Here is a 56,626-nt window from a genome sequence, read left to right on the forward strand (position 1 = left end):
GGGCTGGTGTTCCTTCGCCAATGCCTCGACCTGATCATAATCCAGCATGTTGTCCTGCTGGCGCACGCCGTATTGCACGGCGTTGAACCACTTGCCCGACTGGTTGGGCCTGGCCCCGTGGGTCAGGTGGCCGCCTGCGTCCAGGCTCATGCCCAGAATGGTGTCGCCGGGCTGGATCAGCGCTTGAAAGACGCCCTGATTGGCCTGAGAGCCGGAATTGGGCTGCACATTGGCAAAGCCGCAGCCGAACAGTTCCTTGGCGCGGTCGATGGCCAGGTTTTCTGCGACGTCGACAAACTGGCAGCCGCCATAATAGCGCCGTCCCGGATAACCTTCGGCGTATTTGTTGGTCATCACCGAGCCCTGCGCCTCCATCACGGCTGCAGAAACGATGTTCTCAGACGCGATCAGCTCGATCTCGTCCCGCTGGCGACCCAGCTCAGAGGTGATCGAACCAAACAACTCGGGGTCGCGATCAGACAGGGACTGGGTGAAAAAACCGGTGTCACGAAGATTGGCGTTCATGGGGGCTCCACATTACTGGGGGAAAACTTGCGGATTTCCTATCGGAAACCTGCCCGCTGCAAAAGGCTTAAAGCGACGATTTCGCTCGCTGCGGCGTCAAGTCTGGCCTATCGGGGAAAGGTATGTTTGTTTCGGAACCAAATGTGCAGCACCGGAAACCGGACAAGATGACCAAGAGAATCGCTTTTCTAGCCAGCGACGCCCGCGTTGCCCAAACCGCGCGCGAGGCTTTGGTCGCGCGTTACGGGCATGTCGCCCCGCGGGACGCAGATGTTGTCGTGGCGCTGGGCGGCGACGGTTTCATGTTGCATACGCTGCACGGCACACAGCATCTGAACACGCCGGTCTATGGCATGAACCGCGGCACGATCGGCTTTTTGATGAACGCGTACACCGAGACCGATCTGATGAGTCGCCTTGCCGAGGCAGAAGAAGAGGTCATCAATCCGCTGATCATGACGGCAATGGACCAATCCGGAAAAAAGCATGAGGCACTTGCGATCAACGAGGTGTCGTTGCTGCGCGCCGGTCCACAGGCGGCGCGGCTCAGGATTGGCGTCGATGGACGCGTGCGTATGGCCGAACTTGTGTGTGACGGCGCGCTTTTGGCGACACCGGCGGGATCAACAGCCTACAACTACTCTGCCCATGGTCCAATTGTTCCGATCGGCGCTGATGTGTTGGCCTTGACGCCAATCGCAGCGTTTCGACCCCGGCGATGGCGGGGCGCCTTGCTGCCGAAACGTGCGCAGGTCAGGTTTGAAGTCATTGAAGCGGACAAGCGCCCCGTCATCGTTTCCGCTGATTCGGTGGCATTCCCCGATATCGACTGGGTAGAGATTCGCTCGGAACCAAAAGTCGAGCATCGTATCCTGTTTGACCCTGGCCACGGGCTGGAAGAGCGGCTGATTTCCGAACAATTTACGTAATTTTCTTCGGAATCCCGAATTTTCCGGTGTCTTGTGTGAACAAGTTCACAGGACTGGACAGAACGACTCGCTAATCTGAACATGCCCGGAGAACACGCCGGGATGGAAGTGAGTGGCCATCCGATGGTGTTGTCCAATGATTGCGCAGTTTTAGCGCTGGCGAGGGTAGGTGGTGCTACGCTCGTTCAATGAAATCCGGGCATATTTTAGTATGCGGACCCCGGGCAAAATAACCCGGGGTCTATTTTGTTCGACTGACAGCACCGCGTCTAAGATATGCCTTCCATCTTCTCCCACAAAATCGGTGCCATTGATCCGACGCGCTGTTCGATCGCCATCGCGGCATCCACGGCCAGATCTTCGCGCCAGCGGCGCGCGGCGATCTGAATGTTGATAGGTTGTGGCCCATTAGGCAGTTCCGCCAATCGTGCCGGAACACAGGCTGCAGGCAGGCCCAGAAAGTTCATTGCGTAGGAATACACCGCGCAGCCCAGAACCTCGTGCACGCCGTCTGCGCCTTCTGTATCCCGGTCCGGCTTGAAGAACGGTTGCGGCAGGAAGGGCGACAGGACCAACGGGTAATCTTCCAGAAACAAGGACCATTCCCGGGCATATTGGGTCCGTTTCGCCATCGCCTGGATCAATTCGGTTCCAACGATGGGCGGGAATTCCTGAAAGTAGACGCCAAAGATCTCCCGAATGGTTTGCGATCCTGCGGCTTCGATATCACTCTGCATCAGGGTCAGAACTTCGCCCATCAGGGCGCGATAACCCGTGCGACCGCAATCGAAGACATCTGGTGGATCGATCTCCTCCACGGCATAGCCTGCATCGGTCAAAGCTTCGCGCGCGGCCTCCAGTGCCTTTTCAACATCTGGGTGCAGCGCATAGCCAAAGGTGTTTTTGGTAAAGGCAACCTTGATTGGACCTTCCAAAGGCGCGCCGCGCCACGGCAGAGGAACGTGAAACGGATCGCGGACATCACTGGCGGTCAAACTGGGCATCGACTGGTGCAAATCAGCAGCGGAGCGCGAAATAACCCCCTGGACCGACATGGATTGCGCAAGCAGACCGCGTTCAGCCGTCTGGCTTGGGTTCCAAGCAGGCACGCGGCCCAGGCCGGGCTTGACGGTCACGGCCCCGTTCGCCGCCGCGGGAAATCGCAGACTTCCGCCAATGTCATTGCCGTGTCCCAAAGCGCCGATACCCGCCATCACAGCTGCACCGGCACCGCCCGATGATCCTCCGGCAGAAATGTGCTGTCCCCAAGGGTTGTGCGTCCGGCCGTAAAGGGGGTTGTCGGTGTCTGCGCGGAACGAGAACTCGGGCGTGTTGGTACGCCCGATCACAATCGCTCCGGCTTTTTGCAGGTTGGTTACGACCGGTGCATCATCCGGCGCAATGACGTCCTTCAACGCGGCGACGCCATTTGTCGTGGCATGACCCTTTTGATCGACGTTCACTTTTATCGTGACCGGAACGCCATGCAGCGGCCCGGGTTCCGCACCATTTGCGCGCGCTCGGTCAAGGCTGCGCGCGCGATCCAAGGCTTCGGCACCAAGGTCCTCGACGACGGCATTCAAGTCTGGATTGACCTTATGCATGCGGTCCAAGGCAGCCTGAACAACGCTCTCGGCGCTCAGGTCTCCGTTGCGGGTCAACGTCGTCAGTTCACTGGCGCTTAGTCGCCAGAGGTCGGAATGTGTCATGGGCCCTCACTGTCTTATCGTGACAGTAGGGGCCCAAGAAAAGGTTGCAAGGGAAACACGTCAGGCAGGTGCGTCATGTCCAATTGGGTGATGGCTTACCGGGCGTAGCCCAGGGTTTGCAGCGCCGATGTAATCTCGTCCAGAATTGCCGGATCGTCGATGGTGGCTGGCATTTTGTATTCCTTGCCGTCCGCAATCGACACCATTGTGCCCCTTAGAATCTTGCCTGATCGGGTTTTTGGCAAACGATCAACCACGACCGCCTGCTTGAAAGCAGCGACAGGTCCGATCTTTTCGCGTACCAGCTTGACCACGTCCTGCACCACATCATCGTGAGCCCGGTCTGATCCGGCGTTCAGGCACAGGAACCCGACCGGCATCTGGCCTTTCAACTGATCCGATACGCCGATTACCGCGCATTCCGCGACATCAGGGTGCGCGGCCAGAACCTCTTCCATCCCGCCGGTGGACAGACGGTGCCCGGCTACGTTGATGACGTCGTCGGTGCGGGCCATGATGTAAAGGTAACCATCCTCATCGATCATGCCCGCATCACCGGTTTCGTAGTAACCGGGAAAGTGTTCCAGATAGGACTTTTTGAACCGCGCTTCCGCGTTCCAAAGCGTGGGCAGCGTTCCGGGCGGCAGGGGAAGTTTGACCGCAATCGCACCCAGTTCACCCGGTTTCATTGGGTGACCGCCTTCATCAAGAATTTGCACGTCGTAACCGGGCATTGGCTTGGCTGGAGAGCCGAGTTTTGTTGGAAGCTCTTCGATTCCCAGTGGATTTCCGGCAATCGTCCAACCCGTCTCAGTCTGCCACCAATGGTCGATGACGGGTACTTTCAGCGCCTCTTGCGCCCAGGTAATCGTGTCCGGGTCGGCCCGCTCACCAGCCAGGAAAAGCGCGCCGAGACCCGAAAGGTCATAGTTGGCCATCATTTCGGCTTTGGGGTCTTCGCGTTTGACCGCGCGAATGGCGGTGGGCGCGGTAAAGAAGCTTTTGACTTTATGCTCTGAGATCACGCGCCAGAATGTTCCGGCATCCGGTGTGCCGACCGGTTTGCCTTCGAACACGATGGTCGTATTGCCGTGGATCAGCGGTGCGTAACAGATATAGGAATGTCCAACGACCCAGCCGACGTCCGATGCCGCCCAGAACACATCGCCTGGGTCGACATTATAGATGTTTTTCATCGACCAGTTCAGCGCCACCAAGTGTCCAGCCGTTGGGCGCACAACGCCCTTCGGGGCGCCCGTGGTGCCCGAGGTATAAAGGATATATGCAGGATCATTTCCATCGACTGGAACGCAATCCGCCGGCTCGACACCGTATTGAAACCCGTGCCAGTTAAAGTCGCGTCCTTCGACCAACTCTGCCACTTCCTGTTCGCGCTGAAAGATCACGCAGAAATCAGGTTTGTGGCTTGCCATCTCGATGGCGCCATCCAGCAGAGGTTTGTAGTGAACCACGCGACCCGGCTCCATTCCGCAGGACGCTGCAATGATTGCCTTTGGTTTGGCGTCATCAATCCGCACCGCCAGTTCGTTGCTGGCGAACCCACCAAAAACCACGGAGTGTACGGCACCCAGACGAGCGCAGGCCAGCATTGCTTCCAGCGCTTCTGGGATCATCGGCATATAGATGATGACACGATCACCTTTTTCGATGCCTTTTGATCTTAGCGCACCTGCCAGCGTGGCCACGCGGTTTCGCAACTCGACATAGGAAATCTCACGTTTGGTGTGCGTGATCGGGCTGTCATAGATAATGGCGGCTTGCTCGCCTCGGCCATTTTCCACGTGGCGGTCGACAGCGTTCCAGCACGTATTCACGCGCGCATCACAGAACCACTCGTATAGCGGGGCGTTATCGTCAAACAGGGCTTTGCTCGGAGGACGAACCCAATCTATCCCTTTCGAGGCTTCCATCCAGAACGCCTCGGGATCGGATTTCCAACTGTCATAAACGTCCTGATAGGCCATGGTGTCCTCCTCCCACTTGTCTTGGGCATTGTGTTAGGCACCGATTTTTAAGGAAACAAGCTACGCGCATAACGCCGCGTCAGTTTAACGCGAAAAATTTGCAGAAACCCGCCAACATTTCTGCAAATTTTTGCAAAACGAGTGCTTTCCGGAGTTTTTTTGATATCGATCGGCAAGTTTTGCAAATCTGCAAATACATGCATGCAAAATGCACCTAAGAATCAAGCGGGCCCCACGGAGTGGACGCCCGCCTTATCGGTAACAGTGGTCAGCCGTAATGCGCTACCGGTGTTCCTGCGATGGCCGCCATGTTCAGCAAACCCCTCGCCGTGATGGATGGTGTCACGATATGCGCCTTGTTCCCCATACCCATCAGGATTGGCCCGACCTCCAGCCCGTCCGCTTTCATCTTCAGGATGTTGCGAACGCCGCTGGCCGCATCGGCATGGGCAAAGATCAAGACATTTGCAGGCCCTTCAAGGCGTGAGTTGGGGAAAATTCGACCGCGTAACTCCGGATCGAGCGCCAGATCGAGGTTCATTTCGCCCTCGTACACAAAATCGCGCGGTTCGGAATCCAGAATGTCGATGGCGGCCCGCAGGCGTTTGCCCGATCCTTCGGCCTGATTTCCGAACTGAGATTGTGAACAGAACGCGATTTTGGGTTCTATTCCGAACCGCCGGACATGCCGCGCTGCACCAATCGTGCTTTCGGCCAATTCTGCCGGGTCGGGCAACTGCCGGACATGCGTATCCGCGATGAACAGCGGACCATCTTCCAAAATCATCAACGACAAGGCCCCGTGCGGGTGCATGGCCCCATCGTCAAAGATTTGTTGAACATAGTTCAGGTGCCAACGGTACTCGCCAAAGGTGCCGCAAATCATGCTGTCTGCCTCGCCGCGATGCACCATTATCGCACCAATTGCCGTAGTGTTCGTGCGCATGATTGCCTTGGCCAGGTCCGGCGTAACGCCCTTGCGCTGCATGATCTGGTGATAGGAGTTCCAGTAATCGTAATAGCGCGGGTCGTTTTCGGGGTTCACGATCTGGAAGTCTTCGCCCGGTTTAACCGTGAGCCCCAAACGCTCGCATCTGGCGTCGATCACATCGGGACGGCCAATTAGGATCGGCGTTTCTGTCGTTTCCTCCAAGACAGCCTGCGCGGCGCGTAGAACACGTTCGTCTTCGCCTTCGGCAAATACAATCCGGCGAGAGGCGACGGCTGCCGCCTCAAACACCGGGCGCATCAACAGCGCAGATTTGAATACGGTCTGATTGAGCCGTTCCTTGTATGCCTCCAGATCAGCGATGGGGCGTTTTGCGACGCCGCTTTCCATCGCCGCGCGCGCCACGGAAGACGACACCACACCGACCAGACGCGGATCAAAGGGTTTTGGGATCAGGTAGTCCGGGCCGAACGTCAGCTGCTCACCTTTGTAGGCAGCGGCTGCCTCGGCGCTGGTTGTGGCGCGGGCCATCTCGGCGATTCCGTCGACACAGGCGATCTGCATCTCATCGTTGATCTCGGTCGCACCGACGTCCAACGCGCCGCGGAAAATAAAGGGAAAGCACAGAACGTTGTTGACCTGATTGGGAAAATCACTGCGTCCGGTCGCGATAATGGCGTCCGGCACGACCTCGCGTGCGGCCTGCGGCAGAATTTCGGGTGTTGGGTTGGCCAGTGCGAAAATGATCGGACGCTTGGCCATTCGTTCAACCATTTCAGGTTTAAGCACGTTCGGGCCGCTGAGACCGAGAAACAGGTCGGCCCCGTCGATCACGTCGTCCAAAGTCCGTAAATCAGTCTTTTGAGCGAACTGGTCCTTATGTGGATTCATATCTTCTTGGCGGCCTTCGTAGACCAGACCGTGAATGTCACAAAGCCAGATGTTCTCGCGCTTGACGCCGAGTTTTTCGAGCATGCTGAGGCAAGCAATGCCGGCAGCGCCGCCGCCCGTCGAAACGATCTTGATGTCCTCGAACTTCTTTCCGGCCACATGCAGCGCATTTTTAGCGGCGGCTCCGACGACAATGGCAGTTCCATGCTGATCGTCGTGAAAAACAGGGATGTTCATCCGTTCGCGACAGAGCTTTTCAACGACAAAGCAGTCAGGTGCTTTGATATCTTCAAGATTGATCGCCCCAAAGGTCGGCTCGAGCGCGCAGACGATGTCGGCCAGTTTTTCGGGATCTGGCTGGTCGACTTCGATGTCAAAGCAATCGATGCCTGCAAATTTCTTGAACAGCACAGCCTTGCCTTCCATCACGGGTTTTGAGGCGAGCGCGCCGATGTTCCCCAGCCCCAGAACGGCGGTGCCGTTCGACACAACAGCGACCAGGTTGCCGCGGGATGTATATTTTTCGGCGTTGGTCGGGTCTGCCTTTATTTCGGTGCTGGCCTCTGCCACGCCTGGGGAATAGGCACGCGCCAGATCACGACCGTTGGCCATTGGCTTGGTGGCTTTGATCTCGAGTTTTCCGGGTTTTGGATAGGCGTGATAGTCAAGTGCGGCCTGCCGCAGACTGGGTGTATCAGACATCGGCGATTCAGCTCCTCAGGAAATTTGATTTAAGGCTAAACTATTTCTTTTGAAATGGCTACGTAAGGCCGATTTGCAACAGTTTATTTGCACAGGGTGCGCGTGGGTTGAAAAGTGTCGCAAAAATTTTACATACAACCAACTTTTCAACCAAGAAACCGAGCAGCGCAGGCTTAAATGAGCTTAAAAGAAGACTTTTCGGCGGTCGCAGGCATATCGGCAAGCCAAGGGCGTTCCGGTTATGGTCGATTCACGGCCATTGCTGCGGCGGCACTGATCTGCGTGATACTAGCGATGGTCAGCCTTTGGCCCATGCAGGCTGCGGTTTTCAACCAAGAAGGCGGGCTGTTTGAAACGGTTTCCGCGGCCGCATTGTTGGCCGCAGGTCTGGCTGCCTTGTGGCGGTACCCTGGTTTAAGCCGCCTCTACATCGGTTTGGTTTGTCTGCTTTTGGCCGAGCGAGAGTTGGAGGCCGATATCTATCAAACGGATAGTCTGCCTTATTGGATCTTGAACGGGTTGGACACCGTTCTGGACATAACCCTTGTTCGGGCCGCGCTGGCGCTTATCGTCGTCGGCGGGGTGGTTTGGCACGGCATTCCCAACGCGTGGCGCGCGTTCAAAGACAAGGCACCGTTTTTGTTGATTTTTTTCCTGGCTGGTTGTGCCGCGGTTGTCGCGCAGGGGCTCGAGGAAGTGGCCGGTGTTCTGCATGACTCTTTGTCCGCGACTATGCTCATGCGTCTGTTTGTTCTGGAAGAAACGCTCGAGATGTTCTTTTCGATTGGTATTTTGGCCGCCGTTCTGATCGGATGGCCGAAATCCGAGATCAAAGAGACATCGAATGACCCAGAATTGCGACCCAACCTGCGCTGAAATCCGCTTGCCAACGCGGGAATTGCGCGACGACATTCCTTTTTTCACCAAGGTTCTGGGTATGCGGATGGACATGATCTATCCCGCAGACGATCCGCGCGTCGCAGTGTTTTCAGGTCACGGGATACGCTTGCGCATTGAGAAAGACGCGCCCGAAACACCGGGCACGCTGCGCATTTTAACCGAGAAACCCGACGAGTTTGCAGGCGGTCAACGCGTTTTGGTCGCCCCCAACGGCACGCGCATCGAAGTTGAAGAACGCGATCCGCCGCTTGTTATGCCGGAAACGGTTCATTCCTTCGTCGTTCGGCGGCTCAAGGATCAGGCTCCGTGGATAATCGGGCGGGCAGGGATGCACTATCGTGATCTCGTGCCCGACCGGCTGGGCGGTTCGATCATCGCAAGCCATATTCGCATCCCTGACGGCGGGCCGGTGCCGGACATGGTCCATTTCCACAAAGTCGGCTTTCAGTTGATTTTCTGCATTCATGGCTGGGTCGATGTTGTCTACGAAGATCAGGGGGACAAGATGCGCCTGACCGCGGGCGATTGCTTTATTCAGCCGCCGGAAATCCGTCACCGCGTGTTGGAAGCCTCGGACAATGTGCAGGTCATCGAAATTGGTGTGCCTGCAGAACATGTCACCGAGATCGACCATGAGATGGAGTTGCCGACGCCGTTCCTGCGCCCGGACCGAGAATGGCAGGGCCAACGTTTTGTTTACAATCAAGCCAGGGACGCCACTTGGCAGCCATTCAGGCTGCCGGGGTACATCTGTCGCGACACAACGATTGCCGAAAACACGAGGTGGGTCGCTGGTGTACAGGTGGTGCGCCGCGGCCAAGGCGACACGGTTTGGGCAAGTCATGACACCGATATCCATTTTACCTTTGTCATGAACGGTGAGGTCACACTTGAAGGCGAAGGGCGGGATTCCTATCGGTTGGAACAAGGCGATGCGTTTGTGATCCCGCCCGGAATGATGACACGGTTGGCAGAACCGTCCGAGGATGTCGAACTGCTGGAAGTCACACTGCCGGGGACTTTCAATACAACACTGAAATAGGTGCGAATCTGTTAGGAAAAGGTCAGCGGGGGCTTTAACTCCCCTGTTGCTTTCAACTAGGTTGGTTTTTCTGACCAGATGATAAAAAATCGGGGAATCGCCATGTCACTCAAAGATGCCGCTTTGTCTGTACGCGAAAACGCTTATGCGCCGTACTCGAACTTCAAAGTTGGCGCAGCCGTGCGATCCGCGTCGGGCGAGGTCTATTCCGGGTGCAATGTCGAAAACGTGGCGTATCCCGAAGGCACCTGCGCCGAAGCCGGTGCAATCGCAGCCATGGTCGCCGCCGGAGAGCAGAAATTGACCGAGGTGTACGTCGTCGCCTCAAGTCCGCAACCCGTGCCGCCCTGCGGCGGATGCCGCCAGAAACTGGCGGAGTTCGGCGACCATGACGTCAAGGTCACCTTGGCAACCGTCGAAGGAGAAGAGTTGGAAACCACAATCGGACAACTGCTTCCGGGTGCCTTCGACGCCTCGCATATGGAGGATAGCTGACCGGATGGACGCACGTTCGATCATTGCCAAGCTGCGCAGGAACGAGTTGCCAAGCAGCGAAGAACTGAACTGGTTTGCGCAAGGTTTGGCGGATAGCAGCATCAGCGACGCGCAGGCTGGCGCATTTGCCATGGCGGTCTGTATGGGCGGTCTGGGCGCGCAGGGGCGGGCTGATCTGACGGTGGCAATGCGCGACAGCGGCGACGTTCTGAACTGGAACTTCGACGGCCCCGTCATCGACAAACATTCGACGGGCGGTGTGGGCGACAGTGTCAGCCTCGTACTGGCACCAGCGCTGGCAGAGTGCGGGGCCTATGTGCCGATGATATCGGGCCGGGGGTTGGGCCACACCGGTGGAACGCTGGACAAGCTCGAAGCGATCCCCGGCGTCAGCACGCAGATCAGTCAGGACAGGCTGGCACAAATCCTGCAAGACACGGGTGCGGCCATTGTTGGCGCGACAGGTCAGATCGCACCTGCGGACAGGCGGCTTTATGCAGTGCGGGACGTAACAGCCACGGTTGAAAGCCTTGATCTGATCACGGCGTCGATCCTGTCCAAGAAGCTGGCCGCCAGCCCGGACGCCCTGGTTCTGGACGTCAAGATGGGCAGCGGCGCATTCATGAAAACCCTCGACGCGGCGCGCAGTCTGGCTCAGGCGTTGACCGAAACCGCAAATGCGGCGGGATGTCGAACATCGGCTGTGATCACGGACATGTCGCAGCCTTTGGCCCCGGCGTTGGGCAATGCGCTGGAAGTGGCCGAGGTGATGAAGGTTCTGACCGGGGATCACCAATCGCCCTTGGCCGAGATCTCTGCTGAACTCGGGGGTGTGTTGCTGGTCGATGCCGGAATGTGCGCCACGTTCGAGGCCGGGCGGGACAGGATTTCCGAGATCATCCGTGATGGACGAGCAGCAGAACGCTTTGGCCGAATGATGGCTGCAGTAGGCGGTCCGATGCAGTTTGTCGATACCTGGGCGCGTTTTCTTCCCGAAGCCAATGTTATTCAGGAAATCCCATCACCGCATGCCGGTTACATCACCGCAATTGATGGCGAGACTTTGGGTCTGGCTGTCGTGGCGCTTGGCGGCGGGCGTCAGATTGAAAGCGACGAGATAGACCCGGCAGTAGGCATTTCGGAGATCGTGCGACTTGGACAGCGCGTTGAAAAAGGTGATCCTTTGGCCGTGGTTCATGCTGCCCGCGAAGACACGGCACGGCGGGCTGTTGCAGATGTATTGGCTGCGATCACCGTCTCTGATGCGCCGATCAAGGTACCGGATTTGGTCCACGAGAGGATCACGGGATGAGCCGCGCATTCCTTGCCGTCATGGACTCGGTCGGTGTCGGCGGTGCCGAGGATGCGGACGCTTTCTTCAACGGCAACACGCCGGATACTGGTGCCAATACCGTCGCACATATTGCGCAAGCCTGTGCGCAAGGCCGCGCCCAAGAAGGACGGTCCGGGGCGTTGCGCCTGCCCAATCTGGATACGTTGGGGCTTGGCGCGGCGACCAGATTGGCTTCGGGCGCGTCCACACCGGGGCTGGAGGCCAAGCCAACCGGCACCTGGGGCTGCGCCCGAGAACATTCGCCTGGAAAAGATACGCCGTCCGGTCACTGGGAACTGGCCGGGGTACCGGTGCCCTGGGACTGGCATTATTTTCCGGATACTGTGCCTGCTTTCCCCGCGGATCTCGGTCAAGCTGCTGCTGACGCAGCTGGTTCAGAAGGCATTTTGGGCAACTGTCATGCGTCGGGCACTGCCATCATCGCCGAATTGGGTTCCGAACACATGCGAACCGGTTGGCCGATCTGCTACACCTCGGCCGACAGCGTCTTTCAGGTCGCCGCGCATGAAGAAAGCTTTGGCCTCGACCGCCTGCTTGATATGTGCCGAACGCTGGCCCCGAAGTTGCATGAAATGAAGGTAGGACGTGTTATCGCCCGCCCCTTCGTGGGTTCACCCGCGGCCGGGTTTGCCCGCACAACCAACCGAAAGGACTTTGCTATTTCGCCACCCGCACCCGTTCTCACAAACTGGGTTCAGGCAGCTGGACGCCACGTTTACGCAGTGGGGAAAATCGGCGACATATTCTCGATGCAGGGGATCGATACCTTGCACAAAGGATCCGACGCGGAGCTTATGAAACACTTGTCTGATCTGGTGGATGATGCCGAGGACGGCAGCCTGACGTTTGCGAACTTCGTTGAATTCGACAGCCTGTATGGTCACCGTCGCGACATCAGCGGCTATGCCCGGGCGCTGGAGTGGTTTGACCGTGAAATCGGTGCAATCTTGCAAAAGCTGCGCCCCGGCGATCTGATGTTGTTGACGGCAGATCATGGGAATGACCCAAGTTGGACCGGCACTGATCATACGCGTGAGCAGGTGCCCGTGTTGATTGCGGGGCAGGGGGCGGGTCAGATCGGTCAGGTCGAGTTCTCTGATGTTGCCGCCAGTATAGCGCATCACCTCGGTGTACCGGCACAAGGACCGGGAAGGACTTTCTTATGAACGTTGCAGACCTGCCCAAAATTGAACTTCATCTGCACCACGAGGGTGCGGCACCACCGGCATTCATCCGACAACTCGCTCATGAAAAACGCATTGATCTGAGCGGGATTTTCAAGCCTGACGGGTCTTATGACTTTCGCGACTTTGCGCATTTCCTCAGCGTTTACGAAGCCGCTTGTGAAGTTCTGAAAACGCCGGAAGATTTCCGGCGTTTGACTCTCGCGATCCTGGAGGAAAGCGCAGAAAACGGCGTGGTGTATACCGAAACATTCCTTAGCCCGGACTTCTGCGGGGGCGGGGATCTGGCGGCGTGGAAGGACTACTTGAATGCCATTCAGGACGCAGCTGACGAGGCGGAACGAAAGTACGACATCACCTTACGCGGCGTCGTAACCTGCGTGCGGCATTTCGGGCCCGAGCAGGCCAAACGCAGCGCCTATTGCGCGGCCGAGACCGCCGGCGATTGGGTCACCGGTTTTGGTATGGGCGGCAACGAATCCATCGGTGCGCAGGGCGATTACAATTGGGCGTTCGATTGCGCCCGCGAGGCCGGATTGCGCCTGACGACCCATGCGGGGGAATTTGGCGGTCCAGAAAGCGTTCGGGATGCGATCCGACATCTGGATGTTGAACGCATTGGTCATGGTGTGCGCGCGATTGAAGACCCTGATCTGGTGGGCGAACTGGTTGATCGCGGCATCACGCTTGAGGTCTGCCCCGGCTCAAACGTCGTGCTGGGTCTATTCCCGAATTTCTACGCCCACCCAATTGCCAGGCTGCGAGATGCCGGCGTTAAGGTCACGATATCGACCGACGATCCGCCTTTCTTTCACACGACAATGCGGCGCGAATACGAAATGTTGAACAAAGCATTTGGGTGGGATGACGAAGACTTCACCGCGCTGAATAAAACTGCACTGGATGCAGCTTTCTGCGATGACGCCACCCGAGAAAACATATTGAAAAGACTGGAGAAACCATGAGCGAACACCTGACCGTCGTTGATCATCCACTGGTACAGCACAAATTGACGCTCATGCGGGACAAGGGTACGTCGACCGCCGTGTTCCGGCAGTTGTTGCGCGAAATCACGCTGCTGCTTGCCTATGAGGTCACGCGGGAAATGCCCTTGACCACACGCCACATAGAAACCCCGATGGAGGAGATGGATGCGCCGATCCTCGCCGGAAAAAAACTTGCTTTGGTTTCCATCCTGCGTGCCGGAAACGGGATGCTGGACGGTGTTCTGGAACTGATCCCGTCAGCCCGGGTCGGCTTTGTAGGTCTTTACCGGGACGAAGAAACCCTGAAACCGGTGCAATACTATTTCAAGGCGCCGGAAGGGCTGAAAGACCGCTTGGTCATAGCCGTTGATCCAATGCTGGCCACGGGCAACAGCTCTGCTGCGGCGATTGATCTGCTGAAAGAGGCGGGTGCCACGGACATTCGATTCTTGTGCCTTTTGGCCGCTCCTGAAGGTGTTGCCCGGATGAAAGAGGCGCATCCGGATGTAAAGATCGTCACTGCGGCACTGGATCGCGCGTTGAACTCAAAAGGGTATATCATGCCCGGTCTCGGCGATGCCGGAGACAGGATGTTTGGCACCAAATAAACCGCGCTATTGCCCGCAGATGTTTTGCAGCTGGACCCAGTCGCGGTCCGGCAACACCTGTTCCAAGGTTCGGCCTGCCATCGGGTCCGCTTCGATCAGGCCGATCACGGTTTCCCCAGTGATGTCGCGGGCATAGGCGTAGGGCGTCGAGGGCAGGGCGGCCTGCGCAAAAACAGACAGCAATTCGTCATCCGTAATTTCGGGCCGCGGTCCCGAGAGGACCTGCTCGGTATAGGTGTCGATTATTTCCGCGGTCAGTTCACCAGTTGTCAGCAGCCGGAATGCGGTGGTCGGCCCGGTTCGGTCCAATAAGTCGTCCAGCGGGTCCTGGACCTGCGCACGGGCGCGTGCCGCGACCACGTAACCTGCCGCAACAGCGGGGTCCTCGTGATCTTCCACCAAGGATCGATTCAACAATACAGTCCCGCCCGGTAAGATCAGGCTGTCCGGTACACCGGCGGGCAATACCACGATCTGGCGCACTCCCGTACGCTGCGCCAGACGCTCCAACGATGGGTTTGTTTCGCGCGACGCGCAGGCTTGTCCGGAAACTCTCTCGATCCGTTCGAGGATCGCGGCCCCTATTTCTTGCCGCTTGATCTCGGGCACAACCGATACAACGTGGCTTTGCAAGGTGCGCGGCAACCAAAGCAGCAAGACCGCCAGAACAGCCAAAACGACACCGGCCACGGATGCCCAACGCAATCGACCCGGATGCGGACGCGCTCGGTCAATGGCGCGTTGCAGTCGGTCAATCGCCTCCAGCATCGTGGTTTCGGATTTTGCCAGCTCCAGCGTCTCATCCGGGTCGCCGTCGGGGTTAAAGACAGCCGGAAACTCACCCGGGTTCTGCCTTACCAGCGCAGCAAGTGACCAATGTGTCAGGGCGCGATCATTAAAGTCTGAAATGGTCAGCGTTGCCTCGCCGATCGACACCACAACCTCGCGCCGCTGTTCATCGGGCGATGTGCGCCACAGACCCGTGGCTTCGATCCGCTGATACTGTTTCAGTGCGGTCATGAGGTGATGCTGCTCGATACTTTTTAGCATTCTTAGCATGTTGAAAAGCCGCCGTGCAAACGTGTTGCGGCCGCACAAGCGGCAAATCCTGTAGTGCGGGGGAATGCGCCGAGGCCGTCGAAGAACACGACAGTGTCGTCTTGATTCTGATGTTCAGAGTTTCCGTGACGGCTCCAATGCCAGTAGAATTTCCCACGTTGTTCTGAGAAAGTGCTGTCCGGGCTCAGAAATTGGTCTGAATTTGGCCTAATTATGGCAAAACTAAGTCCGACCTTTCTGTTCCATGTTAGCACTGAGTTGGTTTTGTTTAGTGCCAAAAGGGGGTTCGGCACGTGTTGAAAGTAGTGAGTGTTTCTGAGTTTTCAGATCAGGTGGACGGTGCCCAGCCCGGGGTGGGGGCAAATGCACAAGCGGCGCGGCGTCGCGGGTTCATACATGGTACACGGATCGCAACGACGGCAGGGTGGACGCCGGTCGAGCGTATTGCGGTCGGCGATCTGGTTCGGACCCTTGATAATGGGTTCAGGGAAGTCCGGCGGTTGTCTTCCGACCTGATCACCATAAGGGATGATGAAAGTCGGGCCGAAGTCCTACCTGTTCAGGTGCCTGCACATATGTCGCTGAATGGTCGGGCCATCTGGCTGATGCCAGAGCAGGAGATCGCGTTGGAACAAAGTCGGCTTGACCCGACGAACCGGGGCCGCGCGATCATTGCGGCACGGTTGTTGGCGGGGGCAGGTCGCCTGAGAAGCCGCGCACCGAGTGGACCCTTGGGTGTCACCAGCTTGTTCTTTGATGAGGACGAGGTGGTCTTGATCGACGGTGGACTTCAGGCCTTTTGTGCAAGTGGCCGATCGGGATCGCGGCCTGCGCCCGGAAGAAAGCGCTACCGGGCTGTCACCGACGAAGAAACGGCGCACTGGGTCAAGAAACTTGCGGGGATGAAAGACCTGACATCTCTTGCAAAGCCTCTGGGTGCCTTGCCGGCGCTGGTTCCGGACCATCCAATCTTTCCGATCAGACCGCCAAAGGGCCAGCGCCGACCCGGTCGTCCCGGGCGACCAGCGATGCCGACCCTGTTCCTTCGGCCGGAATGGATGATGATCCGGCACCAGCCATAAGTCTTGTCTGGGTGGGGCATGCCGGGCGGGCGCATAGGTCAAGCGCCCGCCTTTTTGTTTCAAGCGGCTTTGGCCTCGGGGTCGAAGCGACCGTAAAAGCTCTGCCCTTTGTCCGCCATCTCGCGTAACAGCGGCGGGCAGGTGAAACGTTCCCCATATTGCGCGGAGAGTTGGTCACAACGTTCAGCCGCATAGGGTGTTCCGATAATATCCAGCCAGCTGAGCGGGCCGCCGGACCACGGGGCAAAGCCCCAGCCCAGGATCGCGCCCACATCGCCTTCGCGAATGTCTTCCAGAACACCTTCTTCCAGCGCACGCACGGCTTCCAGAACCTGTGCGAACATCAGACGTTCCTGCACCTCGATCAGGTCAGGTTGGGCCTCGGCAAGAGGGTACTTGTCCTGCAGGCCCTTCCAGTATTCGACGCGTTTGCCCTTGTCGTCGTAGTCAAAGAACCCGGCATTGGCTTTGCGACCCAGACGGCCCTGTTCCTCCATCCAGAAGATCAGGTCGTCCGACGGGCTGTCCGGATATGCGTCGCCCATTGCCGCTTTGGTCGCTCTCGCGATTTTGGCGCCCAGATCAATAGACGTCTCGTCCGTTAGCTGGATTGGGCCCACGGGAAAGCCCAATTGGCGCGCAGCGTTATCGATCAGTACAGGGCTCACGCCTTCGGTGATCATCCGCGCACCTTCATTGATGTACGGAATGATACAACGGTTGGCATAGAAGAAGCGGGCGTCATTGACCACAATCGGTGTTTTGCGGATCTGTCGAACATAATCCAGCGCCTTGGCGACCGAGCGATCCCCGGTTTCCTTGCCCTTGATGATTTCGACAAGGAACATTTTCTCAACGGGTGAGAAGAAATGGATGCCGATGAACTGTTCAGGCCGCACGCTCGCCTTTGCCAGATCGGTGATCGGCAGGGTCGAGGTATTCGACGCAAAGATGCAATCCTCGGGGATGATCGCCTCGACCTTCTTGGTCATGTCTGCTTTGACACCGGGATCTTCGAAAACGGCCTCGATGATCAAGTCGCAACCTTTGAGGTGATCCAGATCCGGGGTTGCCGTGATCTGGGCCAGCATGGCTTCTTTCTTCTCAGCCGTGACCTTTCCGCGTTTGATCCCCTTGTCCAGATAGGTCTCGGAATAGGCTTTCCCCTTGTCCGCCGCTTCCTGATCCCGGTCGACCAGGACGACCTGCATTCCGGCCTGTGCCGAGACCAGTGCGATGCCGGCCCCCATCATGCCAGCGCCCAAAACGCCGATCTTTTTGACCGATTGGTCCGGGATACCCGCCGGGCGCACAGCACCTTTTTCCAGCGCTTCCTTGTTCAGGAACAGCGACCGGATCATCGCACCCGAGGAGGGGTTCATCAGCACGGAGGTGAACCAGCGCGCCTCGATCTTCAGCGCGGTATCGAAATCGACCAGCGCGCCTTCGTAAACCGCACTCAGCAGCGCTTTGGCAGCTGGGAATGCGCCCTGGGTCTTTCCGTTTACCATTGCCGAAGCACCAACAAAGTTCATGAACCCTGCGGGATGATAGGGTGCGCCACCCGGCATTTTGTAACCCTTGGCGTCCCACGGTTTGACCAGATCCCCATCTTTGGCGTTCAGTACCCACGCTTTGGCGGCGGCAACGGGATCGGCGGCGATCTCGTCAATGTATCCGGCGCCTTTCGCCTTTTTGACGTCCAGCATCTTGCCTTCCAGCAGCAGCGGAGCCGCGGCAATCGCGCCGACCTTGCGCACCATACGTGTGGTGCCGCCGGCGCCGGGGAAGATGCCGACCATGATCTCGGGCAGGCCGTATTTGGCCTTGGGGTTCTCGGCGGCGAAGATACGGTGCGTCGACAGCGGCAGTTCCATGCCAATGCCAGCCGCAGTTCCGGGCAACGCCGTCGCGATTGGCTTGCCACCTTTTTTGGTCTTGGGGTCCATACCCGCCAATTCGATTTTCCGAAGCAGGGCATGAATTTGCATCGTGCCGTCAAACAGACCCTTGGCCGGGTTGTCACCGGCCTGTTCCTTCATGACTGCCAGCAGGTTCAAGTCCATGCCGCCAGCAAACGTGCCTTCCTTGCCCGAGGTGATGACAACGCCCTTGATCTCATCATCGGCCAATGCCTGATCGATCAATTCGCTCAGCTGTGCCAAACCATCGAACGACATCACATTCATCGTCTTGCCCGGAACATCCCAGGCGATCAGCGCAACGCCATCGGCGTCTTTGGTCAGAGTGAAATCAGTCATTGTCATCTCCAATCTGGTCAGCCGTCAGCGGGCTTCCATCCTTGCGGGTGAAGGAGAATCCATTCTCATCATCCTTCACCATCATGTCTACGTCGCTGTAATAGCCGGTCTCGGTCGGGGTCCGTGTGCCCACCACCAGAAAACTTGCAGGCGCATCGGTTCTGTTTACAAGGTGATGGCCATTGGCCTCACCGGCTGGCCAGGCGGCGCAATCGCCGGGCAGCATGTCATGTTCACCATCGTCATCGATCAGCACGCATTTACCGCTGAGCATGATTGCGAACTCATCCTGCTCCATATGGTAGTGGCGCAGCGAGGACAGGGCCTGCGGCTCCAGCCGAACGATGTTGACGCCGAACTGCGTCAGCCCGCCCGCGTCGCCGACGCCTTGGTTGAAGCGGCCCCCGACCGCCTCGGCCAGTTTGCCGGGATAGGACGAACCGCCCTTGAATGGGATTTGGGAAAGGTCCAGCTTGGGCATCAGACACGCTCGATAATCGTTGCAGCACCCATGCCCGACGCAATGCAGAGCGTGGCCAGACCGGTTTCCTTGTCCTGACGTTCCAGTTCGTCCAGCAGAGTGCCGATGATCATCGCACCGGTTGCACCCAGCGGGTGACCCATCGCGATGGAGCCGCCATTGACGTTGACCAGCTCAGGATCGACGTCAAACGCCTGCTGGAACCGCAACACGACCGAGGCGAAGGCTTCGTTCACCTCAAAAAGGTCCAGATCGCTAATCTTCATGCCATTGTCGGCGAGGATCTTCTCGGTCACAGGAACCGGACCGGTCAGCATGATCGTGGGATCGGTGCCAATCTTGGCGGTCGCCTTGATGCGCGCGCGCGGCTTCAGGCCGTACTTTTCACCGAATTCCTTGTTGCCGATCAAAACAGCCGCTGCCCCATCCACAATGCCCGAGCTGTTGCCCGCATGGTGGATGTGGTTCACGCGCTCGAGATGCGGGTATTTCAGCATCGCCACTTTGTCGAAACCGGGCATTTGCTCGCCCATCGTCTGGAAGGACGGGTTCAGCGCGCCAAGCGATTGCATATCGGTGCCGGGACGCATGTATTCGTCGCGGTCCAGAATGGTCAGGCCGTTTTGGTCCTTGACGGTGATTACCGATTTTTCGAACCTGTTTTCTTCCCACGCCTTCGCGGCGCGTTTTTGCGATTCGACGGCCAGCGCGTCGGCCTGATCGCGGTCGAAACCATATTCCGTCGCGATGATGTCAGCCGAAATCCCTTGCGGCACAAAATAGGTTTCCATCGCCAGCGTCGGATCGACCGCGATCGCGGCACCATCACTGCCCATGGCAATGCGGCCCATCATCTCGACGCCGCCCGCAATATAGGCCTCGCCCGCACCGCCTTTGACTTGGTTCGCGGCCAGGTTTACGGCCTCCATTCCGCTGGCGCAGAAGCGGTTGATCGCCAGACCCGGGATCGATTCATCCAGATCGGATGCCAAAACGGCCGAGCGCGCCAGACAACCACCTTGCTCCATCACCTGCGTGACGTTGCCCCAGATCACGTCCTCAACAGCGTGACCTTCCAGATTATTGCGCTCTTTCATTGCGTTCAGGGTCACGGCAGACAGGCGCACCGATGTCACCTCGTGCAGGCTGCCATCCTTGCGGCCCTTGCCGCGCGGTGTGCGCAGGGCATCATAGATATAAGCTTCGGTCATAGGTCTTCTCCTTAAGCTCGATCCGACGGGTTGCCGGGCATCAGGTCGTATGGGTGTTTCCAGCCGGGTTGTTCGCTCAGTCGCGTCAACCAGGCGTCGATGTTGGGCCAATCGGCACGGTCAAAGCCGAAGGGTTCGGGATAATAAAGATAGCCGCAGCAACTGATGTCGGCATTGGTGACATCTTCACCAACGATCCAGTCGCGGCCCTCAAGGTGATTGTTCAGCAACTGATAGGCGGCTTTCAATCGCCCTTGGTTGAAGGCAATCACATCCGGGTTGCGGTGTTTTTCAGGAAGGAAGTTGACCAGAAACCGAGTCATGCCGGCCATCGAACTGAGCTTGTGGTTGTCCCACAAAACCCAGCGGAAAATCTCATAGTTTTCCTCTCGGTTCTTTCCGCCAAACTTGCCGGTTTTCTCAGTGATATAAGCCTGAATCGCGCCGGACTGCGTGGTGCTGAAATCGCCGTCAATGATAACCGGCGCTTCGCCCATTTCGTTGACGTCCCTGCGATATTTAACTGTGCGCGTCTCGCCGCTGAAGAAATCGACAAACACCGGCTCCCACTCCAGCCCGGACAATTCCAGTGCCAGCGCCGCCTTGTAGCAATTTCCGCTTTCTCCGAAGCAGTGAAGTTTGATCGTCATGCGTTTGCCCCTCCCAAGGTGCATGTGGCCAGGCCGGAATTGAGTATTTTTGAAAAGATGAAGCTCTGTTGGTAACCTTTGATCAACCAAGATCGATTTCAAAGGTCTTGCGGTACAGGCTGGAGAGCCGATGACCGCAAAAGGTGAAGTCGTCCCTGTCCTGATGGCGAGTGCGCCCGGTGGCAGGGACGCATCATGTCTTCATCTTTTCACAAATACTCCCGCCGGAGGCGCCCGGCTTTCAAGTGTCCTCTGACTGTTGTCTTGTGCGTGTCGATCACCGCTTGCGGGCCTCCAGCTCGGAATTGAAGATTCGTAATCTGTGCGTCAGGTTTTCCTCATCAATAACGCTGTTGAAGTTCTCAAACAGGAACGACAGTGCCTCACCTTCATCCAATCCCGCTTCACGCGCGAAACCGCGGAGTTTGCGGTACCCATCCTCGGTCATTGCGACGGGAAATCGCCGGGTCAGGCGAAAGCGTTTGGGCATCGTGATTCCTCCGGACGTGGGCTGGGGACATGGTTCCCAAGCCCACATTGAGTTCAGAAATTCGCCGCGTCCAGTGCCATCACCGTGTCCGCGCCGGTCTGGATGCGGGCCAAATGCATCGAAGTCGCGGGCAGGCGCCGGGCCATGTAGAACCGGCCGGTATTGATCTTGGTCTCGTAGAACTCTTTGTCAGACGCACCACTGTCCAGAGCATCTTGCGCGGCTTTCGCCATCTGCGCCCACATCAAGCCCAAGCAGACATGGCCGAACATGTGCATGAAGTCATATGAGCCGGACAGAGCATTGTTCGGGTTCTTCATGCCTTCCTGCATGAAGTACATGCCGGCTGCCTGAAGGTCTTTGGACGCGGCCTTCAGCGGTTCGATGAACGCCTTGTCATAGGCTGCGTCGGTGCCGCCGTTTTCCTTGCAGAAGGATTTGACCATTTCGAAGAAGGCCATGACATGCTTGCCGCCGTCCTGCGCCAGTTTGCGACCCACAAGGTCAAGCGCCTGAACACCGTTGGCGCCTTCGTAGATCATCGCGATCCGCGCGTCGCGGGTGTATTGCGACATGCCCCATTCTTCGATGTAGCCGTGCCCGCCATAGACCTGCTGCGCCTGAACGGTCATGTCGTAGCCTTCGTCGGTCAAAAAGCCCTTGATGACCGGGGTCAGCAATGAGATCAGCCCGTCCGCGTCTTTGTCGCCAGAGCGATGCGCCTTGTCGATCATGGTCGCGCCCCACAGGATGAACGCACGCGCGCCTTCGGTAAAGCTCTTCTGGTCCATCAGGCTGCGGCGGATGTCGGGGTGTACGATCAGCGGGTCGGCGGGGCCGTCCGGGTTCTTTACCCCGGTCACATCGCGACCCTGCAAGCGGTCCTTGGCGTATTCCAAGGCGTTCTGGAACGCGGCCTCGGCCTGAGACAAGCCCTGCATGCCCACGCCCAGACGCGCCTCGTTCATCATGGTGAACATGGCGCGCATGCCTTTGTGCTCTTCGCCCAGCAACCAGCCAGTGGCCTCGTCATAGTTCATGACGCAGGTCGAGTTGCCGTGGATGCCCATTTTCTCTTCGATCTTGCCGACCGACACGCCGTTGCGCTCACCCAGGCTTCCGTCTTCGTTCACGATGAACTTGGGAACGATGAACAGCGACACGCCTTTGATACCCTCGGGGCCGCCGGGGATCTTGGCCAGCACCAGGTGGATGATGTTGTCCGCCATGTCGTGATCGCCAGCCGAGATAAAGATCTTCTGGCCGGAAATCTTGTAGCTGCCGTCGCCCTGCGGTTCAGCTTTGGTGCGCATCAACCCCAGATCGGTGCCGCAATGCGGTTCGGTCAGGTTCATGGTGCCAGTCCATTCGCAACTGACCATGTTCGGCAGATAGGTGTTCTTCTGCTCGTCCGATCCATGAGCCAGAATGGCCGAGGCCGCGCCGTGGGTCAGGCCCTGATACATCACAAATGCCTGGTTTGCGCCCGAGAACATCTCGCCCACCGCAGTGCCCATCACATAAGGCATGTTCTGGCCGCCATACTCTTCCGGCATGTCGAGGCCAGTCCAGCCACCTTCCTTCATCTGCTCGAAGGCGTCTTTGAACCCGGTAGGGGTGTACACAATTCCGTTTTCCAACCGGCACCCTTCGGTGTCACCGACAACGTTCAGCGGGTGCAGAACATTGGTGGCCACTTTGCCGGCTTCTTCCAGAACCGCGCCGGTAAATTCGGCTTCCAGTTCGTCATAGCCGGGGATGTCCGACTGCGAGACTTTCAGAACGTCATGCAGAATGAACTGCGTGTCTTTAGTTGGCGCGTTGTAGACGGGCATGTGAAGCTCCCTTAATTCATATGTCCGGAGGGCAGGGCGAGTTTACTCGGCCGCCTTCTTTTCGTTTTTCATCGAGGCAATGACTTTTTCGCCCCAGCGCAGCTGTTCTTTCAGATCGTCGATGGCCTGTGTCAGCTCTTCGCGACGCGCTTCCATATCAGCCAGGCGTTCCAGGGCGATTTCGTAGGTGCGCGACATCTGGGTCAGCTGCTGATCGCCGACATGGTAAAGGTCGAGCAACTGGCGGATTTCTTCCAGGCTGAAGCCAAAACGCTTGCCGCGCAGAATAAGTTTCAGGCGGGCACGGTCGCTTTTCGTGAACAGCCGCTTTTGGCCTTCACGGATCGGAAACAAAAGTTCTTTGGCCTCGTAGAACCGCAAGGTGCGCGGCGTGACATCATAGGTCTCGCACATCTCGCGGATGGTCATCAGATCTTCGGTCATGGTTCAAACTCTCATCACTGGCGTCTTGAGCATGATTTGCGCAGTTGATGGGTCCGTTACAACATGAAGATGACGTTTACGTAATGCGAACGCTACGTCACAACCAAGTTGACGTAACATCCGGTCGCGTTAACTTGCCGACTCGCAACATTCTTGCCGCTTAAATCGACTCCTTTCGCGCCATTACCAGGTTGTGGTTGGTTCGGGCAAAGGAACGGTGCGGCGTAGATCTTGGTCGAACAGGTGTGTTTAGCCCAGCGATTTCGCGGTCTGGTCCCGCAACTGCTTCAGGGCATCCATTGCCTCATCCAGCTGCTGCCGTTGCTTTTGCAGTTCTTCCATTTGCCGATCGGCCATTTCAACAAATGTGGCCATCTGCGCCTGATTTCCCTGATCTTCGTAAATCAAAAGCCACTGGCGGATCTCTTCCAATTGAAAGCCAAACTTTCGGCCACGCATGATCAGTGTCATTCGCGCGCGCTCGCGCGAACCGTAAAACCGCGACCGCCCCTCCCGGTCCGGCTGCAGCAACTCGATATACTCGTAATAGCGCAGAGTGCGCGGGGTCACGTCGAACTCGGCGCACATCTCTTTGAATGACAAACGCTTGTCGGACATTCCAAGTCTCCTCGGCAGCAACCTAGGGCGTCGTGACCACAAGCGCAACAGCCGGGCTTGCCCTTTGCTTTGACTGCGGCTCATAAAGGGGCAGGCACAGCACAGGACCCAACTCTATGGTCAATAAGACGGAATTAGCCCGGCAGTTCATCGAAGCGATCCCGCATTCAAGGGCCTTGGGCCTGACCCTGACCCATATCGGAGAGGGGGAGGCGGAAATCTCGATGCCCTACAATCAACAATTGATCGGCGACCCTAGAACCGGCGTGATCCACGGCGGTGCCGTTTCAGCGATCCTGGATACCTGTTGCGGGGCCGCGGTCATGAGCCATCCATCCGCACCCGGTGCAACTGCAACAATTGATCTGCGTATTGACTACATGCGCGCCGCCACTCCGGGGCAGAGCATTAAGACCCGCGCGACGTGCTATCACATCACCCGCAACGTGGCCTTTGTTCGGGCGACCGCCACAGACGACGATGCGGACCACCCCGTCGCCACCGCTTCGGGTGCATTCACGGTCGAGGGTCGCTGAATGGCCCGCAAACGTCCCGAGCCTGTTCAGGTCGTCAAGCAACGCCGTGATGCCGCACTTAACGCTTTGGTTGAAGGGGTGCCATATATCCGGTTTCTCGGTATCAACTTCGACAGGCGCGGGGATGAACTGACCGGGGTCCTGAATTTTGACGAAAAGCTGATCGGAAACCCGCTTCTCCCCGCTCTGCACGGCGGTGTCACAGCCGCATTTCTTGAGGTCACGGCGGTCATCACGCTGAGTTGGGAGAAGATGTTTCCAAAGATCGAAAGTGGCGAGATAGACGCCGACGACATTCTGTCGGATGACAGCATTCGTTTTCCCAAGACGATCGACTTTACCGTGGATTACCTGCGCTCAGGTCTGCCGCGCGATGCCTATGCGCGTGCCTTTATCAATCGGTCCGGGCGGCGCTATGCGTCCGTTCGGGTTGAGGCCTGGCAGGACAACCACGCAAGACTGTTCGCGCAAGGTACAGGTCATTTCCTGATGCCACAAAACCCGGAACCCAAAGGTTAACGATGCAGGACGCATCTGCGCCCATCACCCACCGCCGGGTGCTAAAAATCGCGGCTCCGATTGTTCTGTCGAACGCAACGGTTCCAATTCTTGGCGCGGTGGACACGGGTGTCGTCGGGCAATTGGGGCAGGCGGCGCCGATCGGCGCGGTCGGCATGGGCGCGGTCATTCTGGCGACGATTTATTGGGCTTTTGGCTTTCTTAGAATGGGCACAACCGGGCTGGCTGCCCAAGCGCGCGGCGCGGGCGACACGGCAGAAACCGGCGCCTTGTTGATGCGCGGATTGCTGATTGGTGGCGCTGCGGGCTTATTCTTCATCCTGACGCAGGTTTGGGTTTTCTGGGGAGCGTTTGCCTTGTCCCCGGCCAGCCCCGAAGTCGAAGCACTGACACGCAGCTATCTTGAAATCCGCATCTGGGGTGCCCCGGCGACAATCGCTCTGTATGCCGTGACTGGTTGGTTAATCGCGGTCGAGCGAACAAAGGGCGTATTCGTCCTGCAAGTCTGGATGAACGGGTTGAACATTTTGCTCGACCTTTGGTTCGTTCTTGGTTTGGGTTGGGGCGTCGAAGGCGTCGCAATTGCAACGTTGATCGCTGAATGGACTGGCTTGGCACTCGGCCTCTGGCTGTGCCGAGACGCGTTTGGCGGCAACCAATGGCGGGACGGACGTCGTATTTTTGATGCCGCACGCTTGCGTCGGATGATGCAGGTCAACGGCGATATCATGGTGCGTTCGGTGCTGTTGACCGGCGCGTTCACCACCTTTCTCTTTGTCGGTTCTGATCTAGGCGACGTCAATCTGGCGGCAAACCAGGTGCTGCTGCAATTTCTGGAGATCACTGTATTCGCCCTGGATGGATTTGCCTTCTCGGCCGAAGCACTGGTGGGCGGGGCGGTCGGCGCAAAAGATCGCGCACGGGTCCGACAAGCCTCGGTCATGGCGTCCCAGTGGGGTGTCGGCGGTGCCATACTTCTGGCCATTTTGTTTTTCGTGGGCGGGCCAGCGCTGATCGACCTTATGGCGACATCACCGGACGTCAGAGCAGCTGGTCGAGAGTATTTGTTCTGGGCGGCTCTGGGACCAGTGATCGGGGTCGCCAGTTGGATGTACGATGGCGTCTACATCGGTGCGACCTGGACGCGCGAAATGCGCAACGCAATGATCCAGTCAGTTGCTGTCTATGTTGTTGCGCTGGTAATTTTGGTTCCGATCTACGGGAATCATGGCCTTTGGGCTGCCTTGATGGTTTTGAACATTGCGCGCGGCGTCACAATGGGATGGCGGTATCGTCGACTTGAGGCACAAATCGGTTAGAGCAGGGACAGCAAGTTTTCAGGTGGCCGCCCGATCACGGCTGCATTGTCAGTGATCGCCACCGGTCGTTCGATCAGGATCGGGTTTTCGGCCATCGCCCGGATCAGATCCGTTTCGGGAGTTGCTTTCGAAAGACCCAGTTCCTTGAACCGTTTCTCACCCGTTCGCATCATCTGGGCTGCGGACAATCCGAGCTTGGACTGGACAGCCAGAAGTTCAGCCTCGGTCGGCGCATCTTCCAAGTACTTTCTGACTTTGAGCTCCGCGCCTTTTTCCTCCAGCAAACCCAGCCCGGTCCGGGATTTGGAGCAGCGCGGATTGTGCCAAAATTCGATCACAGCCAGTCCTCTCGTTTGCTGCCCACGGCCTGAGCCACATTGTCGAAACCGTCCTGTTCCAACAATCTGTCCAGACCTTTGGCGATCTTTGCGGCAAGGGACAGTCCACCATAGACCATCGCCGTGTAGAATTGCACTGCGGAAGCGCCCGCGCAGATCTTGTCGTAGGCCTGCTGGGCCGAGCTGACGCCGCCGACGCCGATCAGGGGGACCTGCCCGTCGGTCACCCGGCTGAGATGCGCCAGAACGCGGGTTGATTTTTCGAATAACGGAGCGCCGGACAAGCCACCCGCCTGGTCCTTGTGCCCGCTGCGCAATCCGTCGCGCGACAGTGTCGTATTGGTTGCGATCACGGCGTCGACCCCGGTTTCCCGCGCCACGTCGGCAATATCGCTCAACTCGGAATCCGTCAGATCGGGCGCGATTTTAAGGAAGATGGGCATCGGTCTCGACAGTGCATTGCGCGTTTCCGTGACGCCACTCAGCAACGCGGTAAGCGCAGCTTTCCCTTGCAAATCTCGCAACTTTTCCGTGTTGGGAGAAGAGACATTGACCGTTGCGAAATCAAGGTATTCCGCGCAATGCGCCAGAACCTCGGCAAAGTCACCCGGGCGGTTGTCGCTGTCCTTGTTGGCACCCAGGTTCAGCCCGATCACGGCATCCTTGGGGCGGTTGGCCAGACGCCGGGCCATCACCTCCATCCCCTCGTTATTGAACCCAAAGCGATTGATCGCGGCGGCATCTTCGGTCAAGCGGAAAAGACGCGGTTTTGGGTTGCCGGGTTGGGGCCTTGGGGTCACCGCCCCGACTTCGATAAATCCGAACCCAGCGCGGGAAAGCGGGCCGATGACTTCGCCATTCTTGTCGAATCCGGCGGCAAGCCCGATTGGGTTTGGCAAGTTCAAACCTGCGAGTTGGATGGTCAGCCGAGGCGACGTCACAGGCCCGGCCAAAGGGGCCAACCCCGCCTTAAGCGCCTTGATCGACAACCCATGTGCCGTTTCAGGATCCAGCCGATGCAGCGCGGCCAACCCCAGTTTCTCGGTCAGTTTCATCCGAACGACGTCCCGCTTTGGCCTGGCGCGCAGCGGATCAGGCGTGAAGTTTCAACGGCGGCCTGACGATGCACCACAGCCTTTTGGTAGACAGGGTCGGTGACCATCTCAAGAAACGCATGCGCTGTCGGGTACCGCGCAACGAATACCTCGTCCCAGGTTTCGTTGTCAGGCCCGATCAACAGCGTCTGGAACGCGCCCCGCCACAGGATCGACGCGCCGAGACGGGCAATGATCGGCGCGGTATCCCTGCCATAGTTGCGATACGCTTCGGCACCGGTCAGGCCGGCTTTGGCCAATTCATGCCCGGCTGGATAGGCAGCCTTGTCGCGAAAACGAACAAGGTTCAGCATCTCGATCGGGTGGTCTCGATCCAGGCTCTTGAAGGCGTTGAACTGTTCGCGCTCTGGGTCGATGAAACCGGTCATTCCATGTCCTCTGGGAAGACATGCACTTGCCCGTCAAACGGCAGGTCCCGCGCCCAGACCACGTCGGACAATCGAATCTGGCGATAGAGATGCGGGAAAAGCGCCCCGCCGCGCGAAGCCTCCCATTTCAGATCGGCGCCCATCCTGTCGGTGTCGCAGGCGCACAGTTTCAGATCGGGAATGTCAGAGAAGTATTTCTGCGCCGTTTCCGCAACCTGTTGCGCGGTTGAGAAATGGACGTATCCGTCCGTAACATCAATTGGCGCACCGTCCGAGGCACCGTCGGCCTCAAGTTTGGCCCACTCAGCGGCCCGAAAAATCTTGTAGATCAGCATGGCCCCGTGATGCCTTGGGCAGGGGGCAGAATCAAGTCGGATTTCCCCCTTTGACTCTTTGTCTTTGGCAGCGCACGATCCAACCCAAATACAATACAGGGAGATTCAAGATGTTTACGCGTTTACTGACATCGGTGGCTGCGCTGGGCCTGACCGCGGGCATGGCTGCTGCCGAATTCAAGCTGACAATCCTTCACACCAATGACCTCCACAGCCGGATCGAGTCGATCAACAAATACGATTCAACCTGCAACGCAGAGGATGAAGCCGCAGGCGAATGTTTCGGCGGTGTCGCGCGCCTGAAAGCGCTGGTTGATGCCAAGCGCGGCGAGTTGGCGGACGAAAACGTGCTGCTGTTGGATGCAGGCGACCCGTTTCAGGGATCGTTGTTCTATACCACCTATAAAGGCGCCGCCGAGGCCGAGTTCATGGAGGCCATAGGCTATGACGTCATGGCTGTCGGAAACCACGAATTTGACGACGGACCCGCGGGACTGGCCACCTTTATCGACGCGGTTAGCTTTCCGGTGATTTCTGGCAACCTTGATCTGTCATCCTCGGCAGAGCTGAAGGATAAGGTTCTGAATCATGTCGTTCTGGACGTCGGTGGTCAGAAAGTAGGAATAATTTCTGCTTTGGCCACGGATACGGTGGACACGTCCAGCCCTGGCAAGGATGTCGTTTTTCAGGATGAGATCGAAAGCCTGAAAGCAGATGTTGCTTCCCTGCAGGAAGAAGGTGTCGATATCATCATCGCACTGAACCACGTTGGCCTCGCAAAGGACATCGAGATCGCGGAACAGGTGCCCGGTCTTGATCTGGTCATAGGCGGCCATTCGCATTCGTTGCTGTCCAACACGCAGGAGGGCGCCTCGGGCGCGTATCCCATGATGGTTGGCGATGTGCCGGTGGTGCAGGCTTACGCGTATTCCAAGTATCTGGGCGAAGTTACCCTGACCTTCGACGATGACGGCAACCTGGTCTCGGCCGAGGGCGAGCCGATCCTGCTGGACGCTTCGGTTACACCGGACGCCGACATTGCCGCGCGCGTTGCGGAAATGGGTGCGCCGATCGAAGAAATGAAGCAGCGGGTGGTGGCCAATTCTGCCGCAGCAATCGAGGGTGACCGTGCCGTCTGCCGTATACAGGAATGCGAAATGGGCAACCTTGTCGCCGACGCAATGCTGGATCGCGTCGCGGATCAGGGCGTGCAGCTGGCGATTGCCAACTCGGGTGGTCTTCGTGCCTCGATCGATCCGGGCGAGGTGACGATGGGCGAGGTTCTGACCGTGCTTCCGTTCCAGAACACGCTTTCGACCTTCGAAATCAGCGGCCAAGGCGTCATTGACGCGTTGGAAAATGGCGTCAGTCAGGTGGAAGAGGTCAAGGGTCGGTTCCCGCAAGTTGCCGGTATGACCTTTACCTGGGACCCTTCGGTCGCCCCCAATGAAGGTCGCATTGTCGAGGTTCTGGTTGCCAAGGGTGATGGGTTCGAACCGATTGATCCTGCCGCGACTTATCTGGTTGTGACCAACAATTATGTGCGCAACGGCGGTGACGGTTACAAAATGTTCGAAGGTGATGACAAGAACGCCTATGATTTTGGCCCCGATCTGGCGGATGTAACGGCCGAGTATCTGGCTGAAAACGCGCCTTACGAACCCTATCTGGACGGGCGCATCAAGCAGAAGTAATCAAGCTTGGATTTTCGTCTTGAGGGCCGCCCAACTTGGGCGGCCTTCTTATTCTCGTGTGCCAACATAAGGCTTTGCCGTTTCGCGGATTCGCTGATTTACTTCTCGAGAGCGTTTGCGTCGATAAACCAATAGGAAAGAGAGCTCGAACCAATGTGCGGACGGTTTGCGGTCACCCTTCCGAACGACGCGATGGCGCAGCTTTTTGCAGCGCGGCCTGCGAATGATCTGCCCGCAGTCCCGAACTACAATGTTTGCCCGACAAATCAGGTACACGTCGTGCGCGCGGGCGATGGGGGGCGCAAACTGGACGCCTTGCGCTGGGGGTTCCTGCCGCATTGGTATAAATCCGAAACCGCCGGGCCGTTGCTGATTAACGCGCGCGCTGAAACGCTGGCCGAAAAGCCGGCCTTTCGCGCCGCCTGCAGGGAAAGGCGCTGCCTGATCGTGGCCACCGGGTTTTATGAATGGACGAAGACCGAAGATGGCGAACGATTGCCCTGGTACATCCATCGTCGCGACGGCGCAGCAATTGCATTTGCAGGTGTCTGGCAGGATTGGGGTTCCGATGCGGCGCGCAAGGGGACCTGTGCCATTGTGACGACTGCGGCCAACAAGAACCTTGGCAGCATTCACCATCGCATGCCGTTGATCCTTGATCCCGGCGACTGGGCGCTTTGGCTTGGCGAGGCGGGCAGGGGCGCGGCCACTCTGATGCAACCGGGTCCGGAAGACGCGCTTGTTTTTCATCGCGTCGGTCGCGCGGTCAACTCAAATCGCGCCAAAGGTCCCCAACTGATCGAGCCCGACATCAGTGTCTGACAACGTCTTTCATTTCATTTCCGACCGCGATACAGGACAGGCATGGCCCTGAAATTCTCGACCTTGCCGCAGCTATACGCGCACGGCTTTGACACGATCATAGACGTGCGCAGCCCAGCAGAATATGCCGAGGATCACCTGCCCGGTGCGATCAACCTGCCAGTCCTCAGCAACGAAGAACGCGCGGAGGTTGGCACCATTTATGTGCAACAAAGCCCGTTTCTTGCCCGAAAGCTTGGCGCGGCGCTGGTTTTTCGCAATGCGGCCAATCACATCGAACAACGGCTCAGCCATCATGAGGGAGGATGGAGCCCGCTGGTCTACTGCTGGCGTGGTGGGCAAAGATCCGGTGCGTTCACGTGGATGCTTCAGCAGATCGGTTGGCGAGCCGATGTGGTCGAAGGCGGCTATCGTGCCTACCGACGTTTGGTAAAAACGTTTTTGTATGATGGCGCGTTGCCGCATCGCCTCGTGGCGCTGGATGGCTATACCGGTACGGCCAAAACCGAAATTCTGGCGCAGTTGCAAAGCCGCGGTGTTCAGGTGTTGGATCTTGAAGGTTTGGCGAACCATCGCGGCTCGCTGCTGGGCGAAATGAAGGGCGGGCAACCCAGCCAAAAAGCGTTCGAGTCTGCTTTGGCCGCAGCTTTGTGCAAACTTGACCCGACTATTCCCGTCGTGGTCGAAGCAGAGTCGTCCAAGATCGGAAGCTTGATCCTGCCGCCCAGTTTCTGGACCGCGCTGTGCGTTGCGCCACGCGTTCAGATTTCTGCACCGATTGAGGCGCGGGTCACTTATCTTGTCGAGGCCTATGACGACATTCTTTCAGACAGCGACAGGTTGCGGGACCGGTTGTCGCCGCTGCGCTTTCATCGCGGGCATGCGGTCGTGGACCGATGGCTGAAACTTATCGAGGCTGATGACAAAAAATCACTCACCCGCGCGTTGATGGAGCAACATTATGACCCGGCCTACGCCAAATCCCGTCGCGCCCATGGTGCCGAAGTGATTGCGCAGGTTAGCGTGGCCGCGCTGGATTGCAGGGGCCTTGCCGATGCCGCGGCGCGTATCGAAAAAATTCTGGATCAGTTTTGAACCGTAAGGCCCGGTATGTCGGTCAAATGACCAATGATTGCAGCCGGATAACCTGCGTCTTTTAAGTCTTTCAAATCACCAGCAGCTTGATCCGCGGCCACGGCCGCCAGCAACCCGCCCGCGGTTTGTGGATCGAACAATATACGTGCCGGGCCAACGTCCGGCAGTTCGGGTGCAAGCCGACGGTTGTCGTCAAAAATCGTCGACCGGACGCCCTGTGCGCTTAAGTCCAAAGCGCCGGGCATGAGCGGTATGGCATCAATATTCAATGTTGCTCCGCACCCTGATGCCGCGCAGATGCCCTTCAGGTGTCCAGCTAGCCCAAAGCCCGTTACGTCGGTCATCGCATGCGCGTTTGCGAGAATTCGCGAGGCTTCGCCTTGCGGTTGGATCATCAGGTCGAATGCTGCGGCGACCCAGGCCCCATCGGCCTGACCCGCCATCTCGGCGGCCATCAGGGTGCCGCTGCCCAATGGTTTCGTCAGGATAAGTGCGTCGCCGGGCCGCGCGCCTGATAATGTGATCGGGTCTTTGTCGCATAAGCCGGTCAGCGTAAAGCCGATTGTCATCTCGTCACCGATGGAGCTGTGCCCGCCGACGATCTCGGCGCCTGCCGCGCGCATGACATCGCCTGCCGCGGTCATGATCTCGGCCATGGTGCGGCGTTGCAGTTCAGGCGACATTCGCGGCAGGATGATCGTGGCCGTTGCCGCCTGTGGCTTGGCGCCCATCGCCCAGATATCGCCGAGTGAGTGAACTGCGGCGATACGCGCCATCATTACAGGATCGGGCGTCATGCTGCGCAGATGGTCTGACGTCATCACTTGCCGTACGCCGCCCGTAGTTAGCAAGGCGGCATCGTCCCCCGGAAGTGGCGATATATCGCTTCGGTCGGGTTCTGGAAGCTTGCTTAAGGCATCTAGCAACGCATCTCGCCCGACCTTGGCGCCGCAGCCGCCGCACATTGGCTTGTGACCCACCGCCTCGGCCAGACCTGCCGCGTGTGCTTTGGGCAGAGCGGGGGCTTTCATTTGCGGCAGATTTCGAAACTTGCTCATAAATCCTTGGTCGATGTGGTTCTTCCACGCCCACATCGCCCGCCCGCTGAACGCGGTTCCAAGCCGTTCGGCAAGCGCGGATTTTCTGCCCAGAGAGATGAGTTTCAAATAGTCTTTCTGGGGCACGTAGCGTCGAAGTCTCCCGGCCCCCAACGCAGCACGCAAGTTGTCAAACAGAACAGGCGCTTCCCGGACCGCGTAGACACCTGCCTTGGGGCGCGGGTTTGCTGCAAGATGGGCGCAGTCCCCGGCGGCAAAGATCGCGGGATCGCTGGATTGCAGGTATTCGCTGACCTGAACGTAACCATCCTGCAATGTAAGCCCCGTGTTTGCGATCCACTCGTAAGGGCGCGCGCCAGCTGCGCCAGTAACGAAATCGGCCTCGATCTTGCGACCGTCTTGAAGCCAGACACCGTCGTCGCAAATTCGGTCAATGGACGCGCGTTCAATCACCGCGACCCCTAAATCCATCATGGTATTGCGAATAGTTGCCACCGCTTTGGGGACAAGGGTCGTCAGGATGTCCGCGTTGTCGATCAGAGTGATGTGTGCCGGGTGGCCTTTGCTTCGCAAGGCGTACGCCATCGCCATGGCCAATTCCGCGCCGGCGACGCCGCCGCCTATCACTGCGACCGATGCGGGACGTTCGCCGGCAAGATATGCGGCCCATCTGGCAGCAAAGGACCCAAGCGGTTTTGCAGGCACGGCATGGTCCGCAAACCCGGGCAAGTCCGGCATGCCCGACGTGATGCCAACGTTGATCGAAGCCACATCAAAGGCCACCGGCGGGTATCCGGGCACATTTATGTGCCGGGTTTCTGCGTCTATTCCCTGCACCGCGCCAAGGATTATGCGAGCCCCGGCAAAGCGGGCCAGTTTAATCAGATCGATATCCAACTCGGAGCGTTCGTAGTGACCTGCAACGAATCCCGGGAGCATGCCGGAATAGGGCGCGGTTGGTCCCGGGTTGATCACTGTCAGTCTCGCGCCGGGCAATGGGTTCATCCCCCATTTCTTCAGAACCAGAGCGTGCGTGTGCCCCCCGCCAATCAAAACCAGATCGCGGGTCAGAGGCAGCGGCGGTGTGTGCATCGTGTTCAGTTCGTGCTGTGATCAGGTACGTCCTCGACCTGTTCGACCGCGTGCGTGGCCCAAAGTTCATCCTCGCACGCGTCCGGCAGATCGCTGGGCTTTTCATGACGGTGAATGTGCCATTTGGCAATGAACAGGGCCGTGATCGGCGCGGTCAGGAACAGGAAAAGGGTAATCAGCAACTCGTGCAAGGACAGGTGTTTTTCGATCAGAACGGAATGGAAAATAGATGCCAGAAGCACACCCCCGACACCCAGTGTCGTCGCCTTGGTTGGCGCGTGCAGGCGGGACATCGGGTCCTTGAGCTTGATCATTCCGAACGAGCCGACAAAGCCAAAGATGCCGGACACAATCAGGAAGAAAGAGATCAATAATTCGAAAAGGAACGTCATGTCGGCCTCATTCGATAATATTGCCGCGCAGCATGAAACGCGCGTAGGCCACGGTTGAAACGAAGCCCAGCATCGCGATGATCATCGCGGCTTCGAAGAAAATTTCGGTGCCTTGCCGTATCCCGTACAGGATCAAAAGGGCGATCGTATTGATGACCATCGTGTCCAGCGCCAGAACGCGCGTTCCGACGCCATCGGCGGTAATGATCCGCCAGAGACACATCATGATCGCAGCGCCAAAACAGGCGAAGGCAAAGTAGATTGCATATTCGATCATTCGAAAATCTCCTTCAGGCGGCGTTCGTAACGGGTCTTGATCTGCTTGCACACGGCATCGGTGTCCGGCGCATCCAGGCAATGCACCAGCAGGTTATGCCCTTGCGCAGACAAATCGCAGCTGACAGTGCCCGGAGTCATGGTGATCGTTCCGGCCAGAACCGTAATCGCCTCGGGCGTCCGCAATTCGAGCGGAACGCAAACCCAGTTGGGTTGCCGGTCAGCGTCACGTTTGAACAGGATGATACGCGCCACGGTTATGTTGGCTATAACGATGTCCCACAAAACGACCAGAATGTATTCGACCACCATCGGCCAGTTGCGCAGTTTGGGTCGATCCGGCCAATAGGGTTGGGTGATGAACGGGATGATGATGCCCAGAATAAGACCAAAAACCAACGAGTTGAGCGACGGCGAGTTTGCCAGCAGCATCCAGACCACTGTCAGAAGAAAGGTCAGGTGCGGGTGAGGAAATATTCTGTGTAGCAATTTCATTACTCTTCCCTCCCCATGACGGCCGTGATGTATTGATATGGCGTGAACAACTGCTCAGCCGTTTTCCGAGTGTATTCGAGCGCTGGTCCGGCAAACAAGGTCAGCAAGACTAGGCCAAACACCGCTCCGAAGACTGACGTGAAGGCCAGTGCGGGCTGTGGTTCCGGTGCTGATGGCGGTTCATCTTCCTCGCTGTCTTCGTGTTCGGAACGCGTGTCGATTTTTGCGTCGTGGCTTTTCCAGAAAATCAGCGTACCGGCGCGGGCAAGTCCGACGATGGTTACGAAGGAACCGATCAGGATTACGGCCCAGACTGCGTTTGCGTCCGGTGCATCCCGCGCTGCATCCAAAACCAGCAATTTGCCGATAAAGCCGGACAGTGGCGGCATTCCTGCCATTGCGATGGCACCAACGAAAAACAGACTGGAGATCAATCCGCTTTGCGCCATGGGTGGTTTCGGCTCGATCGCGCCGCCCTGGCGTTGCATGACAAGGTCCGCGACCAGGAACATCAGCGCGGTGGCAAGCGTTGAATGGTACACGTAATACAGCGCTGCGGCAGTGGCCGTTTCATCGAACAACGAAATGGCAATCAGCAGCGTTCCCATCGAAGCGATTGCGCAGAACGCCACCATGCGGGCGATGTGTTGCGTTCCAAGAATACCGATCGCACCGACTGCCAAGGTCAGCAGAGCCGCCGGTTGCAACCAATCGCCGATCAACCCGTCTGTCACCGCCACATCCGGGCCGAAGACGAGCGTATAGACACGCAAGATCGAATAGGCCCCGACCTTTGTCATGATCGCAAAAAGCGCGGCCACCGGTAACGGCGCGTTGGCGTAACTTGCGGGCAGCCAGAAATGCAGGGGCAGAACCGCAGCCTTGATGCAGAAGACCAGCAGCAACAGAACCGCGCCGACGCGCAACAAGGCAGTATCTTCAGGCGGAATCTCAGCCACACGGATGGCAAGGTCCGCCATGTTCAGGGTGCCGGTGACGCCATAGATGGTCCCCAGCGCGAACAGAAACAGGGTCGATCCCAGCAGGTTGTAGGTGACATATTGCACCCCGGCTTTCAGGCGCACGGCACCGCCGCCATGCGTCATCAGGCCGTAAGACGCGATCAGAAGAACCTCGAAGAAAACAAACAGGTTGAACGCGTCGCCGGTCAGGAACGCACCGCAAACGCCCATAAGCTGAAAATGAAACAGCGCGTGGAAGTGTTTGCCTCGGTCATCCCACCCGGACCCAATTGCATAAAGGACTATGGGCAGGGCCAACAAAGCAGTCAGCAACACCATCATTGCCGACATACGGTCCAGCACCAGAACGATCCCAAAGGGTGCGGGCCAGTCGCCAAGTTCGTAAACCTGAATGTCCCCGCCAGAGGCCTGCGCCGTGATTGTCAGCGCGATGCCAAGCAAACCGACGACACCAGCGACCGAAAAGATGCGCTGCAGGTCCAGGTGGTACCGCAAAACCATGATAATGAACGGAGCCAGGATCGCGGGCAGGACGATCGGCGCAACGATCCAGTGGTTCATGCGTCTTCTCCCGGCGCGTCCACGCTGTCGCTTGCGCTCATGTCGATATGGTCATCTTTCGCGGACAAATAGGCACTTAATGCAATCATCACGATCACAGCGGTCATGCCGAATGAAATCACAATGGCTGTCAGCACCAGCGCCTGCGGCAGCGGGTCGGTATAGGGAACCTCCTCGTACTTGTTCAGAACGGCCGGGGCGTTCAGGGCCAACCGACCTGTCGCGAACAGGAATACATTCACGGCATAAGTGATAAGAGACAGGCCAAGGATAACCGGGAAAGTGCGGCGGCGCAGGATCAGAAAAATCCCGGCGGCCGTAAGAACGCCCACGGCTGAGGCGACGAGGGCTTCCATCAGGCCTGCTCCTTTTCTTGTTCTTCTTCAGGTGGGGTATCCCGCAGAGGGTTGATATCCATCGGGAACTCCTGCGCCATGCCCGGTTGCCACGCAAACCGCGACAGGCTGTCCAGCGCCAGCATCACGGCACCCAGAACCGCCAGAAACACGCCCGTGTCGAACAACAAGGCGGTGGCCCACTCGAACTCCTCCAGGGGTGGCCAGTGGATGTATCCGAAATCGCTGGTCAGGAACGGACGCTCGTTGAACCACGCACCCAGTCCGGTCGCGGCAGCAATCAGGACGCCCCAACCAATGGTGCCGTGGTAATAGAACCGCTGCCGCTCAATCGCCCAGGTGTAACCGCTGGCCATGTACTGCATCAGGAACGCAATCGCGACGATCAGGCCGGCTATGAAGCCACCGCCGGGCTGATTGTGGCCCCTGAAGAAGATATATGCGCCGACCATCAATGCGATCGGCATCATGACTCGGGTGGCCACAACCATCATCAATGGGTGCGAGTCGCCTGATTGCGGCCAATGCGGCTTGCGGTTCAGCAGGTAGCCGCGCACGTTCGAGCTCAGAACCGCTTCGGTCAATGCAAAGATGATAAGTGCCGCGATACCCAGAACGATGATCTCGCCGAAGGTATCAAAACCCCGGAAGTCCACAAGGATCACGTTGACGACATTGGTGCCGCCGCCACCTTTGTACGAATTTGCCAGATGAAAATCGGAAATCGTCGGGAAGGCGAAGTCGCGCATCATCAACGCATAGATCAGACCACCTGCGCCGATCCCTGCTACGACCGAGATCGCTGCATCCCGCCACCTGCGCGGCGCGGTGCTGTCCCATGGCGTTTCCGTCGGCAGAAAGTTAAGCGACAGCAGCAACAGGATCATCGTCACGACTTCGACCGAAATCTGTGTCAGCGCCAGGTCAGGTGCCGAAAGGTAGTTGAACGCCATCGACACGATCAGACCCACGACCCCAATCAGCACCAGAGACAGCAGGCGGTTTCGGTGGAACCACATGATTGCGACGGTCGCCCCGACCAAACAGATCCAGCCTATGATCGGGATGATTTGGGCAGGTAACGGCACGCGCGTGACGACGCCGATCGACCCGCTGGCATACGCGTAGTACCCAAGCCCCACGGTGAAGGCGACAAGAATGATCGCATAGCGACTGATAACGCCGTTGTGCAGTTCGTCGGTGATCCAACGGCTCAGTTGCGTAAGCGCATGAATGATCGCCTCGAATATGGTTTTTGCTTCTGGGCGGGGCAAAGCGTTCCATAGCTTTTCACCGTGTTTGTGAAGCGACAGCAGGAACAACCCGCCCAAAGTCGCCACGACCGACATGTAAAGCGCGGGCGTGAATCCGTGCCACAGCTTCAGCGAATAGTAGGGCAATTTTTCGCCCCCGATCACCGCGCTGGAGACGACGGCGACCAATGGCCCGACAATCGCCGCGGAATACAGGCCGATCAGAACGACAAGTACAACGAGAAACGCGGGGGCGAGCCAAAGCCCGACCGGCGGGTCGTGCGGTGTATGCGGGTAGTCGTCCCGCTGCGGGCCGAGAAATACATGGCTGATGAACCGGAACGAGTAAGCGGCAGAAAACAGCGCCGCCAACAGTGCCAGACCGGGTACCAGATAGTGAGACTGCAGCCATGTTGTGTGGACGGTTTCCTCCAGCATCATCTCTTTCGACAGGAACCCGTTCAGCGGCGGCAAACCCGCCATCGAAAGCGCAGCGATCGTTCCGATGGTGAATGTAACGGGCATCAGATGGCGCAGACCGCCCAGCCGTTTGATATCCCGCGTCCCGGTCTCATGATCGACGATCCCGGCGGTCATGAACAACGCGGCCTTGAACGTGGCGTGGTTGATGATGTGAAAAATTGCGGCCACGGCCGCGAACTTTGTGCCAAAGCCCAAAAGCATTGTCACCAGCCCCAGATGAGACACCGTTGAAAACGCCAACAAAGCCTTCAGGTCATCTTTGAACAGCGCAATCACCGCACCGATCAGCATTGTCACCAGACCGGTTGTCGCAACGATGTAAAACCAGGCATCTGTTCCGGCCAGCACAGGCCACATGCGGGCCATCAGGAACAGACCCGCCTTAACCATTGTGGCCGAGTGAAGGTAAGCCGACACCGGCGTCGGTGCCGCCATCGCGTGCGGCAACCAGAAATGAAACGGGAACTGCGCAGACTTGGTGAAGCAACCCAGAAGGATCAGGATCAGCGCAGGCAGGTAATATGGCGAGGCCTGGATCAGGTCCTTGTTCCGCAAGATGACGCTCAGATCGTAAGAGCCGACGATATTGCCAAGGATCAGCATCCCCGCGATCATGGCCAAGCCGCCCGAACCGGTGACAGCCAACGCCATGCGCGCGCCCTGGCGACCCTCGGGCAGGTGCTTCCAATAGCCGATCAGCAAGAACGAGCTGAGTGACGTAAGCTCCCAGAAAATAAGCAAAAGCAGGATATTGTCAGATAAAACGATCCCGACCATCGCTCCTTGAAACAGAAGCAGGTAGGTATAGAATTGACCCATCGGATCTTCGCGTGACAGGTAGAAACGCGCATAAAGAATGATCAAAAGACCAATGGCCAAAATCAGCAATGCAAACAGAAAACCTAACCCGTCCAGCATGAAATTTGCGTTCAGGCCAAGCCCGGGTATCCAGTCAAACCGGGCAGTAACGACGTCGCCCCGCATCACGCTTGGGATGTGTATCAGCAGCCCCATCAAGGCCAAAAATGTGGTCAACCCTGCCGCCGACGCTGCTGCGTTCCGGCCTGCCCGTATCAGCAGGGCGGGAAAGACAGCTCCGAGAAAGGGAAGGGCCGCGATAAGGAATAGGGACAAGTGCGATACTCCGGTCTGGGCGGTCAAGGACTTGTCAATTTTGTAAGCATAAATTTCCTGCTGTCCAGATATTGCAAGATTTTCACACTGTTCTAAGGCGATGTTGCCGCGTCAATTTGCCCATTTTCTGTTGACGGGAACTTGATCCCGATCCCGCAATTCCAGCGCGGAATTCTGACGCAGGGTGTGTTAGAAGGCCTTTGCATTAGCAGGAGTCAGAGACTTGGCGCAGTTTGCAATTAAGTCACGACGCTCGGTTATCTTGGGCGCGGGCGCAGCGATCGCGGCTGGCTTTGCCATTCGTGAATACCGCCTTATCCCGCAGGACTACGCGGGCGGGCAGATCGACGTGGCGCAGGCGCATGAGCAGGCGGTGTCAGGCGACATTCTGCTTGTAGACATCCGAACACCGAAAGAGTGGCAGACCACTGGCATCGGCGAAGGAGCCGTCCCGCTGGATATGCGGCGCGAGGATTTCGCGCAGGCCCTGTCGGATCTCGTGTCGGGTGATCGTGACCAGCCGATTGCGCTGATTTGTGCGCGCGGTGTCCGCTCGGCCCGGCTGAGTAATCGGTTGACCGAGGCGGGATTCGCGCAAATCATCGACGTGCCGGAAGGCATGTTGGGGTCGGCCGCAGGCCCGGGTTGGGTGCGCGCCGGTTTGCCGGTCCGAAATTACGAGGGAAACGCATAATGACTTTGAAACCCTGGCTGGCAGCTTGCTTTGCCCTCACCGCAAATGCAGCTTTTGCTGCCTGCGGACCGCAAGAGGGGACCTGCGAAACGCCGATGGGCAGCTATCACATCGAATTGCCCGACGCCGAAAATCCCCCGCTTTTGGTGTTTTTGCATGGCTACGGCGGCAGCGGTTCCGGGACAATGAATAACCGACGACTTGTCGATCCCATGCTTGAACGGGGGTATGCGGTCATGGCCCCCGAAGGGCTTGAAAGACCGGACAGGGGTGGCACCAAAAGCTGGAATTTCTACCCCGGTTTTGGCGAGCGTGATGAAACAGCTTTTTTGACCGAGGTTGTTCAAGATGCCGCGGACCGATTTGGAATAGACCCAGGCAGGGTCATGCTGGGCGGATTTTCAGCCGGGGCATTCATGGTCTACTATCTGGCATGTGATGCGCCAGATACCTTTTCGGCCTATGTGCCAGTGTCCGGTGGGTTCTGGCGTCCGCACCCGGAGGCGTGTGACGGCCCGATCCGAATGTTCCATACCCATGGCTGGACCGACAACGTTGTCCCGCTTGAGGGGCGGCTTCTTGGCGGTGGGCGTTACCAGCAGGGCGATATCTATGCGGGGCTGGAGATCTGGCGCGAGGCCAACGGCTGTGTCGATCACAAACCCGCAGGTTTCAGTACGACCGGTGATTTCATGCGGCGCCGCTGGACCACCTGCGCCGATGGCAGCGCGCTGGAATTTGCGCTGTTTCCCGACGGACATACGGTGCCAGGCGGTTGGGCTGATATGATCGTCGACTGGTACGAGGGGTTGCCCGGCAGTTGATCACTCTGCCGGCGTCATCGTTCCCTTGCCTTCAACCAGCCGCTTCAGCTCGTTCCGATAATAGCGCGCCGACCGCGTAATTGCCGGTTCCGCAAAATCCTCGCGCATTCCCACCATCCGTCGTGCAGTACCGGCAGAAACACCGCTGAGCGCGGACAAAGGAATGGCCAGAGCGAGGCTGATCGCAATGGGTGCCAGCCAAACGGAGACCAGCCCGGCAAGGATTCCAATTGTCAGGGCAAGCCCGCTAATGGTTTCCAGCGTGTGACACCAGACGAGTGTACGTAACCCGTAGGTGCCGCCATCGCGCGCTTGTGGGGACCAGCCGGTCTGAATTCCAAAGGCCGTTCGGAACACGGCGATCATTTGTTGCACCATCAGGATCGGGGCGTAAAGGATCGACAAAATAACCTCGGCCAGAAACGAGGTCAAAAACCGGCGCCCACTGCCAAACTCGGAATATCGGACACCGCTGAGCGGCAAAGCCAGAACACCGAGAACCTTCGGGGCCAACAGCATCGCGTACATGACCAGAATGATCAGCACATGACGGGTTTCCGACATTTCCGGCCACTGCGGAAACATGGGGTTGTCCGGGCTGAAATAATGCAGAACCGACGCGTCCTTGCCCTGACCGATAAGGGCCCACATCACCAGCAAGGCAAACCAAAGCGGCGACATCAAATAGCCGACCGCCCCATGGAACATGTGAAACCGCGACACGGCCCGAAACCCGGACGACCCCAGCAGTTTCAGGTGCTGCAGATTGCCCTGGCACCACCGACGGTCGCGCAATGCGTGATCAATAAGCGTTGGTGGCGTTTCTTCATACGAGCCGCGAATGCGCGGCAGGAACCTAACGCCCCATCCTGCGCGGCGCAAAAGCCCCGCTTCGACAAAATCGTGGCTCATGATCAGTTTGTCCTGACCATTGAACGAACGCAGCTTTGGCAGGCCGGCACAGTTGGCAAAGGCACCGGTTCGGATGATTGCGTTGTGGCCCCAATAATTGCCTTCTTGCCCGCACCAACGCGCCAATCCTTCGGCAAAGGCGATGCCATAGACGCCGTTGGCAAACTGCTGCATACGGGCAAACACCGATTGCGCACCGATCAATTGCGGATAGCTCTGGATCAGGCCAGCGCCCGGATCGCGTGCCAGCGAATCCGTCAGACGCAGAATGGCACGTCCTGTCATCAGGCTGTCGGCGTCCAGAACCAGCATCGCATCCCAATCCGCGCCCCAACGGCTGACCCAATCGGCGATATTGCCCACTTTGCGGTCAGTGTTTTCCGCGCGGCGCCGATAAAACAACTCAAGACCGGGGGCGAGCGTGGTGCGCAATGCCTCGATACTGGCCTGTTCCTGTGCAGCGATTTCGGGATCGCGGGTATCTGACAGGATGAACATGGCATAGTGATGCTGGCCGCCGCGAGCACGCAGATCTTCCAGCATGGTGCGGGCATTGCCCAGCACGTTCCAGGGGACCTCATTGTAGACAGGCATCAGCAACGCAACGCGCAGGGGCTGGGCGCGGCTTTGACGTTTGGGCGGTTCCTGCCGTGACAACGACACCATGCCCAGAAGAACGGTGCAGACCGTGAACGAAATCCAGAAGAAATTGAACGAGATCAGCGCCAGCAGTATGCCCTCGATCAGGTTTATACCTTCGGCACCAAACCAGTCGCTCATGACCCAAACAAGGCCCAGAGTCGCGGCCATTGCCGGGGAAAAGGCGAGTGCGCGCCAAAAGCCGGCAGATCGGCGCGCAGGGCCCGATGGCACCTGCGCATCGCGGAATCCGGCGCTGAAATCCTGCGCGGGCATCGCCAATGGCGCCTCTGGCGGCATGATATGCAGGTCGCGACTCATGTGGTCCAACGATAAAGCCAGACTTCTGACGCGGGTTGCTTGCCAACCAGCAACTGTGCGCGCAGTTCGACGTGATCGCGGTCGCCGGGTTCAAACGAAAACGCAAGCCTCACGCCGCCCGTATCAGGGTTGCGTTGCAACACACCATCGGATGTTTCGGCATGCGGTGAGTTGGCAAAGATTGTCACTGCGTCTAGGTCGTCGAACAGATCGCTGTCTTCAAAATCAATCACGGCCAAACGGCCTTCGCCAAACGTGTTCTCGCCCATTGCAGTGTTGATGACACGGGGCATCGGCGTGCGTTGGGGTTCTTCTCCCCAGATCAGGCGGTATGACAGATCAACCTGACTGCCCGCAGCATAGGCTTCGGCGGGACGCCAGTACGCGACGATGTTGTCATAGATTTCCTGATCGGCGGGAATTTCGACAAGCGTGACTGACCCTTTGCCCCAGTCCCCGTTCGGTTCTACCCAAAGGCTTGGGCGTTTGTGGTAATTGGCCTCAAGGTCGGCATAGTCCGAAAACTCGCGTTTGCGCTGCATCAGACCAAAGCCTTGCGGGGCCGTGTCCACGAAGGATGAAATCTGCAACCGGGTCGGGTTGGCCAATGGCCGCCACAGGACCTCTCCTGCTCCATTTCGGACCAACAGCCCGTCGCTGTCGTGAACAGCAGGGCGGAAATCATCGAACCGGCTGTGATTGGTCTGATCGAACAGGAACATCGACGTCCCCGGTGCGATGCCGACATGGGGCAGGTCTTCGCGTGGGAACAGCGTGGCCTCGACATCCATCACACAATCCGCGCCTGCGGTCACGTTGAAACGATAGGCGCCCGTCACGCTGGGGCTGTCCATGAGGGCGTGGACGACCATCGTGCGTTGCCCGGGTTCCGGGCGCTCGAGCCAAAAGCGGATGAATTCAGGAAATTCCTCGCCCTCCGGGTCACCGGTTTTCAAGGCCAGACCGCGCGCAGAGAGACCATATACCTCGTGCAGGCCGATGGCGCGGAAATAGCTGGCCCCTTGCCACACACAAAACTCGTCGGTTTTGCCGGGGCGATGCATCTCGGTGCGTAAACGCAACCCGGAGAAACCAAGCGTGTCGTCGATGGGCAGTTGCGGCACATCCTCGGACTTGTCGAACATGGCAAGATCGAATGCGACCGGTGTGGTCATGCCGTTTTCGACCGTGGACACTTTGACCGTGCGCGGGAAATACAAGCCGGGTGTGAAAAAGTCGACGTTGAAGGGCGTCTCGGTCTCATACCACAAGGCGCGGTCCAGCCGGAACCGGATCGAACGGTACTGCTGGTAGGTCAGATCCTGCCACTCTTGCGGAACCATTTCGCGTTCTTCGTAAGGGCGGCTGGCCAGATCGCGGGCCAATTCGATCACGTCATTGCGATGAAACGGGGTGTCTCCGCCTGTCGCAAAGGCGGCTGGGGCAAGAGCCAGGGCCGTGGTAGAGGCCAAAAATGCGCGCCGTGTAAAGTTCATTTCTTCGACTTCCAGGGTTGTGACTTGAACCACGCGGCCAGATAGGCCACGCCGATGATCATGGCAAAGCCAATCATGTTGGCGACGAAAACAGTGGCAACATCCCGCCCACTCAGGTCCAGACCGACGCCGATAAGTCGCGCTGCTGCCATGGAAAACACGAACACCGCCAGCGATTGTTGGCCGACTTTGGTGATAACGGTCAGCAGGAATTGCCAGACCTTTGCACCAATGCTCTGACCGGTCGCGATCAGGCGGTGGCCGTGTTCCCCGGCGACAACCCATCCCAAGTAGGCAAGTGACAGGAAGTGCAGGTAGCGGAACAGTCCAAAGTCGGTTTTGTCGCGAAACTCTTTTGTGATCGGCCAGACCTTGCGGATTTCATCAGCCAGATCGGGGGTGGCCGCGTTGATCCAGGTAAACACTTTCCACGAGCCAAAGGGCATCGAGAAAACGAGGAACAGCGCAGCCGCCCAGATCAGTGTCTTTGAAACCGGCGGCGCGGGGATCCAGCCGCGCATGAAGGCAAAACCGGTGAAGAACAGCAATTGCCAGCCAAAGGGGTTGAAGAACCATTGACGATCCGACCAAGGCTCGGCCGGCAGGGCCAGAACACCTGTCTGAGCGACCAGCCAGATCGCGACGGATGTCACGGCAACAGCCCAGAATCCGATCCGGTGAAGGCCCATGAACAGCGGCATCATTGCCAAAACCACAAGGTACATCGGCAAGATATCGAAGTAGTTCGGCACGTATGTCAGCGTGAACAGACCGACGATTTGCGACGCTGGGTCATTGAAGAAATGTTGCAGGTTCAGGGACGAGATGTAAGTTTTTTCGAATAGCCCCGACTGGTCCAACGCCGCCATCGACATAGCCACAAAAAAGAACAGGCAGATATGAGCCCAATAGACCTGCCAGATGCGAAAAGCCACGCGGGCCGTACCCATCCACCATCCCTTTCGGGCGAAAGCGCCGCCAAATGCGATGGCCGAGGCCATGCCCGAACAAAAAACGAATATCTCGGTGGCGTCCGAAAAGCCAAAGCGCGCCGGAATCCATTTGGCCCAGGGATCGTTTGGAATATGGGCAATCAGGATGATGAACATCGCGATACCGCGATAAAAGTCCAAACGCGGGTCGCGCGTGCGGGCAGGGGCGGCCGTCGAGGCCGCCACGGGCGCAAAATCAGAAGCGGGCGATAAAGTCGCCATACGTATTCTGTCCTTCTTTCGTCTTTTTGTTATTCAGCCGGGACGCTTTGTGCGTCTCCGTTGTCGCGAGCCGCGTCGATCAATGCGCGGCGCGCCAGTGCGTAATTGTCCTCGCCCCCGGCGCGTTTTGCCCGACGGTCGTCCAGAATGCGCTCGACAGCATCCAGACGGCCCGCGCGCAGGCCGGAATCGATGGTGATGCGCTCGAAAACATCACGTTGGGCGTGACTGCCCCCAGCAAGCTGCATACCATCACGCGCCGTCGACAAAAAGTCGAAGGCTGCGCCATAAAGCCCGTCGCCAAAGGCTTCCAACCCTTTGGCGGCGGCGACGCCCGGGTCGGACATGCGCATCGGGGTGTCACCCTGGTTGCGCTGAGCATCCTTCTGAATACGCTTCAATATCTGCCCGGTCGCATCGGCGCGGTTGTCGCCGGTGAGCGCAAGAAGGTAGTGGAGATCGGCAAAGATCAGGCAGCCATCCTCGGTCCGGTTGGCACTGAGATCGGCAAGCTCTTCCCAGCGGTCTCCGACATTCACACCTTCAAGTTCAAGCCGGGACAGCAACGAAGTCGCGTTCGATATGTCACGGTAATCGTCTGTTTTGTCCTTGCGGATATGGTCGTCATAAAGCGCCATTACCTGATCGACCTGGCCCAGATCCAGATGCATCAGCGCCTTGTGCCACCAGACGTGATAGCGAAAGTTATTGCAATGGGACCAGGCATCTTCGCGCCCGGCCAGCCACTCGAGGCCCAACTGCGCATTGCCGGTCATTTCGTGCACATGTGCGACAGCATGCAGGCCCCAGGCATCGTCTGATACCATCCACAACGCCTGCCGACCGGCAATTTCGGCCTTCTCATAGGCTCCGGTTTCTTCCAGCGCGAAAGAGTGACAGCCCAGCAGGTATCCGCGCCCAGCATGGTCCGGTGCATAAGACGGCAAAACACGCTCAATCGAGCGGCGCATTCCCTCGGCGTCACCCAGTACAAATCGCGTTGCGTGGCTGAGTTTCATTGCCAGACTGTCTTCGGGATGCGCCCGCAGAATCTCCTCGAATTTTTGCACCGCCTGAGAAGGCAGGTCCGAAAGATAAAGCTCCAGTGCTTCGACATAGAGCTTTTCCCGTGGTGTGACCGGTTGCCGATCCATGGATGTCTTTGCCGCGGCAAGCGCGTCAACCGCCACGGCGATCATCTCGCGCCGTCCCAGAAGCACCATGAACAATCCCTTGACGGCGTGACCCAGGGCAAAGTCAGGCTCAAGCTCCAGCACCTTTCCCAGATGCTGAGGTGTTACAGCTGCGTGCGCCATGAACCCAAGCAGAACACCGTCCCATGCATCGACACTTGCCGGCTGGGTCAGGGTGTTCATCTGTCCGAAAACGTCTTGTTTCATTATTGGGTCCAATCCGATTGCGATTTTTGACACTGTTCGATGTAACAGAGTGTGCAACCGCGTCGTAACAGTATCGACCCTGCTCTCGAATTGGTGAAAACCTGTGTGCTCAAAAAATGAAAAAAATCGCCGATTCAACAGGATGTTTCAGCAACTTGCCGCCTAAATGGGCAAAGTGTTTCAAACTTCGAACGGGTTTTCCGCGCTCAGGACCGCTTCGGTATCGGCACCGCAAACCGGTGGCGCACTGCGGTAGGTAACTGGTGTGCGGGACAGGTTGAGCGGATTGCCGATCAATTCAACCGATCCGGGCTCGGCCTGCATTGTGATCTGCATCTGACGCGCAGCGACCTGTTTGCTGGCAAAGACCTCATCTACAGATTGCACCGGTCCGACTGGCACTTTTCGCGCTTCTAACCCGGAAATAACCGTCTTGGTATCCAGCGCCTGAAGTGCCGGGCGCAGGACCGCATTCAGGGCATCGCGGTTTGCGATGCGGGACGGGTTTTTCGCAAAGCGGGGGTCGTCTGCCAATTCCGGTTTTTCGATAAAGTCGCAAAAGCGGCGGAACTGTCCGTCATTGCCGACCGCCAAAATGACGTGCCCGTCGACGGTCTGGTAAACCTCATAGGGTACAATATTCGGGTGCCCGTTTCCGCGCCGCTGCGGGACAGTGCCAGATGTCAGATAGTTGACACCCTCGTTGATCAGCCAGGCAACCTGGGTGTCGACCAACGCAAGATCGATCTGCTGGCCTTCGCCGGTCAGGTCGCGGTGACGCAAGGCTGCCAGAATACCGACGCTGGCGTACATGCCGCACATCACATCAGCGATGCCGACGCCGACCTTCATCGGCATACCGTCGGGATCACCGGTCAAAGACATGATACCGCCATACCCCTGCGCCATAAGATCGTAACCGGGTTTCGACGCGTTGGGGCCGGTTTGGCCATAGCCCGAGATCGAACAGTAGACAAGGCCCGGAAAGTCCTGCGACAGCGAAGGGTAATCCAGCCCGTACTTGGCCAGGCCCCCTGGCTTGAAGTTTTCGATCAATATGTCGGCATGGGCCGCAAGTCGTCGAACCTCGGCTTGTCCTTCGGGTGTTGCGATATCCAGCGCCACCGACTTCTTGTTCCTGTTCGATGACATGAAATACGCGCTGAGGTCGGATTGATTGCCGTCTGCATCCTCAACGTAAGGGGGGGCCCATTGCCGCGTATCGTCCCCGCCCGTTGCGGGGTTTTCGATCTTGATCACGCTGGCCCCAAGATCGCCCAGCAACTGGGTGCAGGTTGGCCCAGCCAGAATCCGGCTGAGATCAAGGACCTTGACGCCCTTGAGTGGTCCTTCAGATACGGCCATCATACCCCCCGCGGTCAATTTCTGCAGCGATGACTGTGAATTTGTCCGCTTTTACAGCATCTTCCAACGCAGCGCGCAACTCTTCCCTGTTGCGCACGGTGCGACCATAACCGCCAAATGCGCGGCCCATCGCCGCAAAGTCGTGATGGCCGAAATCGACGCCGCGATTGCCCATTTGCCTTTGGCGCTGCTTCAATTCAATCAAAGCAAGGCTGGCGTCGACGAATACCAGAAAGATGGGATTGCCACCCATCTCGGCGGCGGTCGACAACTCGCCAGCGACCATCAGGAAACCGGCATCGCCCGAGAAACTTATGACCGGGCGATCCGGTTCGACCAGTTTCAGTCCAATGGCCATCGGTACGGCACAACCCATCGTGCACAGAGCCGAAGACTGGATCAGGCCGCGTTCCTCGGCGCATTCCCACATCTGGCTCAGCAGAATACGGTGTGCGCCGCTATCCGCAGTGGCCAGTGTTTCGGGCGGAAGGACTGCGCGGCTTTCCGCGATGACGGCGGCAGGCCCCCATTCCTCATTTGTCGGAAAGGCCTTAGCCAACGCTGCTTTTACCGCCTGAGGTTCTTTTGCCGGCCAGGTCGCGCGGGCCGGGTTGCCCTTGGCGATGGCTTCCAATGTCGCGGCTGTATCGGCGACAAGGTTCAGCCCGGCCTGATGCATGTAGTGGTCGTTGACCACGGCCGAAATATCGATGACGCGCTTTTTCTCCGGGTCCCAGACCTCGCGCCAGCCGGGGCGCATTTCGATCGGATCGTAACCCAGACAGAGCACAAGGTCAGCCTGCTCGACCAGCGGCAAAAGATGCGTGTCGGCAAGCGGCGACAAACCCGCGCCGCCCAAACACAGCGGATGATCCTCGGGCACGACACCTTTGGCCTTGTAGGTGGTCACGAAGGGGATGCCAAAATGTTCCAGAAAGGCGCGAACGACGCAGCGCGAGTCGTCGTACATAACGTCGAGCCCGATGATCGCCAGTGGCCTTTCCGCTTCGGCGACCCAACGGCGGGCGATTTCCAGGCTTTCGCCCAACGGCGCAACCGGCGGGACTTTTGCCAATCGGCGGCGTTTCACATCCGGGACGCGGGTATCCGCCACAGAGATGGGCACGTCGATATGCACCGGGCCGGGGCGCGGTTGATTGGCCAACGACACCGCCTTGTCCGCAATCACATCCGCGCCTTGCGCCGTCAGAACGAACGTGCCTTTGGTGATGGAGTCATAGACCTTGCCGTGATCCATCACTTGATGCGTGTAGATCAGCGCCTCATCTGCATCGACACATCCGGTTATAACGATCATCGGCACCCGGTCCTGCAGGGCGTTGGCAACCACATTGATACCGTTCATCGCGCCCGGGCCGATCGTGGCCACAAGGATTGCGGGCGCGCCGTCGCGATGATGAACAGCCTCGGCCATGAAACCGGCAGAGTTTTCGTGCTTGGTCAGATGAAAGGTGATCCCTGCCTGCTCCAGCGCGTCCACCAGCGTCAAAACCTCGCCACCGGGCATTCCAAATGCGTGACGGCACCCGGCCTCGTACAAACGCTGGGCCAGAAGATCCGCGGCGCGGGGCGCAAGGTCTTGCATATGTCATGCTCCGATTTGTTCCTTCCGCAGCAGATTGCGGAGCGCGGCCCCAGACGCAAGACGGATCACGTCAGTGTGACTATTTGACTGCGTTTTCCGCAATGGACTGGAACCTTCCGTCCAGTTCATCGGCAATGTTGCGCAATTCGTCACCGCCGTCATCTGCGTAAGGCTCGAAGACAAAGCTGGGTGTCTTGTAGGACAGGGTCGCCGTTCCATTGGCGTTTTCCGTCACGTAGAAACGGACCGGTGCTTCGATCATGGCGGCGGTCGACGTTTGCAGAACACGGACGGCATAATCGTTGTTGAATGCCCCAATCACCCTGTTGCCGGGAATTGTGATGCCTCGCGAAGCGGCGGCTTTTGTCGGTCCGGCCTGTGTCACCACGATCAAGCCGCCTTCCTTGATCGCGGCCACCGTATCTGACACCAAGTCTGTATAGGTTTTGTCCGTTGGAAAGACTTCCCAGCCAGTTCGCGGCTGCAGGTCTTCCGCGAAAGCTGGCGCCGCCAGAAATGCTAGAGTGACCAGTTTGAGCTTCATGGCGTTGCCTCCTGACTTTGGTGGGGCTTGATGCCAGATTTCCGGGTTTCCCGCAGTCACATTGTCGTGCGCGTGGACCTGCGGCTTTATGGTTCGAGCTTTTCCAGAAGGTAGATATCCATGATCCAGCCATGATCAGCCCGCGCCTTGGACCGCGTGGTCAGGATTTCATCCGAAACCTCGGCAAGTGGACCACGGATAAGGACTTCCTCATTCATCCCGACATAGGCACCCCACCAAATAAAGTAGTCCGCCATTTCCAGGTTCTGGAAAGAGCATTCGCCGTCCAGCATCACGGCCACTTTTGTGGCTGCTGCGGGCCAACCTTCGTCGCGAATGCGTCTGCCGGTCGTTACAACGAAGGGAGCGCCGATATCGTTTATTGGGATTGCGTGCGCTGCCGTCAGGGCTTGCAACGCTGTAATGCCAGGAATGACGCGCGTTACAGGGCGCGGGTTCAGACGTGCCGCAATGCGCAACGCGCTGTCATAAAGCGACGGGTCACCCCAAATCAGCAATGCAATTTTTCGCGCACCCGCGTGTGTTGCGATTGCGGTTTGCCATCGTTCGGCAATGGCATCATGCCACTCGTCAACACCGCGCAGGTATCCGTCATCCGCGCGCCGCTTGGGGATGTCAAAATAAGCAATTTCAGGTGCTTCTTCCACAACTCGAGAAATTATGTCCTCGCGCAATCCTGCCAGGTCGGCTTTGTTTTCACCCTTCCTTGGGATCAGGATCAAGTCGGCATCACGGATCGCTTGCGCCCCTTGCAAGGTCACGTGATCGGAGTTGCCTGTGCCGATTCCGATCAGCGTCAGCTCAAACATCTTCGAATCCTGCGAGGGGCCCGTACAGGATCAGGGCCGGAGCCTTGCCAATTTCTTTTTTCAGTGACTGCGCCATCTCACCAATCGTGGAGCGGTGCAGCGCCTGTTCCGGCGTCGAGACGGACTCGGCCAACAGCGCCGGTGTGTCCAGCGGCAGGCCGTGCGCATGCAGCGCGTCAACCAGCAGCGGGAATGTTCTTTTGCCCATGAACACCACGGTGGTTGCAAAGGGATCGGCCAGCGCGGGCAGGTTCAGGTCTTCGGGCAGCTTACCGTCAACGTCGTGGCCGGTCACGAATTGCACCCGTCGCGCGGTCAATCGTCTCGTTAGAGGGATGCCCGCTGCGGCGGCTGCGGCGACGGCTGAGGGTACACCCGGAATGATTTCATAGGCGATCCCCGCCGCGCGCAAGGCGATCAGTTCTTCCTCCAACCGCCCGAACATGCCACCGTCGCCGGATTTCAGGCGAACAACCCGCGCTCCGGTATTGGCGTAATCCACCAACAGCCGGCTGACATGGTTCTGTTTGGGCGATGGCCGACCGGCACGCTTTCCGACGCCAACCAAATCCGCATCCTCACGCGCGTGGGTCAAAATCGGACCGCTGCTGAGGTCGTCAAACAACACGGCATCAGCTTTTTGCATCCGATCGACGGCCTTGAGCGTCAAAAGCTCCGGGTCGCCGGGTCCCGAGCCGACAAACGAGACAAAACCGCTCATTCCGAGGCCTCTGCGATCAGGTGAAAGAATGTTCCGCTCACGTTGCCCCTGACCGAGCCGGTTTGCGGCCCTTCCGCGCCTTCGGCATCATACACAAGCGCGAGGGGGGCGTCAGGCTGTTCAACGATCGACGAATAGTGGAATTCGTGCCCGCGCAACGCCGCTCCGGCAGCAAATCCTGGCATCGCCTCCAGCAACTCGGCACGACGGTACCCCAGATTGAACTTGCGCTTGGCATGGGATGTCACCAGTCCCAGAAGACCGGCCATGCGATGTCGCGCGCCTTCCTTGTCGATCAGGCTTTCGCCCAGAACCATATACCCGCCACATTCTCCATGCACCGGTTTGGTCTCTGCATGTGTCCTCAAACCAGTCAAAAAGGAATTCGCCGCTGCCAGTTTGCCTGCGTGAAGCTCTGGGTAACCGCCGGGCAGCCAGACCACGTCCGCATTCGGCGCGGGGGCTTCATCAGCCAAAGGCGAAAACGGCAGGACCTCGGCGCCAGCGCTGCGCCAGCCTTCCAGCAAATGCGGATAGGTAAACGAAAACGCGGCATCCCGCGCCAGTGCGATCCGCTGGGCCGGAGGCCGCGGCAGCGCGGCTGACGATGGCCCGAGCGGGCCTGAGGAGGCCGCCCGCTTGATCGCCTCAAGATCGACGTGTTCGCGCAGAAACGCGGCGTAGCCTACGATTGCGCTTTCGAGATCCGGGTGTTCGACAGCCTGAATCAGGCCAAGATGCCGCTCGGGCAGGGTCAAGTCTCCACGGCGGGGCAGCACACCCAGAACCGGCAGGCCCGCACGCTCCATGCCCAAACGGGTCAAACGCTCATGTCGCGGGCTGGCACACCGGTTCAGGATCACTCCGGCAAAAGGCAGGTCGGGGTTATACATCTTGAATCCCAGCGCCGTTGCTGCCGCCGATTGGGCCTGACCGCCGACATCCAGCACCAGTACGACCGGCCATCCAATGCGCTGCGCGGTTTCAGCGCTCGACCCATGTCCCAGTTCGCCTGGCTTGGCGACGCCGTCAAACAAACCCATCGAGCCTTCGGCCACGACGATATCAGCCCCGTCAGCCTGTGCGGAAATCGCATTCAGCAGCGGGTCTCCCATCGCCCAGCTGTCCAGATTGAACGAGGCGCGCCCTGCGGCGGCCCGATGAAACGCCGGGTCGATGTAGTCCGGCCCGCTCTTGAAGGGCTGGACATTCAACCCATCCTCGGCCAGCGCGCGCAAGAGCCCCAGCATGACGGTGGTTTTTCCCGTGCCCGACGAAGGGGCGGAAATCAGCAGACCCGGGGGGTTAGTCATCACCATGGCTCCAGCTTGACCAAGGGCTATCGGCACTTTGTGGGCGATAGCGGCGGTCGTAATCTTTTGAATAAAGACAACTTTCGTCGAACCCTTCACCGGCCAGCGCTGGCCCGACAAGGATCAGTGCGGTGCGCGAGATGCTGTCGTCCAGCGAATCCCTCAGAGTTGCCAACGTCGCGCGGATGATCCGCTCGTCCGGCCAACTGGCGCGATAGACAACGGCAACCGGGCAATCTGCGCCATAGGCTGGCGTCAGGTCCGCGATAACCTTGTCCAGATTGCCGATCGAGAGGTGAATGGCCAGCGTCGCACCGGTGCGCGCGAAGTTCTCCAACGTCTCTCCTTCGGGCATCGAGGACGCACGCCCGGGGGTGCGGGTCAGCACAACCGATTGTGCCAGCCCCGGTAGCGTAAGCTCGGTCCCCAGCGCCGCAGCTGCGGCAGCAAACGACGGCACGCCGGGGGTGACGCTGACCGGGATACCCATCTCTTTCAGACGCCGGATTTGTTCGCCCATCGCGGACCAGACCGAAAGATCGCCGGAGTGCAGCCGCGCGATGTCGTGACCGGCCTGATGCGCGGTCTCAATCTCGGCCATGATCTGGTTCAGATCCATCGGTGCCGTGTTGATGATCTTCGCGCCTTCGGGACAGTGGCCCAAGATCTCTTCGGGAACCAGAGACCCCGCGTAAAGGCAGACGGGGCAGGAGGCGATGATATCGCGCCCGCGCAGGGTAAGCAGGTCGGCAGCACCCGGTCCGGCGCCGATGAAATGAACGGTCATGTCTGTCCTCCGATGGCAATGGCGCAGGTCGCCTGCCGGTCGTCTGAGATATATCTGGGTGAAAGCAACCGCGCGTTCGGTCCGGCAGCAGCAAGAGCGGACGCTTCGGCCACGCTGCCGGTCCCATATTTGGCCCGGCTGCGGTTCGAGCATGTCAGGGTGCGCTGCCCGGCCAGATCGGCGGGTGCGATGAAATGCAAGGGCAACGCAAGGTCTTGCGCGAAACGGGCCAAAGCTGGGCTGCCCTCCTTGTCGGCGACTGTCGCAATGGCATTGATCGCATGGCTGGTCGCCGCTGCGTGAAAGACCGCCCGCAAGCTGTCCGCCGTTGCGTTTGAGGAAAAGCCCAGCCCCGCGACGATCATAGGGTTACACTCCACTGCACCACCGGATAGGCCGATTTCCAGCCACGCCGTGGCCCAAGCGGGGCGGAATGGGCCAGTTCGATGCGCAAAAGATCACCGCCCAGCTTTTCGTGCCACGTCGCCAGCAACGCTTCGCTTTCCAGCGTCACCGAATTCGCAACAAGGCGCGTGCCCACGGGTAGGGTCTCTTGCAGCCAATTCATCAGTTCGGTGCTCAGACCGCCACCGATAAAGACGACATCTGGCAGCGGCAGACCGGACAGCGCATCCGGCGCGGTGCCATGCACGACCTGCAGACGATCCTGTCCCAGCGAATCAGCGTTGCGGCGGATACGGTCAGCGCGTTCTGCGCGCGGTTCGATCGACGTGGCCGTCAGGGAGGGATCACACATCAACCACTCGATGCTGATTGAACCCGTACCACCGCCGATATCCCAGAGATGTTCGTCCCGCTGCGGGGCCAGCGCCGAAAGGGTCAGGGCGCGGATCGGGCGCTTGGTGATCTGGCCATCGGTCTCAAATATCTCGTCCGGTTTGCCAGAGGCTTTGGGAAACGCCTTGCCCGCGCCCCTAACCTCGAGGCCGACACAAACCGGGTGCTCGAAGGATCCCAGCAAGGCCTCGGTCAGGGACATGCTGCGCGTACGTTCTCGGGGACCGCCTAGGGCTTCCATCACATGGAGTTGGGTGTCGGCAAAGCCGGTTTCGGTCAGGTAGGTGGCAAGTTCCGCCACCGCCGGTCCGTCGCGCAGCAGCACAATGGACCTCAGCCCCTCTGACAGATGCGGACGCAGCCGGGTCAGGGGGGCAGCGTGCAGGCCAAAGGTTTGCGTGTTCTCCAGTGGCCAGCCCAGACGTGCCGCGGCCAGCGAAAATGTCGATTGACCGGGCAGGGCGGTCCATTCCCCGGCTGCGAAATTGCGGGCAATAACCGATCCCGCGCCGAACCAGAACGGATCGCCCGATGCCAGCACAACAGTC

53 protein-coding genes and 1 pseudogene (1 of these 54 cut by a window edge) are annotated in these 56,626 nt (G+C 58.5%); 17 read left to right on the top strand and 37 right to left on the bottom strand.

Translation table 11 applies throughout. The annotated features are described in order from the left end of the window. Positions 1-525: pseudogene (gene glyA / locus RA28_RS13035) on the bottom strand (serine hydroxymethyltransferase); the annotation flags it as partial. Between the two features lie 167 nt (positions 526-692). On the opposite strand from glyA, the gene RA28_RS13040 reads away from it, so the two are divergent. Then, complete coding sequence (locus RA28_RS13040) at positions 693-1,454, top strand: NAD kinase (protein WP_039531520.1); 762 nt, start codon at positions 693-695, stop codon at positions 1,452-1,454. Positions 1,455-1,723: 269 nt separating this feature from the next. Here the strand turns inward: RA28_RS13040 and RA28_RS13045 are convergent, their stop codons facing one another. The 3 genes from RA28_RS13045 to RA28_RS13055 all read right to left on the bottom strand — a co-directional run bounded on the left by RA28_RS13045 (position 1,724) and on the right by RA28_RS13055 (position 7,690). Continuing rightward, positions 1,724-3,163 carry an amidase family protein gene (locus RA28_RS13045; RefSeq protein WP_039529557.1) on the bottom strand — a complete coding sequence of 480 codons (1,440 nt, stop codon included), beginning with the start codon at positions 3,161-3,163 and terminating at the stop codon, positions 1,724-1,726. A gap of 95 nt (positions 3,164-3,258) precedes the next feature. Then, on the bottom strand, positions 3,259-5,148 hold the full coding sequence (prpE, locus tag RA28_RS13050) for a propionate-CoA ligase PrpE (protein ID WP_039529561.1): 1,890 nt from the start codon (positions 5,146-5,148) through the stop codon (positions 3,259-3,261). Between the two features lie 268 nt (positions 5,149-5,416). After that, positions 5,417-7,690, bottom strand: a complete 2,274-nt coding sequence (locus RA28_RS13055) for an NADP-dependent malic enzyme (protein WP_039529564.1) — start codon at positions 7,688-7,690, stop codon at positions 5,417-5,419. Between the two features lie 177 nt (positions 7,691-7,867). Between RA28_RS13055 and RA28_RS13060 the strand changes: the two genes are divergently transcribed. From RA28_RS13060 to upp, 7 genes are all read left to right on the top strand, one after another. Beyond that, the gene (locus RA28_RS13060) at positions 7,868-8,566 is read left to right on the top strand and encodes a hypothetical protein (RefSeq protein WP_039529567.1); all 699 of its coding nucleotides are present in this window, start codon (positions 7,868-7,870) and stop codon (positions 8,564-8,566) included. Then, positions 8,535-9,632 carry a cupin domain-containing protein gene (locus RA28_RS13065; RefSeq protein WP_039529570.1) on the top strand — a complete coding sequence of 366 codons (1,098 nt, stop codon included), beginning with the start codon at positions 8,535-8,537 and terminating at the stop codon, positions 9,630-9,632. Before RA28_RS13060 ends, RA28_RS13065 begins: the two co-directional genes overlap by 32 nt. 102 nt (positions 9,633-9,734) lie before the next feature. Next, complete coding sequence (locus tag RA28_RS13070) at positions 9,735-10,127, top strand: cytidine deaminase (RefSeq protein ID WP_039531523.1); 393 nt, start codon at positions 9,735-9,737, stop codon at positions 10,125-10,127. 4 nt (positions 10,128-10,131) lie between these two features. Then, the gene (locus RA28_RS13075; protein ID WP_039529574.1) at positions 10,132-11,439 is read left to right on the top strand and encodes a thymidine phosphorylase; all 1,308 of its coding nucleotides are present in this window, start codon (positions 10,132-10,134) and stop codon (positions 11,437-11,439) included. Beyond that, positions 11,436-12,647 carry a phosphopentomutase gene (locus RA28_RS13080; RefSeq protein WP_039529577.1) on the top strand — a complete coding sequence of 404 codons (1,212 nt, stop codon included), beginning with the start codon at positions 11,436-11,438 and terminating at the stop codon, positions 12,645-12,647. Before RA28_RS13075 ends, RA28_RS13080 begins: the two co-directional genes overlap by 4 nt. Then, positions 12,644-13,630, top strand: a complete 987-nt coding sequence (locus RA28_RS13085; RefSeq protein WP_039529581.1) for an adenosine deaminase — start codon at positions 12,644-12,646, stop codon at positions 13,628-13,630. Before RA28_RS13080 ends, RA28_RS13085 begins: the two co-directional genes overlap by 4 nt. Continuing rightward, positions 13,627-14,259 carry a uracil phosphoribosyltransferase gene (gene upp, locus RA28_RS13090; protein ID WP_039529584.1) on the top strand — a complete coding sequence of 211 codons (633 nt, stop codon included), beginning with the start codon at positions 13,627-13,629 and terminating at the stop codon, positions 14,257-14,259. The genes RA28_RS13085 and upp overlap by 4 nt, the downstream gene beginning before the upstream one ends. A gap of 6 nt (positions 14,260-14,265) precedes the next feature. Here upp and RA28_RS13095 read toward each other — a convergent pair whose 3' ends face one another. Beyond that, entirely contained in the window at positions 14,266-15,279 is a 1,014-nt protein-coding gene (locus RA28_RS13095) for a hypothetical protein (protein ID WP_039531526.1), read from the bottom strand. Positions 15,280-15,611: 332 nt separating this feature from the next. Between RA28_RS13095 and RA28_RS13100 the strand changes: the two genes are divergently transcribed. Then, positions 15,612-16,400, top strand: a complete 789-nt coding sequence (locus RA28_RS13100) for a Hint domain-containing protein (RefSeq protein WP_241481137.1) — start codon at positions 15,612-15,614, stop codon at positions 16,398-16,400. A 59-nt stretch (positions 16,401-16,459) separates the two neighbouring features. On the opposite strand, the gene RA28_RS13105 is transcribed toward RA28_RS13100, so the two are convergent. The 8 genes from RA28_RS13105 to RA28_RS13140 all read right to left on the bottom strand — a co-directional run bounded on the left by RA28_RS13105 (position 16,460) and on the right by RA28_RS13140 (position 24,390). Then, the gene (locus RA28_RS13105) at positions 16,460-18,661 is read right to left on the bottom strand and encodes a 3-hydroxyacyl-CoA dehydrogenase NAD-binding domain-containing protein (protein WP_039531528.1); all 2,202 of its coding nucleotides are present in this window, start codon (positions 18,659-18,661) and stop codon (positions 16,460-16,462) included. After that, complete coding sequence (locus tag RA28_RS13110; RefSeq protein WP_039529589.1) at positions 18,654-19,142, bottom strand: cupin domain-containing protein; 489 nt, start codon at positions 19,140-19,142, stop codon at positions 18,654-18,656. Before RA28_RS13110 ends, RA28_RS13105 begins: the two co-directional genes overlap by 8 nt. Further along, positions 19,142-20,353: an acetyl-CoA C-acetyltransferase gene (locus RA28_RS13115; protein ID WP_039529591.1), complete on the bottom strand. Its 1,212-nt coding sequence runs from the start codon at positions 20,351-20,353 to the stop codon at positions 19,142-19,144. The genes RA28_RS13110 and RA28_RS13115 overlap by 1 nt, the downstream gene beginning before the upstream one ends. Positions 20,354-20,364: 11 nt before the next feature. Beyond that, the gene (locus RA28_RS13120; RefSeq protein ID WP_039529594.1) at positions 20,365-21,003 is read right to left on the bottom strand and encodes a glutathione S-transferase family protein; all 639 of its coding nucleotides are present in this window, start codon (positions 21,001-21,003) and stop codon (positions 20,365-20,367) included. A 277-nt stretch (positions 21,004-21,280) separates the two neighbouring features. After that, positions 21,281-21,493: a hypothetical protein gene (locus tag RA28_RS13125; RefSeq protein ID WP_037310407.1), complete on the bottom strand. Its 213-nt coding sequence runs from the start codon at positions 21,491-21,493 to the stop codon at positions 21,281-21,283. 53 nt (positions 21,494-21,546) lie between these two features. Beyond that, complete coding sequence (locus RA28_RS13130; RefSeq protein WP_039529602.1) at positions 21,547-23,328, bottom strand: acyl-CoA dehydrogenase C-terminal domain-containing protein; 1,782 nt, start codon at positions 23,326-23,328, stop codon at positions 21,547-21,549. Positions 23,329-23,370: 42 nt separating this feature from the next. Beyond that, the gene (locus RA28_RS13135; RefSeq protein ID WP_039529605.1) at positions 23,371-23,772 is read right to left on the bottom strand and encodes a MerR family transcriptional regulator; all 402 of its coding nucleotides are present in this window, start codon (positions 23,770-23,772) and stop codon (positions 23,371-23,373) included. 249 nt (positions 23,773-24,021) lie between these two features. After that, complete coding sequence (locus tag RA28_RS13140; protein WP_039529608.1) at positions 24,022-24,390, bottom strand: MerR family transcriptional regulator; 369 nt, start codon at positions 24,388-24,390, stop codon at positions 24,022-24,024. 116 nt (positions 24,391-24,506) lie between these two features. On the opposite strand from RA28_RS13140, the gene RA28_RS13145 reads away from it, so the two are divergent. The 3 genes from RA28_RS13145 to RA28_RS13155 are packed head-to-tail and all read left to right on the top strand — an operon-like array spanning position 24,507 to position 26,764. Next, a complete protein-coding gene (locus RA28_RS13145) occupies positions 24,507-24,926 on the top strand; it encodes a PaaI family thioesterase (protein ID WP_039529611.1) in 420 nt (139 codons plus the stop codon). Next, positions 24,927-25,445, top strand: coding sequence for a PaaI family thioesterase (locus RA28_RS13150; RefSeq protein ID WP_039529615.1), 519 nt, complete (start codon positions 24,927-24,929; stop codon positions 25,443-25,445). 2 nt (positions 25,446-25,447) lie between these two features. Next, positions 25,448-26,764, top strand: coding sequence for an MATE family efflux transporter (locus RA28_RS13155; RefSeq protein ID WP_039529618.1), 1,317 nt, complete (start codon positions 25,448-25,450; stop codon positions 26,762-26,764). Here RA28_RS13155 and arsC read toward each other — a convergent pair. The 4 genes from arsC to RA28_RS13175 are packed head-to-tail and all read right to left on the bottom strand — an operon-like array spanning position 26,761 to position 28,920. Continuing rightward, a complete protein-coding gene (arsC, locus tag RA28_RS13160; protein WP_039529620.1) occupies positions 26,761-27,102 on the bottom strand; it encodes an arsenate reductase (glutaredoxin) in 342 nt (113 codons plus the stop codon). The two genes, RA28_RS13155 and arsC, sit on opposite strands and share 4 nt — an antisense overlap. After that, the gene (locus tag RA28_RS13165) at positions 27,099-28,157 is read right to left on the bottom strand and encodes a quinone-dependent dihydroorotate dehydrogenase (protein WP_039529622.1); all 1,059 of its coding nucleotides are present in this window, start codon (positions 28,155-28,157) and stop codon (positions 27,099-27,101) included. Before RA28_RS13165 ends, arsC begins: the two co-directional genes overlap by 4 nt. Next, entirely contained in the window at positions 28,154-28,585 is a 432-nt protein-coding gene (locus tag RA28_RS13170) for a DUF1330 domain-containing protein (RefSeq protein WP_039529625.1), read from the bottom strand. Before RA28_RS13170 ends, RA28_RS13165 begins: the two co-directional genes overlap by 4 nt. Next, a complete protein-coding gene (locus tag RA28_RS13175; RefSeq protein ID WP_039529627.1) occupies positions 28,582-28,920 on the bottom strand; it encodes a DUF952 domain-containing protein in 339 nt (112 codons plus the stop codon). The genes RA28_RS13170 and RA28_RS13175 overlap by 4 nt, the downstream gene beginning before the upstream one ends. Before the next feature lie 110 nt (positions 28,921-29,030). On the opposite strand from RA28_RS13175, the gene RA28_RS13180 reads away from it, so the two are divergent. The 3 genes from RA28_RS13180 to mnmH all read left to right on the top strand — a co-directional run bounded on the left by RA28_RS13180 (position 29,031) and on the right by mnmH (position 32,531). Further along, positions 29,031-30,614, top strand: coding sequence for a bifunctional metallophosphatase/5'-nucleotidase (locus tag RA28_RS13180; RefSeq protein ID WP_039529629.1), 1,584 nt, complete (start codon positions 29,031-29,033; stop codon positions 30,612-30,614). A 153-nt stretch (positions 30,615-30,767) separates the two neighbouring features. Further along, positions 30,768-31,436 carry an SOS response-associated peptidase gene (locus RA28_RS13185; RefSeq protein ID WP_039529632.1) on the top strand — a complete coding sequence of 223 codons (669 nt, stop codon included), beginning with the start codon at positions 30,768-30,770 and terminating at the stop codon, positions 31,434-31,436. Between the two features lie 42 nt (positions 31,437-31,478). Next, complete coding sequence (gene mnmH / locus RA28_RS13190; RefSeq protein WP_039529635.1) at positions 31,479-32,531, top strand: tRNA 2-selenouridine(34) synthase MnmH; 1,053 nt, start codon at positions 31,479-31,481, stop codon at positions 32,529-32,531. Here mnmH and selD read toward each other — a convergent pair. Genes selD through RA28_RS13225 form a run of 7 tightly spaced genes read right to left on the bottom strand, consistent with a single transcriptional unit; the run spans position 32,522 to position 40,614 of the window. Next, positions 32,522-34,681 carry a selenide, water dikinase SelD gene (gene selD / locus RA28_RS13195; RefSeq protein ID WP_039529637.1) on the bottom strand — a complete coding sequence of 720 codons (2,160 nt, stop codon included), beginning with the start codon at positions 34,679-34,681 and terminating at the stop codon, positions 32,522-32,524. The genes mnmH and selD overlap by 10 nt on opposite strands. A gap of 5 nt (positions 34,682-34,686) precedes the next feature. After that, positions 34,687-35,073, bottom strand: coding sequence for a Na+/H+ antiporter subunit G (locus tag RA28_RS13200; RefSeq protein WP_039529641.1), 387 nt, complete (start codon positions 35,071-35,073; stop codon positions 34,687-34,689). Between the two features lie 7 nt (positions 35,074-35,080). Then, entirely contained in the window at positions 35,081-35,350 is a 270-nt protein-coding gene (locus RA28_RS13205) for a K+/H+ antiporter subunit F (protein WP_039529644.1), read from the bottom strand. Continuing rightward, entirely contained in the window at positions 35,347-35,844 is a 498-nt protein-coding gene (locus tag RA28_RS13210) for a Na+/H+ antiporter subunit E (protein WP_039529648.1), read from the bottom strand. The genes RA28_RS13205 and RA28_RS13210 overlap by 4 nt, the downstream gene beginning before the upstream one ends. After that, on the bottom strand, positions 35,844-37,388 hold the full coding sequence (locus tag RA28_RS13215) for a monovalent cation/H+ antiporter subunit D (RefSeq protein WP_039529652.1): 1,545 nt from the start codon (positions 37,386-37,388) through the stop codon (positions 35,844-35,846). Before RA28_RS13215 ends, RA28_RS13210 begins: the two co-directional genes overlap by 1 nt. Continuing rightward, positions 37,385-37,744 carry a Na+/H+ antiporter subunit C gene (locus RA28_RS13220; RefSeq protein WP_039529655.1) on the bottom strand — a complete coding sequence of 120 codons (360 nt, stop codon included), beginning with the start codon at positions 37,742-37,744 and terminating at the stop codon, positions 37,385-37,387. Before RA28_RS13220 ends, RA28_RS13215 begins: the two co-directional genes overlap by 4 nt. Beyond that, entirely contained in the window at positions 37,744-40,614 is a 2,871-nt protein-coding gene (locus RA28_RS13225; RefSeq protein WP_039529657.1) for a monovalent cation/H+ antiporter subunit A, read from the bottom strand. The genes RA28_RS13220 and RA28_RS13225 overlap by 1 nt, the downstream gene beginning before the upstream one ends. Before the next feature lie 223 nt (positions 40,615-40,837). Between RA28_RS13225 and RA28_RS13230 the strand changes: the two genes are divergently transcribed. Both RA28_RS13230 and RA28_RS13235 read left to right on the top strand, forming a co-directional pair. Further along, a complete protein-coding gene (locus RA28_RS13230) occupies positions 40,838-41,308 on the top strand; it encodes a rhodanese-like domain-containing protein (RefSeq protein WP_039529660.1) in 471 nt (156 codons plus the stop codon). Then, the gene (locus RA28_RS13235; protein ID WP_039529662.1) at positions 41,308-42,132 is read left to right on the top strand and encodes an alpha/beta hydrolase family esterase; all 825 of its coding nucleotides are present in this window, start codon (positions 41,308-41,310) and stop codon (positions 42,130-42,132) included. Before RA28_RS13230 ends, RA28_RS13235 begins: the two co-directional genes overlap by 1 nt. On the opposite strand, the gene mdoH is transcribed toward RA28_RS13235, so the two are convergent. The 13 genes from mdoH to RA28_RS13300 form a co-directional block, all read right to left on the bottom strand. Beyond that, a complete protein-coding gene (gene mdoH / locus RA28_RS13240; protein WP_039529665.1) occupies positions 42,133-44,004 on the bottom strand; it encodes a glucans biosynthesis glucosyltransferase MdoH in 1,872 nt (623 codons plus the stop codon). Then, positions 44,001-45,500, bottom strand: a complete 1,500-nt coding sequence (locus tag RA28_RS13245; RefSeq protein ID WP_039531530.1) for a glucan biosynthesis protein — start codon at positions 45,498-45,500, stop codon at positions 44,001-44,003. Before RA28_RS13245 ends, mdoH begins: the two co-directional genes overlap by 4 nt. Then, positions 45,497-46,714 (bottom strand): OpgC family protein, encoded by a 1,218-nt coding sequence (locus RA28_RS13250; RefSeq protein ID WP_039529668.1) that lies wholly within the window; start codon positions 46,712-46,714, stop codon positions 45,497-45,499. Before RA28_RS13250 ends, RA28_RS13245 begins: the two co-directional genes overlap by 4 nt. Positions 46,715-46,743: 29 nt before the next feature. Beyond that, entirely contained in the window at positions 46,744-48,114 is a 1,371-nt protein-coding gene (locus RA28_RS13255; protein ID WP_039529671.1) for a tetratricopeptide repeat protein, read from the bottom strand. 180 nt (positions 48,115-48,294) lie between these two features. Beyond that, positions 48,295-49,479, bottom strand: a complete 1,185-nt coding sequence (locus RA28_RS13260) for a CaiB/BaiF CoA transferase family protein (RefSeq protein WP_039531533.1) — start codon at positions 49,477-49,479, stop codon at positions 48,295-48,297. Next, positions 49,466-51,085, bottom strand: coding sequence for a thiamine pyrophosphate-binding protein (locus tag RA28_RS13265; RefSeq protein WP_039529674.1), 1,620 nt, complete (start codon positions 51,083-51,085; stop codon positions 49,466-49,468). The genes RA28_RS13260 and RA28_RS13265 overlap by 14 nt, the downstream gene beginning before the upstream one ends. A gap of 79 nt (positions 51,086-51,164) precedes the next feature. Next, positions 51,165-51,629 carry a DUF302 domain-containing protein gene (locus tag RA28_RS13270; protein ID WP_039529678.1) on the bottom strand — a complete coding sequence of 155 codons (465 nt, stop codon included), beginning with the start codon at positions 51,627-51,629 and terminating at the stop codon, positions 51,165-51,167. Between the two features lie 86 nt (positions 51,630-51,715). Next, positions 51,716-52,459, bottom strand: a complete 744-nt coding sequence (cobF, locus tag RA28_RS13275) for a precorrin-6A synthase (deacetylating) (protein WP_039529682.1) — start codon at positions 52,457-52,459, stop codon at positions 51,716-51,718. Then, positions 52,452-53,180, bottom strand: coding sequence for a uroporphyrinogen-III C-methyltransferase (gene cobA, locus RA28_RS13280; RefSeq protein WP_039529684.1), 729 nt, complete (start codon positions 53,178-53,180; stop codon positions 52,452-52,454). Before cobA ends, cobF begins: the two co-directional genes overlap by 8 nt. Next, positions 53,177-54,499: a cobyrinate a,c-diamide synthase gene (locus RA28_RS13285; RefSeq protein ID WP_039529686.1), complete on the bottom strand. Its 1,323-nt coding sequence runs from the start codon at positions 54,497-54,499 to the stop codon at positions 53,177-53,179. The genes cobA and RA28_RS13285 overlap by 4 nt, the downstream gene beginning before the upstream one ends. Further along, entirely contained in the window at positions 54,486-55,280 is a 795-nt protein-coding gene (cobM, locus tag RA28_RS13290) for a precorrin-4 C(11)-methyltransferase (RefSeq protein WP_039529688.1), read from the bottom strand. The genes RA28_RS13285 and cobM overlap by 14 nt, the downstream gene beginning before the upstream one ends. Continuing rightward, positions 55,277-55,645 (bottom strand): cobalamin biosynthesis protein, encoded by a 369-nt coding sequence (locus tag RA28_RS13295; protein WP_039529691.1) that lies wholly within the window; start codon positions 55,643-55,645, stop codon positions 55,277-55,279. The genes cobM and RA28_RS13295 overlap by 4 nt, the downstream gene beginning before the upstream one ends. Beyond that, a protein-coding gene (locus RA28_RS13300; RefSeq protein WP_039529695.1) for a bifunctional cobalt-precorrin-7 (C(5))-methyltransferase/cobalt-precorrin-6B (C(15))-methyltransferase crosses the window boundary here: on the bottom strand, positions 55,642-56,626 show its 3' portion. 215 nt of this gene lie beyond the right edge of the window; 985 of the gene's 1,200 nt are visible here — the last part of the coding sequence; the start codon falls outside the window, past its right edge; its stop codon occupies positions 55,642-55,644. Before RA28_RS13300 ends, RA28_RS13295 begins: the two co-directional genes overlap by 4 nt.

The sequence above is a fragment of the Ruegeria sp. ANG-S4 genome, assembly GCF_000814005.1.
In the GTDB taxonomy this organism is placed as follows: domain Bacteria; phylum Pseudomonadota; class Alphaproteobacteria; order Rhodobacterales; family Rhodobacteraceae; genus Ruegeria.

What these genes read in the sequence shown, in the direction of transcription:
- RA28_RS13295 (WP_039529691.1), bottom strand. Translation starts at nt 55,645, where the DNA reads ATGATCGTCGCGGGGCTGGGCTTTTCCTCAAACGCAACGGCGGACAGC.
- RA28_RS13115 (WP_039529591.1), bottom strand. Translation starts at nt 20,353, where the DNA reads ATGACCGAAGCTTATATCTATGATGCCCTGCGCACACCGCGCGGCAAG.
- cobF (WP_039529682.1), bottom strand. Translation starts at nt 52,459, where the DNA reads ATGTTTGAGCTGACGCTGATCGGAATCGGCACAGGCAACTCCGATCAC.
- RA28_RS13120 (WP_039529594.1), bottom strand. Translation starts at nt 21,003, where the DNA reads ATGACGATCAAACTTCACTGCTTCGGAGAAAGCGGAAATTGCTACAAG.
- RA28_RS13045 (WP_039529557.1), bottom strand. Translation starts at nt 3,163, where the DNA reads ATGACACATTCCGACCTCTGGCGACTAAGCGCCAGTGAACTGACGACG.
- RA28_RS13255 (WP_039529671.1), bottom strand. Translation starts at nt 48,114, where the DNA reads ATGAAACAAGACGTTTTCGGACAGATGAACACCCTGACCCAGCCGGCA.
- upp (WP_039529584.1), top strand. Translation starts at nt 13,627, where the DNA reads ATGAGCGAACACCTGACCGTCGTTGATCATCCACTGGTACAGCACAAA.
- RA28_RS13155 (WP_039529618.1), top strand. Translation starts at nt 25,448, where the DNA reads ATGCAGGACGCATCTGCGCCCATCACCCACCGCCGGGTGCTAAAAATC.
- RA28_RS13235 (WP_039529662.1), top strand. Translation starts at nt 41,308, where the DNA reads ATGACTTTGAAACCCTGGCTGGCAGCTTGCTTTGCCCTCACCGCAAAT.
- RA28_RS13260 (WP_039531533.1), bottom strand. Translation starts at nt 49,479, where the DNA reads ATGGCCGTATCTGAAGGACCACTCAAGGGCGTCAAGGTCCTTGATCTC.
- prpE (WP_039529561.1), bottom strand. Translation starts at nt 5,148, where the DNA reads ATGGCCTATCAGGACGTTTATGACAGTTGGAAATCCGATCCCGAGGCG.
- RA28_RS13085 (WP_039529581.1), top strand. Translation starts at nt 12,644, where the DNA reads ATGAACGTTGCAGACCTGCCCAAAATTGAACTTCATCTGCACCACGAG.
- RA28_RS13040 (WP_039531520.1), top strand. Translation starts at nt 693, where the DNA reads ATGACCAAGAGAATCGCTTTTCTAGCCAGCGACGCCCGCGTTGCCCAA.
- RA28_RS13165 (WP_039529622.1), bottom strand. Translation starts at nt 28,157, where the DNA reads ATGAAACTGACCGAGAAACTGGGGTTGGCCGCGCTGCATCGGCTGGAT.
- RA28_RS13095 (WP_039531526.1), bottom strand. Translation starts at nt 15,279, where the DNA reads ATGACCGCACTGAAACAGTATCAGCGGATCGAAGCCACGGGTCTGTGG.
- RA28_RS13145 (WP_039529611.1), top strand. Translation starts at nt 24,507, where the DNA reads ATGGTCAATAAGACGGAATTAGCCCGGCAGTTCATCGAAGCGATCCCG.
- RA28_RS13060 (WP_039529567.1), top strand. Translation starts at nt 7,868, where the DNA reads ATGAGCTTAAAAGAAGACTTTTCGGCGGTCGCAGGCATATCGGCAAGC.
- RA28_RS13185 (WP_039529632.1), top strand. Translation starts at nt 30,768, where the DNA reads ATGTGCGGACGGTTTGCGGTCACCCTTCCGAACGACGCGATGGCGCAG.
- RA28_RS13245 (WP_039531530.1), bottom strand. Translation starts at nt 45,500, where the DNA reads ATGAACTTTACACGGCGCGCATTTTTGGCCTCTACCACGGCCCTGGCT.
- RA28_RS13215 (WP_039529652.1), bottom strand. Translation starts at nt 37,388, where the DNA reads ATGAACCACTGGATCGTTGCGCCGATCGTCCTGCCCGCGATCCTGGCT.
- RA28_RS13075 (WP_039529574.1), top strand. Translation starts at nt 10,132, where the DNA reads ATGGACGCACGTTCGATCATTGCCAAGCTGCGCAGGAACGAGTTGCCA.
- RA28_RS13205 (WP_039529644.1), bottom strand. Translation starts at nt 35,350, where the DNA reads ATGATCGAATATGCAATCTACTTTGCCTTCGCCTGTTTTGGCGCTGCG.
- cobA (WP_039529684.1), bottom strand. Translation starts at nt 53,180, where the DNA reads ATGAGCGGTTTTGTCTCGTTTGTCGGCTCGGGACCCGGCGACCCGGAG.
- RA28_RS13125 (WP_037310407.1), bottom strand. Translation starts at nt 21,493, where the DNA reads ATGCCCAAACGCTTTCGCCTGACCCGGCGATTTCCCGTCGCAATGACC.
- RA28_RS13105 (WP_039531528.1), bottom strand. Translation starts at nt 18,661, where the DNA reads ATGACTGATTTCACTCTGACCAAAGACGCCGATGGCGTTGCGCTGATC.
- RA28_RS13140 (WP_039529608.1), bottom strand. Translation starts at nt 24,390, where the DNA reads ATGTCCGACAAGCGTTTGTCATTCAAAGAGATGTGCGCCGAGTTCGAC.
- RA28_RS13285 (WP_039529686.1), bottom strand. Translation starts at nt 54,499, where the DNA reads ATGGTGATGACTAACCCCCCGGGTCTGCTGATTTCCGCCCCTTCGTCG.
- RA28_RS13210 (WP_039529648.1), bottom strand. Translation starts at nt 35,844, where the DNA reads ATGAAATTGCTACACAGAATATTTCCTCACCCGCACCTGACCTTTCTT.
- RA28_RS13265 (WP_039529674.1), bottom strand. Translation starts at nt 51,085, where the DNA reads ATGCAAGACCTTGCGCCCCGCGCCGCGGATCTTCTGGCCCAGCGTTTG.
- RA28_RS13070 (WP_039531523.1), top strand. Translation starts at nt 9,735, where the DNA reads ATGTCACTCAAAGATGCCGCTTTGTCTGTACGCGAAAACGCTTATGCG.
- RA28_RS13250 (WP_039529668.1), bottom strand. Translation starts at nt 46,714, where the DNA reads ATGGCGACTTTATCGCCCGCTTCTGATTTTGCGCCCGTGGCGGCCTCG.
- mnmH (WP_039529635.1), top strand. Translation starts at nt 31,479, where the DNA reads ATGGCCCTGAAATTCTCGACCTTGCCGCAGCTATACGCGCACGGCTTT.
- RA28_RS13130 (WP_039529602.1), bottom strand. Translation starts at nt 23,328, where the DNA reads ATGCCCGTCTACAACGCGCCAACTAAAGACACGCAGTTCATTCTGCAT.
- RA28_RS13220 (WP_039529655.1), bottom strand. Translation starts at nt 37,744, where the DNA reads ATGGAAGCCCTCGTCGCCTCAGCCGTGGGCGTTCTTACGGCCGCCGGG.
- RA28_RS13065 (WP_039529570.1), top strand. Translation starts at nt 8,535, where the DNA reads ATGACCCAGAATTGCGACCCAACCTGCGCTGAAATCCGCTTGCCAACG.
- mdoH (WP_039529665.1), bottom strand. Translation starts at nt 44,004, where the DNA reads ATGAGTCGCGACCTGCATATCATGCCGCCAGAGGCGCCATTGGCGATG.
- RA28_RS13175 (WP_039529627.1), bottom strand. Translation starts at nt 28,920, where the DNA reads ATGCTGATCTACAAGATTTTTCGGGCCGCTGAGTGGGCCAAACTTGAG.
- selD (WP_039529637.1), bottom strand. Translation starts at nt 34,681, where the DNA reads ATGCACACACCGCCGCTGCCTCTGACCCGCGATCTGGTTTTGATTGGC.
- RA28_RS13080 (WP_039529577.1), top strand. Translation starts at nt 11,436, where the DNA reads ATGAGCCGCGCATTCCTTGCCGTCATGGACTCGGTCGGTGTCGGCGGT.
- RA28_RS13110 (WP_039529589.1), bottom strand. Translation starts at nt 19,142, where the DNA reads ATGCCCAAGCTGGACCTTTCCCAAATCCCATTCAAGGGCGGTTCGTCC.
- RA28_RS13180 (WP_039529629.1), top strand. Translation starts at nt 29,031, where the DNA reads ATGTTTACGCGTTTACTGACATCGGTGGCTGCGCTGGGCCTGACCGCG.
- RA28_RS13170 (WP_039529625.1), bottom strand. Translation starts at nt 28,585, where the DNA reads ATGACCGGTTTCATCGACCCAGAGCGCGAACAGTTCAACGCCTTCAAG.
- RA28_RS13200 (WP_039529641.1), bottom strand. Translation starts at nt 35,073, where the DNA reads ATGACGTTCCTTTTCGAATTATTGATCTCTTTCTTCCTGATTGTGTCC.
- RA28_RS13270 (WP_039529678.1), bottom strand. Translation starts at nt 51,629, where the DNA reads ATGAAGCTCAAACTGGTCACTCTAGCATTTCTGGCGGCGCCAGCTTTC.
- RA28_RS13135 (WP_039529605.1), bottom strand. Translation starts at nt 23,772, where the DNA reads ATGACCGAAGATCTGATGACCATCCGCGAGATGTGCGAGACCTATGAT.
- RA28_RS13150 (WP_039529615.1), top strand. Translation starts at nt 24,927, where the DNA reads ATGGCCCGCAAACGTCCCGAGCCTGTTCAGGTCGTCAAGCAACGCCGT.
- cobM (WP_039529688.1), bottom strand. Translation starts at nt 55,280, where the DNA reads ATGACCGTTCATTTCATCGGCGCCGGACCGGGTGCTGCCGACCTGCTT.
- RA28_RS13055 (WP_039529564.1), bottom strand. Translation starts at nt 7,690, where the DNA reads ATGTCTGATACACCCAGTCTGCGGCAGGCCGCACTTGACTATCACGCC.